The organism is Pareuzebyella sediminis (assembly GCF_008367235.1).
GTDB lineage: Bacteria > Bacteroidota > Bacteroidia > Flavobacteriales > Flavobacteriaceae > Pareuzebyella > Pareuzebyella sediminis.
In genome coordinates this window covers 346,029-390,162 of record NZ_VTZS01000005.1, presented here as the reverse complement: position 1 = coordinate 390,162, position 44,134 = coordinate 346,029, and the positions used below count along the sequence as shown (strand labels likewise).

26 protein-coding genes and 5 tRNA genes are annotated in these 44,134 nt (G+C 44.1%); 1 reads left to right on the top strand and 30 read right to left on the bottom strand.

Translation table 11 applies throughout. The annotated features are described in order from the left end of the window. From F2B13_RS17905 to F2B13_RS17880, 6 genes are all read right to left on the bottom strand, one after another. Nucleotides 1–5,457: beta strand repeat-containing protein (locus F2B13_RS17905; RefSeq protein WP_149304781.1), on the bottom strand; the 5,457-nt coding region annotated here is incomplete at its 3' end. A 712-nt stretch (nt 5,458–6,169) separates the two neighbouring features. Beyond that, nucleotides 6,170–9,889: a PA14 domain-containing protein gene (locus F2B13_RS17900; RefSeq protein WP_149304780.1), complete on the bottom strand. Its 3,720-nt coding sequence runs from the start codon at nt 9,887–9,889 to the stop codon at nt 6,170–6,172. Between the two features lie 115 nt (nt 9,890–10,004). Further along, nucleotides 10,005–13,763 carry a Calx-beta domain-containing protein gene (locus tag F2B13_RS17895; RefSeq protein WP_149277476.1) on the bottom strand — a complete coding sequence of 1,253 codons (3,759 nt, stop codon included), beginning with the start codon at nt 13,761–13,763 and terminating at the stop codon, nt 10,005–10,007. Nucleotides 13,764–13,958: 195 nt separating this feature from the next. Further along, a complete protein-coding gene (locus F2B13_RS17890; protein WP_149277475.1) occupies nt 13,959–15,905 on the bottom strand; it encodes an OmpA family protein in 1,947 nt (648 codons plus the stop codon). A 10-nt stretch (nt 15,906–15,915) separates the two neighbouring features. Further along, nucleotides 15,916–16,872, bottom strand: a complete 957-nt coding sequence (locus tag F2B13_RS17885) for a PorP/SprF family type IX secretion system membrane protein (protein WP_149277474.1) — start codon at nt 16,870–16,872, stop codon at nt 15,916–15,918. Nucleotides 16,873–16,878: 6 nt separating this feature from the next. Then, nucleotides 16,879–19,605, bottom strand: coding sequence for a gliding motility-associated C-terminal domain-containing protein (locus F2B13_RS17880; RefSeq protein ID WP_149304779.1), 2,727 nt, complete (start codon nt 19,603–19,605; stop codon nt 16,879–16,881). A 398-nt stretch (nt 19,606–20,003) separates the two neighbouring features. Between F2B13_RS17880 and F2B13_RS17875 the strand changes: the two genes are divergently transcribed. Beyond that, a complete protein-coding gene (locus F2B13_RS17875; protein ID WP_149277472.1) occupies nt 20,004–21,593 on the top strand; it encodes a peptide chain release factor 3 in 1,590 nt (529 codons plus the stop codon). A 99-nt stretch (nt 21,594–21,692) separates the two neighbouring features. Here F2B13_RS17875 and F2B13_RS17870 read toward each other — a convergent pair whose 3' ends face one another. From F2B13_RS17870 to F2B13_RS17755, 24 genes are all read right to left on the bottom strand, one after another. After that, nucleotides 21,693–22,004, bottom strand: a complete 312-nt coding sequence (locus F2B13_RS17870; RefSeq protein WP_149277471.1) for a DUF3467 domain-containing protein — start codon at nt 22,002–22,004, stop codon at nt 21,693–21,695. A 48-nt stretch (nt 22,005–22,052) separates the two neighbouring features. Next, nucleotides 22,053–26,351 (bottom strand): DNA-directed RNA polymerase subunit beta', encoded by a 4,299-nt coding sequence (gene rpoC, locus F2B13_RS17865; RefSeq protein ID WP_149277470.1) that lies wholly within the window; start codon nt 26,349–26,351, stop codon nt 22,053–22,055. Nucleotides 26,352–26,406: 55 nt separating this feature from the next. Further along, a complete protein-coding gene (gene rpoB / locus F2B13_RS17860) occupies nt 26,407–30,216 on the bottom strand; it encodes a DNA-directed RNA polymerase subunit beta (protein WP_149277469.1) in 3,810 nt (1,269 codons plus the stop codon). Nucleotides 30,217–30,360: 144 nt separating this feature from the next. After that, nucleotides 30,361–30,741: a 50S ribosomal protein L7/L12 gene (gene rplL / locus F2B13_RS17855; protein ID WP_149277468.1), complete on the bottom strand. Its 381-nt coding sequence runs from the start codon at nt 30,739–30,741 to the stop codon at nt 30,361–30,363. Nucleotides 30,742–30,792: 51 nt separating this feature from the next. Beyond that, nucleotides 30,793–31,308: a 50S ribosomal protein L10 gene (gene rplJ, locus F2B13_RS17850; protein WP_149277467.1), complete on the bottom strand. Its 516-nt coding sequence runs from the start codon at nt 31,306–31,308 to the stop codon at nt 30,793–30,795. 27 nt (nt 31,309–31,335) lie between these two features. Next, nucleotides 31,336–32,025: a 50S ribosomal protein L1 gene (gene rplA / locus F2B13_RS17845; RefSeq protein ID WP_149277466.1), complete on the bottom strand. Its 690-nt coding sequence runs from the start codon at nt 32,023–32,025 to the stop codon at nt 31,336–31,338. Nucleotides 32,026–32,045: 20 nt separating this feature from the next. Beyond that, the gene (gene rplK, locus F2B13_RS17840; protein ID WP_149277465.1) at nt 32,046–32,483 is read right to left on the bottom strand and encodes a 50S ribosomal protein L11; all 438 of its coding nucleotides are present in this window, start codon (nt 32,481–32,483) and stop codon (nt 32,046–32,048) included. 66 nt (nt 32,484–32,549) lie between these two features. Then, nucleotides 32,550–33,101, bottom strand: a complete 552-nt coding sequence (gene nusG, locus F2B13_RS17835; protein WP_149277464.1) for a transcription termination/antitermination protein NusG — start codon at nt 33,099–33,101, stop codon at nt 32,550–32,552. A 9-nt stretch (nt 33,102–33,110) separates the two neighbouring features. Continuing rightward, entirely contained in the window at nt 33,111–33,299 is a 189-nt protein-coding gene (gene secE / locus F2B13_RS17830; RefSeq protein ID WP_149277463.1) for a preprotein translocase subunit SecE, read from the bottom strand. A gap of 67 nt (nt 33,300–33,366) precedes the next feature. Next, a tRNA-Trp gene (locus F2B13_RS17825) sits at nt 33,367–33,439 on the bottom strand. 70 nt (nt 33,440–33,509) lie between these two features. Beyond that, complete coding sequence (gene tuf / locus F2B13_RS17820; RefSeq protein ID WP_149304778.1) at nt 33,510–34,697, bottom strand: elongation factor Tu; 1,188 nt, start codon at nt 34,695–34,697, stop codon at nt 33,510–33,512. Nucleotides 34,698–34,755: 58 nt separating this feature from the next. Beyond that, nucleotides 34,756–34,827: transfer RNA gene (locus tag F2B13_RS17815), tRNA-Thr, on the bottom strand. Nucleotides 34,828–34,894: 67 nt separating this feature from the next. After that, nucleotides 34,895–34,967: transfer RNA gene (locus F2B13_RS17810), tRNA-Gly, on the bottom strand. 116 nt (nt 34,968–35,083) lie between these two features. Next, nucleotides 35,084–35,165 (bottom strand) — tRNA-Tyr (locus tag F2B13_RS17805). A gap of 25 nt (nt 35,166–35,190) precedes the next feature. Continuing rightward, nucleotides 35,191–35,264: transfer RNA gene (locus F2B13_RS17800), tRNA-Thr, on the bottom strand. 101 nt (nt 35,265–35,365) lie between these two features. Next, nucleotides 35,366–35,668, bottom strand: coding sequence for a ribosome hibernation-promoting factor, HPF/YfiA family (hpf, locus tag F2B13_RS17795; protein WP_149277461.1), 303 nt, complete (start codon nt 35,666–35,668; stop codon nt 35,366–35,368). A 38-nt stretch (nt 35,669–35,706) separates the two neighbouring features. Beyond that, nucleotides 35,707–36,597, bottom strand: a complete 891-nt coding sequence (locus tag F2B13_RS17790; protein WP_149277460.1) for a tyrosine-type recombinase/integrase — start codon at nt 36,595–36,597, stop codon at nt 35,707–35,709. 193 nt (nt 36,598–36,790) lie between these two features. Next, the gene (gene rpsU, locus F2B13_RS17785; RefSeq protein WP_149277459.1) at nt 36,791–36,985 is read right to left on the bottom strand and encodes a 30S ribosomal protein S21; all 195 of its coding nucleotides are present in this window, start codon (nt 36,983–36,985) and stop codon (nt 36,791–36,793) included. A 186-nt stretch (nt 36,986–37,171) separates the two neighbouring features. Next, nucleotides 37,172–38,341, bottom strand: a complete 1,170-nt coding sequence (locus tag F2B13_RS17780; protein WP_149277458.1) for an acyl-CoA dehydrogenase family protein — start codon at nt 38,339–38,341, stop codon at nt 37,172–37,174. Between the two features lie 10 nt (nt 38,342–38,351). Beyond that, nucleotides 38,352–39,254 carry a ComEA family DNA-binding protein gene (locus F2B13_RS17775; RefSeq protein ID WP_149277457.1) on the bottom strand — a complete coding sequence of 301 codons (903 nt, stop codon included), beginning with the start codon at nt 39,252–39,254 and terminating at the stop codon, nt 38,352–38,354. 15 nt (nt 39,255–39,269) lie between these two features. Continuing rightward, the gene (locus tag F2B13_RS17770) at nt 39,270–41,342 is read right to left on the bottom strand and encodes an amino acid carrier protein (RefSeq protein WP_149277456.1); all 2,073 of its coding nucleotides are present in this window, start codon (nt 41,340–41,342) and stop codon (nt 39,270–39,272) included. 111 nt (nt 41,343–41,453) lie between these two features. Next, nucleotides 41,454–42,461 (bottom strand): potassium channel family protein, encoded by a 1,008-nt coding sequence (locus tag F2B13_RS17765; protein WP_149277455.1) that lies wholly within the window; start codon nt 42,459–42,461, stop codon nt 41,454–41,456. A 3-nt stretch (nt 42,462–42,464) separates the two neighbouring features. After that, nucleotides 42,465–42,692, bottom strand: coding sequence for a PspC domain-containing protein (locus F2B13_RS20680; RefSeq protein WP_149277454.1), 228 nt, complete (start codon nt 42,690–42,692; stop codon nt 42,465–42,467). Between the two features lie 99 nt (nt 42,693–42,791). After that, the gene (locus F2B13_RS17755; protein WP_149277453.1) at nt 42,792–44,066 is read right to left on the bottom strand and encodes a DUF2851 family protein; all 1,275 of its coding nucleotides are present in this window, start codon (nt 44,064–44,066) and stop codon (nt 42,792–42,794) included. Between the last annotated feature and the right edge of the window lie 68 nt (nt 44,067–44,134).

Here is a 44,134-nt window from a genome sequence, read left to right as displayed (position 1 = left end):
CTGGATCTCGTTGTTCGGGTCCGCATCCGCATCGTCGGGGTTGATCGTCACGGAACCGCCGTCCACAAGCGATAGCGTAGTGCCAGAGGCGTCGATCGAAAGGTCCTGAGTGTCCGTGTCCAATGCCCCTAAATTAACCGTTTGGTTTGCGGCGCCATCCTGGGTGAGCGTCAAGACCGAGGTCCCTCCATCAAAGGTCAGCCCCGTTACCGATTCGTTGCCGATAACAGAGTCAGCATCGTTCACGTCGTCGACGTTGTCCGCAAAGTCCGCCGGAACGCCCGTAAGGCTGCTCCACTGGCCGTCGAAGTCGTCAGAGGCGTCCGTGTCGTAACCGCTAAGGTCGATGACCGTCGCGTCCGGGTCCCCGCTAAGGGTGATCTGGCCACCAGAGAACTGTAGGTCCTGGATCTCGTTGCCCGGGTCCGCATCCGCATCGTCGGGGTTGATCGTCACGGAACCGCCGTCCACAAGCGATATCGTAGTGCCAGAGGCGTCGATCGAAAGGTCCTGAGTGTCCGTGTCCGTATCCAATGTGCCAGCATCTACCAACACCCAATCCGTTCCGTCCCATTGCATTACTTGGCCCACTAGGGTACCATCGGCGATATTCTCCAACTGCACAGCATTGTCTGCGATTTCGGCAGTGGTGATTCCATCCGCGGCTACGTCCAATGTGTAGGGATCGACGGTACTTCCAGCCCCGGATCTTATCAGGGTACCGTCAGTGGCATTGACTATTTCATTACCGATCACACCGTCGTTTTCGGTAACGGTCACCGATCCCAAATCAACCAAGGTCCAATCCGTACCATCCCATTGGATTACCTGACCTGTAAGGGTTCCGTCAGCAAGATTTTCAAGTCCAACGGCATCGTCGGCGATCTCGGCATTGGTGATTCCATCGGCGGCTACGTCCAATGTATATGGATCCGCTAGCGTACCGCTACCGGAACGGGTCAAAGTCGCATCCGTACCGTTGATGACTTCGTTACCAACGATTGCGTCTGCATCACGGATATCAATCGAAGTGCCGGACCCATTGGTAATGGTCAGTTCCACACTCTCGTTGGGAACGCTGCCCACACCGATACCCAGGTCCTGGAATTCGTTGTTCGGGTCCGCATCCGCATCGTCGGGGTTGATCGTCACGGAACCGCCGTCCACAAGCGATATCGTAGTGCCAGAGGCATCGATCGAAAGGTCCTGAGTGTCCGTGTCCAATGCCCCTAAATTAACCGTTTGGTTTGCGGCGCCATCCTGGGTAAGCGTCAAGACCGAGGTCCCTCCATCAAAGGTCAGCCCCGTTACCGATTCGTTGCCGATCACCTTGTCCAGATCGAGGGCGTCGCTCGCAGCTACCGCAGCGGCAACCTCGGCGTCCGTGGCAAGGCTCGGGTCGGCACTGAACTCGGTACCCACAAGGTTGAGCCCCGTGCCCGCAGTGTACTGCGTGTCCGTGTCCGTATAGCCCGAAAGGTCGATCGGAGTCGCAGAGCCGTTGTTGGTGATCGTGAGGATGTCGCCCGTAAGGTCGAGGTCCTGGATCTCGTTGCCCGGGTCGTCGTCGTTGTCGGCCACCGATATGGTGCCGCCCCCGTCGCTAAGGGTCACGTCCGTGCCCAACTGCGAAAGTGTCTGGATCTCGTTGTTCGGGTCCGCATCCGCATCGTCGGGGTTGATCGTCACGGAACCGCCGTCCACAAGCGATATCGTAGTGCCAGAGGCGTCGATCGAAAGGTCCTGAGTGTCCGTGTCCAATGCCCCTAAATTAACCGTTTGGTTTGCGGCGCCATCCTGGGTGAGCGTCAAGACCGAGGTCCCTCCATCAAAGGTCAGCCCCGTTACCGATTCGTTGCCGATCACCTTGTCCAGATCAAGGGCGTCGCTCGCAGCTACCGCAGCGGCAACCTCGGCGTCCGTGGCAAGGCTCGGGTCGGCACTGAACTCGGTACCCACAAGGTTGAGCCCCGTGCCCGCAGTGTACTGCGTGTCCGTGTCCGTATAGCCCGAAAGGTCGATCGGAGTCGCAGAGCCGTTGTTGGTGATCGTGAGGATGTCGCCCGTAAGGTCGAGGTCCTGGATCTCGTTGCCCGGGTCCGCATCCGCATCGTCGGGGTTGATCGTCACGGAACCGCCGTCCACAAGCGATATCGTAGTGCCAGAGGCATCGATCGAAAGGTCCTGAGTGTCCGTGTCCAAGGTACTCGGGTCGATGTACGTCCAGGCCGTGCCGTTCCATTGGATAAGGTCCCCTGCGTTACTGCCATCGGCCAATTTACCCAGGGTCACCGCACTGTCAGACAGTTCGTCCGTACCTACGGCACCCGTGGCTATCTCGTTGCCCGTTATACCGTCGGCCGTGACCTCCAACCTAAAGGGGTCGACGGTATCCCCGGCCCCCGTGAGAGTCAAGGTACCGTTCGACGGCCCGACCACCTCGTTCCCGATCACACCGTCGTTCTCCGTTACCGTTACGGAACCCAGGTCCACTAGGGTCCAGTTCGCACCGTCCCACTGCATCACCTGCCCCAAAGCAGTTCCATCGGCCAGTTTCCCAAGGGTAACGGCATCATTGGCTATATCCAATGTACCTATCGTGCCGTCCAATATCTCCGTCGTGGTAATGGCGTTGTCGGCCATCTTGGCATTGGTGATCGCATTGTCCGCAACGTCCAAGGTCACATCGTTCAATGTGGAAGCGTTCCCTCCCGTGATGTCTATCGTAGCGTTCGTGGAGGTCACGTTGCCGTCGCCGGTAAGCTCGCCAACGTTCACCGTTACCTCATAGTCCGTATTGTTGCCAGAGGTACTCGATACGATGTCCACTCCGTTCCCCTCGGAGACCGTCGTGGTAAGCTCGCTCGAACCAATATTTCCGTCCAATTCCTCCAGGGCCGCCTGTACCGTGCTTCCCGTAAGTGAAGTCGCACTGTTGTCAAAGCTCACCTCGCTGGCGTCCTGTATCTCGTTCGTATCGTCACTGTCCCCGTCGCGAATATCTATATTTGTACTTCCACCTCTTTCGAGGGCTATGTTCACAAGCTCGTTGGGCGTTGTAACACTACCGCTGATCTGTTGGTTGTCCGAACTGCTCGCCGCCAAGGCCGTGATAGCTTCCTCAACGGTAGTCTCATCGCTACTGTCGCCGTCTATGTCAACGGGGGTCGCCAAATTCACTTGGCTCGCGTCCTGGTCGTCCGTACCATCGAAACTTGTTTCGGTTCCGTTCTCAGATCTATAGGTATATGTCTCGCTGTCAACGGTATCCAATGTAGTTATTGTCTCTTCTATGTCAACTGGAGTTATACCCGGTTCGGAAATGGTCGCTATCCTATTACCTGTTATCGTATTCGTCACGCTTACGTCGTCGTCCACCTGGCCCGCCAAATTGTCGATAGCGGCCTGCACATCGCCTCCAAGGCCCGTAACACTCCCGTCATAGGACACTTCCGATGCGTCTTGGTCGTCCGTCGAGAAAATACCGTTGGCACGTACCTCCGTTGCGTTGCCCGCGTCAGGACTGGCCACCGCCGTGAACTCGTTGCTCCCGTCAAGGTTCAGTCCGTCGCCCGCAGTGTACTGCGTGTCCGTGTCCAATGCCCCTAAATTAACCGTTTGGTTTGCAGCGCCATCCTGGGTGAGCGTCAAGACCGAGGTCCCTCCATCAAAGGTCAGCCCCGTCACCGATTCGTTGCCGATCACCTTGTCCAGATCAAGGGCGTCGCTCGCAGCTACCGCAGCGGCAACCTCGGCGTCCGTGGCAAGGCTCGGGTCGGCACTGAACTCGGTACCCACAAGGTTGAGCCCCGTGCCCGCAGTGTACTGCGTGTCCGTGTCAAGCCCACTTAGGTCGATGTCCGTAGCCGTGGCGTTGTTCGTTATGTTCAATATCTGGGTAGCAGGATTATACGAAAGGTCCTGGATCTCGTTGTTCGGGTCGTCGTCGTTGTCGGCCACCGATATGGTGCCGCCCCCGTCGCTAAGGGTCACGTCCGTGCCCAACTGCGAAAGTGTCTGGAACTCGTTGTTCGGGTCTCCATCCAAGTCGGGTGAAGCATTGCCACCAACCTGATTCCAGGCTGCACCGTCCCACACATAAAGCTGACCAGCCACATCGTCGACATAAGTTACCCCAGCATTGCTAGGGGTAACTGCCGGAGCTCCCGAACCAATCAACGTAAGTTCATTCGTTAAATCCTCATCCAAATCGGTCGAATTGACGGTATAATTACCATTACCGTCATCAGTGACGGTCACAGCGCCTGTACCGGCAGTAACGGTTTCGCTTAGGGAGGAAAGATCGACCGTAGCGGAGTTTCCGTCCTCAATGTCAATTTGCAATTCGTTCAAGCCACTTAAAGTGGCGCCCGTCAGATCTTGGTTGTCACTGCTATTATTGGCCAAATCGGCTATAGCCTCTTCTACAGTGCTCTCATCGATTGTATCGCCGTCTACGTCGATGGGGTTCGTAAGGTTGACCTCGCTCGCATCCTGATCGTCCGTACCGTCAAAAACGGTTGGCGTTCCATCCTCGGAAGTATAGGTAAAGTTCACGCCATCTAGCGTGGACAAGGTAGTGATAGTCTCGTCGATGTCAACCGTGGTCCCGTCGGCCTCCGTTACCGTCGCGATCCTGTTGCCCGGGATCACGTTGGTGATCTCAATGCCGTTGGTGTCGATGGTCACGTCGGTGCCGTCGTTATTCGTAAAGGTATAGGTGCCGTCGGGGTTCGCAGTGATGTCAGACTTGGCAACCGTCATCGTCGCCCCGGCCTCGTTGACAAGGGTCACGTTGCCGTCGCCGTTGTCGGTCATCGAGGTGATCGTCTCCTGGATCGATACCGTCGTGCCGTCCTCCTTTTGATAGACCCCGATCTCGTTGCCCGTAACGGAGGTGCCCGTGATATCGGTCACCGTCTCGTCGATGTCAACCGTGGTCCCGTCGGCCTCCGTTACCGTCGCGATCCTGTTGCCCGGGATCACGTTGGTGATCTCAATGCCGTTGGTGTCGATGGTCACGTCGGTGCCGTCGTTGTTCGTAAAGGTATAGGTGCCGTCGGGGTTCGCAGTGATGTCAGACTTGGCAACCGTCATCGTCGCCCCGGCCTCGTTGACAAGGGTCACGTTGCCGTCGCCGTTGTCGGTCATCGAGGTGATCGTTTCATTTATAGTAACCAAATCACCGTTTTCATTCTCATAAATCCCTATCGCGTTACCAACTGGAGCTACTCCGGTCATGGTGGTCAAGGTTTCCAAGGGTAAAATTATGCTAGAAGTTCCGCCATTCTCCAGTGTGAGTCGCAACTCCCCTGTTAACGAATCGAAGGTAAAACCTTGCAATTGTTGATTATCGGAGGAAGTTAACTCCCATGAATTACCATCCCAAAAGTAAATAGTACCGGTGTTAGTATTCACATAAATGTCTCCGGTATCGGCACCTGTTGGGGTTGTCATTCCTGGAGCGGTAACGTCAGGACCGCTTAGCACCTCACAATTACATTGGTCCTCCAAAGTAACCGTAGTTTGGGCAATTGCTATTCCAGAAAACAGAAAAAGTAGTAGTGCACATATTCTCCTCATGGCCAAAACTTTACTTATAATTGTATAATTCAAACTCTTCGTTATTGCTTTGTACTGCTTAGCTGTACAAAATTTTCATTCTTAAAACTTTAAAGCTGAATACTTGTAGAAACCATGTCTAGAATAGACACTCCTTACAAAAGGGAAGAGAACGATGATTCGTTCTAAATGCCATATGGTTTTCCAGAAGAAAACCTGGGTTTGGTTCGGTTAAGTTATTCATACTTTGGGATGTGCAGTCGTCAACTTGGGTCTAACGGATTTTACACACCCTACAAAATTAATTTAAGTACTACCATTGAAAAATAATTGTTGTGTAATCGATGAAATGCACGGTCTACTAAGGAAAAAATGAGGTTTCAATGAAAAAAAAATCGTTCTTTTAAGTATTCTTTCATCGATAAGAACCCTGTTATCAGTACCTGAGCGAGTGGATATGTAGGAAGATTCATTCGTAATTTCCCAAAGAGCTACCCTCTTTTGAGCATAAAAACCATGGCCCTTTTAATTTCTATTAGGAGCAGCCCATTGAAAAACTATTAAGGAGATGTGTTGGTGTACTTTCGATTTAGAAAGAAACCATAAATCATTGTTTATCAACACGAATTGTTATTCGTCTATTCGTTATTACGGTGGCAGGCTTCACAGAAAGAAGGGCGTTACCTGAGTTTAAAGGCACACAACCACCCGAACCACTATTGGAAACTAAAATTCGATACAAATATCCGTTCTTTGCAATCCCAGGTTGAACAACGGTCATTGTATTGCTCGTCGTACCTATATAGTCCGCCCCATCAAAGATATTGTTAAATGTTCCACCACTATCCGTACTTACCTGCCACTGATAGGTATCCACATTTGTGGTAGTTACGCTGAAGGTCGCATTTGCTCCTACAAAAACCTGTAAATCTGAAGGTTGGGAAGTAATCGTGATATGATTTATGGTTATGGTTTGGGTAACATCAATGCTATTGCCTTGATTATCACTAATTCTGTATGTACGTGTAATTATTTCTGGATTCGTTCCTCCATCGGAGGCCTCTCCGATAAACGTAACCAATGGGTTAACAGTACAATTATCAGCTTCGTCGGTTACGACATTAATATCTGGTACAGGTACCTCTGCATTACAGTACATGATAAGACCTGCGGGGTTGCTTGCCGTAGGATTGGTAACATCCTCCACAGTGAGCGTTACCGTATTAGAGTAATTATCTGCGCATCCTATCAAATGAAGTCTATATTGATTGCCGTTCATTGCTAAAGTTGCAGCAGAAATAGAAAGCGTTTCTGTGGACGTACCTGCATAAGTAGTGTCATCCGTAAGGTCTGCCCACGATCCGCCGCTAAAAACTTGCCATTGAAAAGCATTGGCTCCGGATGTTGTCACGGAAAATGAAGCATCGGTATTCGGGCAGATAGACCGATTTGTGGATTGAGTATTTACGGTAGGTGTCGCCAACATGGTCAGCGTAGTTACTCCGGTTATATTTAAAACGGGGTCACCCGGCATTCCTCCATATTCTACGACATAACCTTGCGGTTGGTAGTTTCCTGAAGCCGCACCGGTATTGGAAAGGTCGTTCCATGAACCGTTAGGATTTACGTTTGGATGGGTAATATGGGCATAATCTTCGTCACCTGACTGATTGGGCTCTGCATTATTCCAAAAGGCAAAATTTGGGCTACTGCCTCCTGCTGTCCCGTTCCAAAACACGGTTCCCGCCTCAGGGCCCGTAACCCATTCCCACGTACCCTCTGTGGCAGCATCACTACCCCCAATCCAGCCGGTACCGGCTGCCTGTGTTCCTGAAAAATCAGCTTCAGCCTGAGAGGTAAGGGTGGCTAAATACCCCTGTAATCCAAAATACGTACTGGCGCTAGCGGCCGCATTCGCATCCGTCCAGGTTATTCCAAGGTCTTCCACATACAGATAATAATGTCCGGTTGAGGGTAAATAGTTCGCCTCTCCTACTGTAATGGAGAAGGAGCGTGTTCCTGTTGGGGATGGCGAAGTACTTGAAAATTCAACATTGAGGATCGCCGCTTCAAAATCGCTATAGGACGCTGGGCCCAAGAGGGTAAGCTCTCCCTCAGTGGCATCCCAACTTGCCGTAATTCCTGGATGAGATCCCGTTAGGGTAAGCAAATCTTCCCCATTCACGTAGTTCCCGGAAATCTGAATGTAAACACCGGTCGTTGTGGTATCATCGGGATCTGTTATGCTAATGGATTCCACAATGGGTTGGGAAGTCAAGGGGCAATAATTCTGGTCACCGGTGACCGTCAAGGTCGGTGGATCATTGGTCACCGAAATATCCCGGTAGTCCAAATCACCCCCACTCCCGACATCCATATCCACATCGGTAAGTCTAACGGGGCTTGAAGTCGGATCATCTACCGTACCTGCAGGATCTGAATACCCTGATGTTGCATCGACAGCATCATCCAATCCATCATTATCGGAATCCGAGTTCGAAATAGATAGTCCGGATTCAATTACATCGCCTGTCGCATCATCATCACTATCCGTATCCAGAAAATCGGGGGTTGTGTCCCCGTCCCAGTCTTGGGTACTGATACCAGTGGGGCCATAGGCATCATCGAGACCGTCAGAATTTGCATCTAAACCTGAAGGAGCTATATAGGAATTACTGTCCTGGGCTTCTACGTTGTCAGGAATTCCGTCACTATCGCTATCCAGATCTAATCTATTTGGAATTCCATCACTGTCGGTATCCAGGTCACTACACCCTCCACCCCCATATTGAGCGCCATAAACCCTCGCTCCCTGATTCCAGGCCACTACTCGGATATATCTAACCGCGGTGCCTGTGATTGTAAAAGATACTTGCCGGATGCTTCCGGGAGTAGTATTATTTCCATCGGCAAGGTACCCATCATTGGTTGTACCACTTGAATTGGTTCGTTGCACCTGCATATCGGAATCCGAAACAGCAGGGTCTGCACCAATATAAACATCTACTGTAGTTCCTATCGCAACCAAAGTACCAAAATCAAGAAGCAGATACGATGTACCTCCTGGCCAAGTGGTCGGATTGGCCGCATAAGAAGTCCCGGGGTCTCCTCCCGCATCACTTGTATTGGAGAAATACGAAACACTCGTTGCTGTCTGAACGAACCCACCCGTCGTCGCACCGCATTCATCGGCATCTACAATACCATCATTATCATCATCGATATCGGAATCGTCATTGATTCCATCGCCATCGGTATCGATGCCCGAACCCGAGCAGGTGGCATACAAACGTGAAAAAGGAATATTCTGTTTGCTTATGGAAGGCCCCTGATACTGTACCGTAAGGGTTTCCCCCCCTGAATTTTCATAGAAAAGGACCTCAATAGGATAAAGTCCAGTATCAAGTGAAACCGTACCAGATCGTTCTTGGTTCCCATGGTTGCCGTCGTTATCTACAATTTCAACTCCATCAATAAACAGTTTAGACCCATCATCGGAGCTTGTATAAAAGGTATAAGAACCAGCCGTCTGAATTTCGATATAACCCGTATACCGGATTGAAAAGGAATTCGTATCCCCCGGGTCTACGGCATTTTGCAATGCATCTACGTCAAAGTTGGAAACCGTACCCGTTGAAAGGGCTCCTGTAGTGGGAATATTATCTACCGTGTTTCCAGTAGGAACGCTGTCGTAAAACTCATAATCCAATGTATTGCTACAGCCCGAAGGGCTTCCCTCAACCTGTACATTATCAATGTAATAGTATTCATTACCTGCGGTATTGTAAAAACGAACCCGAATTTCGAGAGTACTGCCCGTCGTAGGAAGAGATACAGCATATGAGCTGTTCAGAGGATCGAAGGGATTGCCATCTCCAGAGGCATTTTCGAATTGTACCCATCCACCGCTACCATCAATTCGATATTCTCCGATAAAATAGTCGGAACCTGCTTCAAATTGATCGGTATTGGACATGGTGGCTACATCTAAGCTGAAGTTCACACCTGTGTATAGTGAAATATCTATAGGGTCTGTCAACCAAATGCCTTCCGTTCCAAGATTATTTGCTTCGATACGCCCGCCCTGAACCCAAACATCACCCGTTAAAGTTGTCGACCAATTTGTAGCCTGGGCACCAGAAGCAGTACCGTTTTCGCTACCATCGGCATATGTATTAAAATTCTCCGACCAAAAGACAGTTTGACCAAACAGCCCAACTGAGCTTATTAAAAATAGTAAGCATAGTTTGCCCCGCATTATATCTAAAATCTGGAGTTTCTTTAGGTCCGGTAATATCTTGTAATTGACCCTAATTAATCCTCTCATTAAAACTAAGAAAAGGCCCAACCATTAAGAAAAGTATGTTGTCAATCAGTCCGTAGACTACATGAATACTATTATTCTGTGTGTCAACATAGTTCAGGTACGCTAAAAATAACTTTTAACCTTTATTAACGCGGTAGGTAATTCGTCGATTGGTAATTACGGTTCTAACCCTAATCTCACTCATGGGCGAAAACTCTGAAGTACTGTTAGAAAGGGTAGCCGTACCGGTGATCCACTCCCCTATCGTAGTTCCTGAAGGCAAGGGAATCCTGAATTCGTATTGATTGGTATTATCCGTATTTCCATCGGTATCGGTATATGAAGATGTACCTGCATCCAAATCGTCGATACTACCCTCGAGTGCACTTCCTATAAATATCTGTCCTTCCCCATAGTCTTCGGATAACCCAAAGGTATTATCCCCAACTGTAGCACTTCCTTCGTTAATATCGGTAAAGAAAAATTCCAGGGTGGTTCCGGGTCGGGTCCATCCTTTGACAACCAATTCACTACCGGATATAAAAACAGTGGAAATGATGGGGAAGTTGACCAAACTATTAGGTCCGGTATCCGTATCTCCTGAATCATTCAAGGTAACATCATCTCCCATGGGATTTTCGGTAGAAGTTCCATCCAGGTCGATCCCTAGTCTTCCATTCGCATAAATAGAATTTTGAGAAATCAAATTCCCAGAAGTTGAACCGTCGGTTATTACGATACCGGCCCCACCGTTATTAGCGATAATATTATTGGTAATACTCGAATTACTTCCAAACAGTCGTATTCCTGCATTTTCAATGGAGCCTGAACAATTACCTCCATCTTGGCCTGAAGCGGTAACTGTGTTTTCGGTAATAGAAGCGCCACCACCAAAGGACCATCCTTCTATGCCAATCGCAGCCGTTTGATCTACAAGGTTATAGGCAATTGTAATGCCGGTACCTCCTGCAAGGGCTATGGCATCTTCACAGGCTTCATTTCCTACCTGGTCGAAGTGGTTATAGGTAATCTCAGTTGACGTTCCTGCGGAAACATTGGTACCTACATTACCACCTGTAAAATAGTTTCCTGTAATTTGCGAGGTACCACCGTTAATTTCAATTCCGTATTCACCGGCAGGTGTTTGTACTCCAAGCGCATCCAGGCCAAAGGAATTTTCTGTAAATAGATTATTATCTCCTGTATTGAGTCGAATAGAAGAGGCATTGTTCAGCGTATATATCGACAAGTTTCGAATATGTGTCCCTGTTGCCTCAACAGTGAAAACATCCTGATTTGTCGCATGAACCTGAATTTCCGGCTGCTCGTAATCCGGTAAAACGGTGGCAAAGGTTCCAACAGGACTTCCCCCAGCTCCAATCGTACCCGTATTGGTGTCACCAGAATACGCGGTCTGCGTTCTTCCATCGATTCGGGTATCATTATCCGTGATATCCGGCAATTGATTGCCACTTTGGTCAATATTAAATACACCTCCAGAATAATTCACATCAGCAGTCCTTCCCAAAGGATCGGAAGTTGGTGGAATCATAAAAATTGAGACATCGGTGCCGCTCGCCGGATCAAAAATACTGTTCGCTTCTTGATCCATCCCTGTTTCGGCCAGGGCGTTGGAATTGATTATAAATTGTTCCAGGGAGCCCTGTCCGCTATCGTTTGTATTTACAATAGTATTGAAATTAAAGCCGAAATCGATATTACCGATTCCGCCTCCCCAGATGTTTATTTCGGAAACGGTCTGAGCTCCTGAAAGCGTAGCATTCCCGGCATCCGAGGTAGCCGCTGGGTTTGCACCACCTATCTCATTGGTTATGTCCGTGGATGTAGTTCCATCAAATTCAGTTCTAAATGTCTGCACGGGATGACAAGAACTACAAGATGCCCCCCCGCCGCGTGTTGACCTTATACCCTCGTTAACCACACGAATTTTATACGCTCCGTCTGCCATACCACCAAAAGAGTAGTCGCCATTGGCATCCGTAGTGGTAAAGCCCCAAAAAACATTACCACTGTCAAAGATTTCGACCCGGGCTCCTTCAATGCCCGTACCTGATGCGGTTGCGAGGTTTCTCCCAGCACCTCCCGGATAGTTCATATCTTCAAATACGGTACCTGAAATCAAATTGGAAGGTACGCGGATTACAACCGCTGAGGATATTACCAAATCTTGACCTACGTCTACGTTTGCCGTTACTTCGGTATCCGTAGAACTTATATAGGAAGAAATATCATACGTATCTAAATCCAGTCCGTGCATATTTGAAAGGTTAACCCCAGCCGGACCATCGTAAAGGGTTGAATTATAAGCATTATTTCCAGTTTGCCCCCCATCACCACTTAGAATAAAATTACCGCCTCCCTGATTTGTTATAGATAGTTCTTCCGGGTTGGTCGACCCCCCACTGCTTCCATTCAAAGTGGCATCTCCTTCATAAGACAGAAAGGTAGCCTTGCTTCCAGTAGGACTTATGGCGTAAAAACTATCCAAAGTAAATGACGTACCCGCATTTTGTGTGATATCAAAACCATAGTACAGGTTAATCGTTGAAGCCGGAAGACTAAGCTCTTCATAAAACACCATCAAAGACCAGGCTCCCAATACGGTCGCCGAATTACAAAAATTACTGGAGGTATCAATATCCAAATCTGTTACGTCAAAAGTATTCGAACTGGGGTTTGAAATGCCCGATAATATATCGGTAACGTTCGCTATATACCCGTAAAAATTCCTTCCCGTAAAGCCGGCGCTATATACCAAATCTGCGGTTACCGTGGTACTTTCAAAAGTAATTTCAGAGTCTGGTGTATAAGCGGAGTGTGACCAAAATAGATAGGCTTCTTTGATCGAAGCGCCGCCAGGGATAGTAGCCGTAAGGTTACCGGAGGATGTAGTGGTTACTGCACAGGGGTCTGTGTTATTATCTTCCGTTCTGAAAGTTCCTCCCGTAGTACTATAATCATAGTTTCCATTTAAATTCCGGTATAGTGATAGAGGCACATCATCTAAAATAATTTCATCATCGTTAATGGTTCCTGTTCCTACCGCTGAAGTAATTACGGAAGGGTTTGAAACAGAGTTGAACGAAATGCTAAAGTCCTCATCAGATTCATATAGGCTATCATCCAGGATGGGAACCAAGATCGTCTCCGTATCTCCCGCAGAACCATTGAAGGTAAGTGTTCCCGAAACCGCAGCATAATCATTCCCTGCCGTAGCCGTTCCATCAGCAGAAGAATAATTCACAGTAAAAGAACCTGCCGTATTAGATCCGACATGAGTTACTGTAAAAACTGCATTCCCACCATTCTCATCTATAGTGACATCAGCGATACTTAACTGGGGAGAGACATTGTCAACGCTAATTTGTACATTATCTACGTAGGCCCAGTCGTCATTATTCCAGTTTTGATTCGATTTCGCAAAACGAATCGTCGTATTGGACGAGATAAATCCTGATATATTCTGAGAAAAAGTCCCGCTTCCATTAAGTGTTGCTATTTGTGAATAACTGGCTCCCCCATTATTGGAAACATAAACCCCTAATTGCCTTTGACCTCCCAGGCTACTACTATTGTATGTAAAGGAAAGGGTAGCCGTAGTTGCCCCTGTTAAATTGGCTGTTCGTATGATTTGCTCCGACCAGAGATAAACAAGATAAAGCCGACTATTATTGATATAGATATAATCACCTGTGGGGCCTAAATCGGTGTCACCGGACTCGATCCAATCAGAGGCCCATTGTACTGACCCATCACTATTGTCATAAGAAACAGCACCAAAATTGTCTCTAAAGGTTTCCTGGGACAGGGTTACCTGTGCAACCAGCAATACGGTTAAAAATGAGAGATACGTGTATAGTCGATTAATTTTCATCCTGAAAATTCATATTCCGGAATACCTCTATTCTAGGTATAGACGCAAATATATCAGGATAAAAAAGCGCACTTAAATTAATGTTGTGTAACGCGTAAATGAAAGGGTGAAAAGACTAAAAAGTGGAGTGTAGTTCATCGGTAACAGCCTATAAATCGGCATTCTATAGGTGAATGTTGTAAGAATTTTCAATACTTATTCAAGGATAATAAACTCCGACCTGCGATTAAGCTCGTGTTCTTCATCGGTGCACTTCACACCATTTTCACATTGATTGATCAATTTGGTTTCACCGAAACCTTGGCTGCTAAGCCTTTCTTTCGCTATGCCCTTGGCAATCATGTAATTTACCGTTGCCTGGGCTCTTTTTTGGGAAAGCCAAAGGTTATAGGCATCTTTACCCCTACTATCGGTATGGGCGTTGACCTTTAGTTTGAGACTTGGGTATTTTTCCATAGCGACTACTACCTTTTCTACCTCTATTTCAGAATCCTTTCTAATATTATATTTGTCAAAATCGAAATAAATGGTACTCAATTGAAGAAGCTGTGCCAAATCATCACCAAAACCGGCCAAGATAGTATCACGTTCGAGATAGAAGTCTACAATTTTTGGTTTGCCATCTGATTTACCGAGGTACTCTTCAGAGGGAATATAACCCTCCATGGTAGCCCTTACAAAATTGCCTTGATTACAATCTAAGGTCAAATGATATTTTCCTTGTGCATCTGTAATCGCCGTAGTAATTTCCTTGTTGTTTTCGTCAATTACACGAATTGTGGCCCCGACAAGTACCTCATTTGAAATTTTATCTCTAATGGTACCCGAAATCGTTTGATCACATCGAAGTAGAAGAGGCTTAGTTTCAGTTAGGGCATAGATATCATCTTCTCCTTCACCTTCGGGTCGATTAGATGCAAAATATCCTTTTTTTGTTTTCTCATTAAATATAAAGGTAAAATCATCCATTCTCCCATTTACCGGTTCTCCAATGTTAACCGGAGTACCGTCAATATTTCCATTGGCCAATCTTGCGGCAAAAATATCAAGCCCTCCAAGCCCAGGGTGCCCATCTGAGGAGAAGTACAAAACCTCTTCGCTCGATACAAAGGGAAAGGTTTCCCTGGCCTCGGTATTGATAATTCCTCCTAAATTTTCAGGCTCACCAAAAGTTCCGTCTTCGTTGATAGCTATTTTGAAAATATCGGATTCTCCTAATGACTGAGGCATATCGGATACGAAGAACAACACCTTTTCATCTGGACTTAATGCAGGGTGAGCTACCGAGTAATCATCACTATTGAATGGAAGCTCCTCTATCTCACCCCAGGTACCTTTTTCGGTCATTCGGGCCCTAAATATTTTAAGGCGTATTACGCCCCTTTCATCTTTAACATATTTCCCTTCTTTATAGTTATTTCTAGTGAAATATAGAGTGGTACCATCCTTAGTCGTTATCGAAGTAGATTCATGAAACCGAGTATTGATATCCCCTCCCAACTTGCTGACCCAATTTTGTGACGTACTATCGACGTTGACCTTGTACAGATCCAAAAAATCTTTTGAATTCCATGTGTGCCGGTACCGTGCAAAGTTACCTGTATCGCGATCTGATGAGAAAATAAGTCCTTCTTTATAAAACGATGGCGCAAAATCAGAATAGGGAGAGTTATACTGAAAAGGACTAATATTATAGCGTCCGGAATTTTTTTTGATTTCCTCCAAGTAATCTCTTTCACCCTGATAGACTGAGGCTCTAACATCGTCTGAGGTCGCCTTTGAAAATTTGGACATAACTTCATTCGAAGCATCATATTTTTCAAGGGTTCTCAAGGTTTGGGCGTATCTAAAATAATATTCAGCACCCACCTTATCCGGGTAGAGATCAACTAACTTTTCATACGTTTTTGCCGCATCTTCGTAGTTGGCGTTGAAATAATACGAATTACCTAATTTCTTTAAAAGGTCTTCGGAGATATAACCTCTGTTGAGTACTTTTTCATAAATGTCGATTGCGGGCTTAAAAGAATACCCTTCATATTTTTCATCGCCCTTGGCAATCAGCTTGTCTTGTGCCAGACTAACGTTATGTAAGCCCGATGCCGTGAAAAGAAAAAGAAGTATGAAGATTTTTTTTACCATTAGACCCATATTAAAAGAACCGCGGCGAAACCAATTTTTCAAAAGACCTTAATAATTCCCACCTTAGAAAAACTTCGAACGACCCACTAGTGAACTGCGTGCTACCAAAATCGGTAGTTTCTTTATCATAAGCCAAACCTAAGAGAATTTGATCGGTAATTTGAAAACCAGCAAGCGCACTTACTGCGGCATCCCATCTATAAGCCGCTCCAAAGGAAAACTTTTCCGAGAACAGAAAGTTTGCTGAAATATCTAGCTGAAGCGGTGCGCCACCCACAACTTTGGTCAAAACGGCTGGCTTGAATTTTAAATCATCGTTCAAATCAAAAACATAGCCCGTGATAAAATAAAAATTGATTCGGTCTTTTGAAAGAAAATCCACTCCATTTGCATCATTATTCGAGCCGTCGAAATGTTCGATTTCCATCAAATTAGGTGCCGAGAAACCGGCATAAAAAGTATCGGTGTGATAATAAATCCCCAATCCAAAATTCGGGCTAAACCGATTTTCAATATTATCCGTAGCGACTGTCTCCTCAAAACCTGGTCTTTGCCTCAATTGTTCAAAATCGAGATTGAGCAGGTTGCCTCCTAATTTTAGACCGAATGAAAGCTTGCCCTTTAATGATACATCCACGGTATAGGAAACCATAGCGTCGAAATAAGTTTCTTGAACGGTTCCGTCACCAATTCTATCGTTTATTATCGACAGACCATAACCCACGTTGCTATTTCGAATAGGCGAATGCATGTTAAAGGTAAAAGTTTCAGGAGCTCCGTCCAATCCTACCCATTGGGAACGATAAAGTGCGGTAAGGCTTAGCTGACCTCTCGAACCCGCATATGCTGGGTTCACGCTCATGGTATTGAACATGTATTGCGTGTATTGAGCGTCTTGTTGTGCCCATGCCACGCCGCTCAGTAACACCAAGAAAAGAAGCACTAAAAAGCTCTTTTTTATTCCCATAAATCTCTATTTACTAATGTAAATATAACTACTATCGGTAATGCGCTGTGAATCGACCGTATTGTACTCAAAGATATAAAAATATACACCCGCCGGTAAGTATTCTTCAGCATTGACCGTTGATCTTCCTTTCGATCTTCCATCAAAAACATTGTTCTGATTGTTGTAATTTTCTCCTTGATAGACCAAAATACCCCAGCGGTTATATATTTTAAGTGTATTGTTAAGAGCCTTATCGACATTTTCTATCCATAAGAACTCGTTTTTACCATCGTTGTTAGGGGTAACCATCTGCATCACCACAATTTCAGTACTTTCCTGTGGGTCTAGGTAAGATGGCGTTCCATCTCGATCGAGATCGTCGTTTGTCGGATCTCCATCACCGTTTCCATCCTCGTCGATGGTATCGATACCGTCGCCGTCATCGTCCACATCGCGATAGTTCACGTCCTCGGTGCCATCGGTATCGGGCAGGTCGTTCGCAGGGTCGTCGATCTCGTCGTTCACATCGAACCCGTCGTTCACATCGCTGCCCTCGTAACCGTCGTCGAGCCCGTCGCCGTCCGTATCGACGCCCGTATAGGTCTGGTCGGGCACACCGTCGAAGTTGAAGTCGTTCCCTTCGTTGTTATCGGGAACCGAATCGTTGTCGCTGTCACCGTCGAGATAATCATTGGTTCCGTCGCCATCGGTGTCCACAGGGGTGATACCCTCCGGATAGGCACTGTTGAGACCATCGTTCTCTTCATAGGTCGCCTCGTCGTCGTCGTTCGGCGCTATATAGCCATCGGTCGTCTGGGCCTCTACATTATCGGGTATACCGTCGTTGTCGGAGTCGATATCCAAATGGTCGGGAGTGCCGTCACCATCACTGTCGGAAGGATTGGTCAGAGGGTCTCCGTCACCATCTGTATCAGGATCTTCCGTGGTGTCCAAAAGACCGTCGTTGTCGTCGTCAAGGTCGACACTGTCGGGTACGCCGTCACCATCGGTATCGGGCGGAGGCGGGGGACCATCCGGATCTAAATAGTCGGGAGTGCCGTCACCGTCCGTATCGTCGTTTGTCGGATCTCCATCACCGTTTCCATCCTCGTCGATGGTATCGATACCGTCGCCGTCATCGTCCACATCGCGATAGTTCACGTCCTCGGTGCCATCGGTATCGGGCAGGTCGTTCGCAGGGTCGTCGATCTCGTCGTTCACATCGAACCCGTCGTTCACATCGCTGCCCTCGTAACCGTCGTCGAGCCCGTCGCCGTCCGTATCGACGCCCGTATAGGTCTGGTCGGGCACACCGTCGAAGTTGAAGTCGTTCCCCTCGTTGTTGTCAAATACCAAATCGTTGTCGCTGTCATCGTCCAAGTAATCAGGATTATCGGTACCGTCTGTATTTACCGGGGATAATCCTTGGTCATCTTCCCCCTCATATGCGTTATCCAATCCATCGTTATCATCATCGAGATTAGTGGGAGGCACATAACCATCAGTAGGCTGGGCCTCGACGTTGTCCGGTATACCGTCATCATCGGAATCAATATCCACCCTATTCGGATACCCATCTCCATCGGAATCAACATCTGTATTAAAGGTTATGGTTTGAGGGTTTTCAAAATTGTCTAAGCAAGAAAATTGAATTCCTGATTGTCGAGGTACTTTGGTCACAAAATTAGTGTCGCTCGAAGTTTGAATACCGAAACGAAATACAAATGAAGAAAGATTTACAAATTCTACCGCAACATTGACTGTAGGGTTTTCATTCGATATGCCATCATATTCCTTCGTACCCCCATTAATCAAAAGGCCTCCAGAAGTGTTGTTTATATTCACTTCGGTATCGGTATCAAAAGTATACCTCGCAGGAGTATCAAACCTATTGTATTCTTGATAGAGGCCTTCTCCATCAATATCAATAAAGTTAGCAATTAATCCTTCGAGCACAACAGGATCTATGGTTCCAGTGCTCACCACAGAAAGTTTGAGATCTACATAAGGCCTTCTGATATCGTCCGTGGTAGTAAAAGTAATTTCAGGTTTAAAAAATTCCGAGTCGATATCGTTTTGGTCAATAGTTACGATTTCACCATTTACAACCTCTTCGATGGTTACCAAAACATCTAACTCTGAGGTAACATTGGGAAAACGATACACAGCTCCTTCGTTAAGGGCCTCTCCGGATTCCAATATAGGAGTATTGCTAAAATCAAGGCTTGGTAACGTTTCACAATCAAAGGTATCGCTAACAAAGCTGGATTCATCTTTATCTAAAATACCGTCGTTATCCGAATCTAAATCCAGATAATCGGGTAGTCCATCATTATCGGAATCAATTGGACTTAACCCTTCACCGCTTCCAGGTGACGACTCATAGATATCATCGAGACCGTTTCCATCAATATCCTTTCCAGAGGGAGAAACGAAATTAAATGATGATTGCGCTTCCTGAAAATCCAAAATACCATCATTATCAGCATCTAAATCTAGATAATCAAGTACGCCGTCGTTATCGCTATCCTTTGTCAGCCCTTCCACCTGATCGATTATTCCATCACCATCGTTATCAATGTCGATCTCGTCAGCAACACCATCACCATCAGCATCCAAAAAGGACGCCTGAGTCGTAAGGTCAAGATTATTATCAAAGGAAGTAGTTAGAACAAAAAGAAAAAGGGCTACTGGATACACTGAGCCTATGATTATTTTTCTTTTTATTTCATAGAACGTAGTTTTTCCCATATACGTTTAGTTTTCATTAAACTAACACCATGGCAAATAGGTACGAAAGGTTCTTGTAAGAAGTGGGGATTCTTAACTTTATATGCGTGCAAGATATAGTTAAAATACATATGGTCAAATTGTTTCGATACCAGATCATACGAAATCTCTGTCAAACCCGTATTTATTCGTCAAAAGGTATCTTTGCCTTACACAGCACTCTATATATTCGTTTATTTACCCGATTAAAATGGGCCTCCATGCGTTTCAAATCGACGTTTTAGTTATTTCATCGGATGGCACCGAAGGAGTTTAATCGATACAATTGTGGGGTTTAAGGGCAAAAACGCTGAAACAATCCACCTAATTTTGAGCTGGTAAAACCTATTAATTAGCGTATTTTTGCCCAAATTTTCCGTATGAATTTCAAAGACCAGATTAAAAGGCGAAGAACGTTTGGAATTATTTCCCATCCCGACGCCGGAAAAACTACCCTAACCGAAAAGTTATTATTATTTGGGGGGGCGATTCAAGAGGCAGGTGCCGTCAAGAATAATAAAATCAAAAAATCGGCCACCAGTGATTTTATGGAAATCGAAAGACAGCGTGGTATTTCTGTGGCCACCTCTGTACTCGCCTTTATCTACAAGGGGAAAAAAATAAATATTCTAGACACCCCGGGGCATAAAGATTTTGCAGAAGACACTTTTAGAACACTTACAGCGGTAGATAGTGTCATTGTAGTGGTAGATGTAGCCAAAGGGGTAGAGGAACAAACGGAAAAACTCGTTGAAGTCTGTCGAATGCGCAATATTCCCCTAATCGTATTTATCAACAAGATGGACAGGGAAGGTAAGGATGCATTTGACCTCTTGGATGAACTGGAGCAAAAGCTTGGGCTGTCCGTTACGCCACTGAGTTTCCCGATTGGAATGGGGTATGATTTCAAGGGCATCTACAATATTTATGAAAAGAATATCAATCTCTTCAGTGGTGATAGCAAAAAAAATATTGAGGAAACTATCGCCTTTGACACTCTTGAAAGCGAAGAACTAGAACGTATTATAGGGCCCAAGGCAGCTTCGGAACTACGCGAAAATTTAGAACTGGTGGCAGGGGTGTATCCTTCGTTTGACAAGGAAAACTATTTAAAGGGTGCGCAACATCCTGTCTTTTTCGGCTCGGCCCTAAATAATTTTGGTGTAAGGGAACTTTTAGATTGCTTTATAGAAATTGCCCCCCCGCCTAGACCCAAAAAGGCTGAAGAAAGGCTGGTCGAGGCGAGTGAAAAAGAAATGAGCGGGTTTGTGTTTAAGATCCATGCGAACATGGATCCAAAGCATCGAGATCGCCTTGCTTTCGTTAAAATTGTATCGGGAACCTTTGAACGCAATAAACCCTATCTGCATGTACGTCAAGATAAAAGCTTGAAATTTTCAAGTCCGAACGCTTTTTTTGCCGAAAAAAAGGAAATTGTAGACATTTCTTATCCTGGAGATATCGTGGGTCTTCATGACACGGGAAACTTTAAGATCGGCGATACCCTAACCGAAGGTGAAATTTTGCACTATAAAGGCATACCTAGTTTCTCACCGGAGCACTTCAGGTATATCAACAATGCCGACCCCATGAAATCGAAACAGCTTTATAAAGGTATCGACCAACTCATGGATGAGGGAGTGGCGCAATTATTCACCTTGGAAATAAATGGAAGAAAAGTCATAGGTACCGTTGGAGCTCTTCAGTTCGAAGTCATACAGTACCGTTTAGAACATGAGTACGGCGCTAAATGTACCTATGAAAACTTTCCGGTATACAAGGCTTGCTGGATAGACCCTGAAGACCCCAAAAACGAGGAATTCGAGGAGTTCAAAAGGGTAAAACAAAAATTTCTCGCTAAAGATAAAAGAGGGCAATTGGTGTTTTTGGCAGATTCACAATTTTCATTGCAGATGGCACAACAGAAATATCCTTCGGTTAAACTGCATTTTGTTTCCGAATTCGACTGAGAAGCAATAAGATGATGTGTATCAAGGCGCATGTATGTTGTGCTTTATATTCGCCTTTAAGCAATAAAAAACCCATTACTTTCGGTAATGGGTTTTGTTCTATGCTTCTCCGGTAGGCCCAAAATTAATGGGAATCGGAGGCTGTTCATAATCTTTAATGGTGCCATGTGCTTTTTCAAAACGTTGAATATTGTCGTTCATAGCTTTTAAGAACTTCTTAGCATGCTGTGGCGTTAGAACTATTCTACTTTTCACCTTAGCTTTGGGTGCGCCTGGCATCATACTGATAAAATCGATTACAAACTCGGAAACCGAATGATTGATTATGGCCAGATTGGAATAGATACCCTCTGCCGTTTTTTCATCTAGCTCTATATTTATTTGCTTTTGATTCTTTTCTTTCTCGCTCATATCACTTAAAAAAATAAACCCTCGGCGCGAACACCGAGGGTTTCTTATTTAAAATTTCAGGGCCTCTTTACGAGCCATAATTTCGTCATACTCCTCTTTTGAGCCTACGATAATATTCTCATAATCTCTCATACCCGTACCTGCCGGAATTTTATGCCCAACAATAACATTCTCTTTCAGGCCTTCCAAGGTATCTACTTTACCACTAACCGCGGCTTCGTTCAATACTTTGGTCGTCTCTTGGAAAGAAGCCGCAGAAATAAACGACTTGGTTTGAAGAGAGGCTCTCGTTATTCCCTGAAGAATTGGTGTAGCCGTGGCCGCAACAGCATCTTTCGCCGTCACCAGATTTTTATCTGAACGCTTAAGAACAGAGTTCTCGTCCCTTAATTCGCGTGCAGTTATGATCTGACCTTCCTTCAGGTTTTCGGAGTCACCCTTATCTACCACAACCTTCTTGCCATAGATTTCGTCATTCTCGGTAATGAAGTCATCTTTATGCACCAATTGGTTCTCCAAGAAAATAGTATCACCAGGATCTTGAATACGAACTTTACGCATCATTTGTCTTACCACTACCTCAAAGTGCTTATCATTGATTTTCACACCTTGCAAGCGATAAACCTCCTGAACTTCGTTCACAAGATACTGTTGTACTGCCGAAGGACCTTTAATTGCCAAAATATCCTCAGGTGTTATCGAGCCGTCGGATAATGGCATACCAGCCCTTACGTAATCATTCTCTTGAACCAATATCTGATTCGAAAGCTTGACCAAGTATTTTTTGATCTCGCCCAATTTCGACTCGATAATGATTTCACGGTTACCTCTTTTGATCTTGCCGAAAGAAACCACACCATCAATTTCAGAAACAACCGCCGGGTTTGATGGATTTCGCGCTTCGAAAAGCTCTGTAACTCTTGGAAGACCACCGGTAATATCACCAGCTTTTGCCGATTTACGAGGTATCTTGACCAAAATTTTACCTTCCTTAATTTTATCCCCATCATCAACCATGATATGTGAACCTACAGGAAGGTTATAAGAACGTAACGTTTCTCCTTTGGCATCTTGAATAAGAAGGGTCGGAATCAATTTCTTATTTCTCGATTCAGAAATAACCTTCTCTTGGAAACCAGTTTGTTCATCTATCTCTACCTGATACGTAACTCCTTGCTCGATATTCTCATAGGCAATTTTACCTGGAAATTCCGAAACAATTACACCGTTATAAGGATCCCATTGACATACGATATCGCCCTTACTTATTTTGGCACCGTCTTCAATAAACAATTGGGAGCCATAAGGGATGTTATTCGTACTAAGGGTAATACCGGTTTTCGGATCAACGATTTTAATTTCAGAAGTTCGGGAAATAACTATTTCTACCGGTTTTCCTTCACTGTCTTCACCTTTAACGGTTCTAAGGTCTTCGATTTCAGCCGTACCATTGAATTTGGCTACTAACTTATTATCCTCAGAAATGTTTCCTGCGATACCCCCCACGTGGAAGGTACGTAACGTCAACTGTGTACCTGGTTCCCCAATTGATTGTGCAGCAACTACACCCACGGCTTCACCTCGTTGTACCATTTTATTGGTAGAAAGGTTTCTACCATAACACTTAGCACATATTCCTTTAGGTGCTTCACAGGTCAATGCAGAACGTACTTCTATTTTCTCTATAGGAGAATCCTCGATCTTTCTGATATCGGCTTCCAAGATTTCCTGACCAGCCTTTAGCAATAGCTCCTCAGTTAAAGGATCATATACATCATGTAGCGAAACCCTACCTAAAATACGCTCTCCAAGAGTTTCTACCACTTCCTCGTTCTTTTTCAACGACTCTACTTCAATACCTCTCAAAGTCTCACAATCTTCGATATTGATGATAACATCTTGCGAAACATCGACCAAGCGACGGGTCAAGTAACCTGCATCGGCCGTTTTCAAAGCGGTATCGGCAAGACCCTTACGGGCACCGTGGGTAGAAATAAAGTATTCTAGAATCGAAAGACCTTCCTTAAAGTTAGAAAGTATCGGGTTTTCGATAATCTCCCCTCCACCAGCGGTAGATTTCTTAGGTTTGGCCATCAGACCTCGCATACCGGTCAACTGACGTATTTGCTCCTTAGAACCCCTAGCACCAGAATCCAACATCATATAAACTGAATTGAACCCCTGTTGATCTTCACGAATACGTTTCATGGCCAATTCGGTCAGCATGGCATTGGTAGACGTCCACACATCGATGACTTGATTATAACGTTCGTTATTCGTAATAAGCCCCATGTTATAGTTGGCCATAATACCATCGACCTGCTCATTGGCCTCGTTAATCATCTCATGCTTTTCCTGAGGAATGATAATATCACCCAAACTGAAGGACAATCCACCTTTAAAGGCAAAATCGTAGCCCATGGTCTTAATCTTATCCAAGAAATCGGCAGTGGTCGGCACATCGGTAACACTTAAGATTCTACCGATAATATCACGCAATGATTTCTTGTTCAATACGTCATTGATGTAACCTGCCTTTTCAGGTACTTCCATATTAAACAATACCCTTCCGACGGTTGTTGGAATAATCTTATTGACCAACTCCCCTTCGTCATTAAAGTCTTTGGCCCGAACCTTTATCCCTGCATTTAAATCTATTTTACCTTCATTGAAGGCAATTTCGACTTCTTCGGCAGAATAAAAAGTCAATCCTTCTCCCCTAACTTTTACTTCTGAAGTAGATTTTCGTTCCTTGGTCATGTAATAAAGACCCAATACCATATCTTGGGATGGAACGGTAATAGGTGAACCATTCGCCGGATTCAGAATGTTATGGGATGCAAGCATCAATAGTTGCGACTCTAAAATGGCCTCTGGCCCCAGTGGCAGGTGCACCGCCATTTGGTCACCATCAAAATCGGCATTGAACGCAGTACACACCAAGGGGTGCAAACGTATCGCTTTACCCTCGATCAATTTCGGCTGAAATGCCTGAATACCCAAACGGTGCAATGTAGGGGCACGGTTCAACAAGACCGGGTGCCCTTTTAATACATTTTCGAGGATATCCCAAACAACTGGCTCTTTCTTATCTATTATTTTTTTCGCTGATTTTACTGTTTTTACAATACCCCTCTCAATAAGTTTTCTTATTATGAAAGGCTTGTACAATTCGGCAGCCATATCTTTAGGAAGACCACATTCGAATAGTTTCATCTCTGGGCCAACCACGATTACCGAACGAGCCGAATAATCAACACGTTTACCTAACAGGTTCTGACGAAAACGCCCTTGCTTACCTTTTAAAGAATCGGAAAGGGATTTTAAAGGTCGGTTCGACTCCGTTTTTACAGCAGATGCTTTTCTCGTATTATCAAAAAGCGAATCAACAGCTTCTTGAAGCATACGCTTCTCATTTCTAAGAATGACCTCGGGAGCCTTGATTTCGACCAATCGCTTCAAACGGTTGTTTCGAATAATCACCCTTCGGTAAAGATCGTTCAAATCGGAGGTAGCAAAACGGCCACCATCAAGAGGAACCAAGGGACGTAATTCCGGTGGAATGACCGGAATGACCTTCATAATCATCCATTCAGGCCTATTTTCACGATTATCTTGAGATTCACGTAACGCTTCTACAACCTGAAGCCTTTTTAAAGCTTCCGTCTTTCTTTGCTTAGAAGTTTCCGTGTTGGCCTTATGGCGTAATTCATACGAAAGCTCTTTCAAATCGATGCGCGCCAAAAGGTCGATCAAACACTCCGCACCCATTTTTGCGATGAATTTGTTCGGATCGGTATCTTCAAGATACTGATTTTCGGGTGGTATGGATTCTAAAATAGTCAGATACTCCTCTTCGGTCAAGAAATCCATTTTTTGAATTTCCTCGCCTTCGGGCCCTTTCGCAATACCTGGTTGAATGACTACGTACCGCTCATAGTAAATAATCATGTCCAACTTTTTGGAGGGCAACCCTAGGAGATATCCTATTTTGTTAGGTAACGAACGGAAATACCAGATATGGGCTACAGGAACTACTAAGTTGATATGTCCTACCCTATCCCTACGTACTTTTTTCTCAGTAACCTCAACACCACACCGGTCACAAACAATACCTCGATAACGAATACGCTTGTATTTTCCGCAGGCGCACTCATAGTCCTTAACAGGTCCGAATATACGTTCACAGAAAAGTCCGTCCCGCTCAGGTTTGTGTGTACGGTAGTTGATAGTTTCAGGTTTAAGGACCTCTCCTCGAGATTCTGCCAAAATCGCTTCTGGCGATGCCAATCCGATGGAAATCTTATCAAACCTTTTTATTGGGTTATTATCTTTTATTCTAGCCATAATCTAAATGGTGCTACTAATTAAAATGTGTGTTCTTCAATCGCTACAATCGATGCTATTCTTCCAATCGAATATCAAGGCCCAAGCCCTTAAGCTCGTGCATCAATACATTGAATGATTCCGGTAAACCGGGTTCTGGCATGGTCTCACCTTTTACAATGGATTCGTAGGTTTTCGCCCTACCGATGACGTCATCCGATTTTACGGTCAAAATTTCCCGTAAGGTCGCCGATGCACCATAAGCTTCCAAGGCCCATACCTCCATCTCACCAAAACGCTGACCACCAAATTGAGCTTTACCACCCAAAGGTTGCTGCGTAATCAATGAGTAAGGTCCAATAGAACGCGCATGCATTTTATCATCTACCATGTGGCCTAGCTTCAACATGTAAATCACTCCCACAGTAGCGGGTTGATCGAAACGTTGCCCGGTTCCACCATCGTATAGATACGTGTGCCCGAATCTTGGAATACCGGCCTCATCGGTATACTTATTTATTTGATCAAGCGATGCCCCGTCAAAAATCGGGGTAGCGAACTTCTTGCCCAATTTAAGACCAGCCCATCCAAGCACCGTTTCATAAATCTGTCCGATGTTCATACGCGAGGGTACCCCGAGCGGATTTAGTACGATATCTACGGGTGTTCCGTCTTCTAAGAAAGGCATATCTTCTTGGCGTACGATACGTGAAACAATACCTTTGTTACCATGGCGACCTGCCATTTTATCACCTACCTTTAATTTACGCTTTTTAGCGATATACACCTTAGCCAATTTCATGATACCTGCAGGCAATTCATCTCCTACGGAAATCGTAAACTTGTCTCTCCTCAAGTTACCTTGAAGGTCGTTCAATTTGATTTTATAGTTGTGTAACAAATCTGCAACGGCAGCGTTGGTTTCCTTGTCGGTGGTCCAACTTCCTCCTACCAAATGGGCAAAATCATCTACAGCATTCAGCATTTTTTGGGTGTACTTTTTACCCTTTGGCAGCACTTCCTCTCCCAAATCGTTCAATACCCCTTGTGATGTTTTCCCATTGATCAACGTAAACAATTTATCAATCAGGATGTCCTTCAACTCTTGGAACTTCACTTCATATTCAAGCTCCAGTTTATTGAGTTCCTCCTTATCTTCGGAACGCTTACGCTTATCCTTAACGGACCGGGAGAAAAGTTTCTTATCGATAACAACGCCACGTAAAGAAGGTGAAGCCTTCAAAGAGGCATCTTTGACATCACCTGCCTTATCACCGAATATCGCACGAAGCAATTTTTCTTCAGGAGTAGGATCGGATTCTCCTTTAGGAGTAATCTTACCGATCAAGATATCGCCTGGTTTTACTTCGGCTCCGATACGAATCATTCCGTTTTCGTCAAGGTCTTTGGTCGCCTCTTCCGATACGTTAGGAATGTCATGGGTCAATTCCTCAGCACCCAATTTAGTATCACGAACCTCTAAAGCGTATTCATCTACATGAATCGAGGTAAAGATATCTTCTCGCACTACCTTTTCAGATATTACGATAGCATCTTCGAAATTATAACCCTTCCAAGGCATAAAGGCAACGGTAAGGTTACGTCCTAAGGCCAATTCGCCTTGCTCGGTCGCGTACCCCTCACAGAGCACTTGCCCCTTTTTAACTTTATCCCCTTTTTTGACAATAGGTTTCAAATTGATACTCGTACCTTGATTGGTCTTTCTAAACTTGACCAGTTCATAGGTTTTTGAATCGTCGTCGAAGCTGATCAGACGTTCATCTTCGGTACGATTGTACTTTATGATGATTTTCTGGGCATCGACATATTCTATAGTTCCATCTCCTTCGGCATTTATCAACACCCTCGAATCAGAAGCTACTTGGCGCTCAAGACCGGTTCCGACAATCGGGGCCTGTGGCCTTAATAAGGGTACCGCTTGGCGCATCATGTTCGAGCCCATAAGTGCACGGTTCGCATCATCATGTTCCAAGAAAGGAATCAACGAGGCCGAAATCGAAGCAATTTGATTCGGCGCGACATCGGTATAGTTGACTTCCGCGGGATCTACTACCGGAAAGTCACCCTCTTCCCGAGCAATTACTTTTTCGGCATCGATTTCCCCATCTTCTTTAAGTGGAATATTCGCCTGTGCGATTTTCATTCCTTCTTCTTCCTCTGCACTTAGATACTGATACTCCTTTGTATTCACTTTAGAGTCTACCACTTTTCGATATGGAGTCTCCAAGAAGCCCATAGGGTTCACCTTCGCGAAAACTGATAAAGAGGATATTAATCCGATATTGGGTCCTTCCGGGGTCTCTATCGGGCATAACCTGCCGTAATGCGTATAGTGAACATCTCGAACCTCAAACCCGGCTCTTTCCCTTGATAACCCTCCAGGCCCTAAGGCGGAAAGTCTTCTTTTATGTGTAATCTCTGCCAAAGGATTTGTCTGATCCATGAACTGAGATAGCTGGTTCGTTCCAAAGAAGGAGTTGATTACCGAAGATAATGTCTTGGCATTGATCAAGTCAATAGGTGTAAAAACCTCATTGTCGCGAACATTCATCCGCTCGCGAATCGTTCTTGCCATACGGGCCAAACCTACCCCAAACTGTGATGAAAGTTGTTCTCCAACGGTACGTACACGACGATTCGACAGGTGATCGATATCATCGATTTCAGCTTTTGAATTGATTAGCTCGATCAGATACTTGATAATCGTAATTATATCTTCTTTGGTCAAGACTTGCTTGTCCATTCCGATATCGAGCCCTAATTTTTTATTCATCCGATACCGACCCACTTCACCTAAGTTGTAGCGTTGATCGGAAAAAAACAATTTGTCAATAATTCCGCGTGCTGTCTCTTCATCTGGCGGCTCGGCGTTTCTTAATTGCCGATAAATATGCTCTACCGCTTCTTTCTCGGAGTTTGTGGGGTCTTTTTGCAAGGTATTGTGAATAATAGCATAATCAGATTGTGCATTATTCTCCTTGTGCAAGAGGATGGTCTTAACATCAGCATCAAGAATCTCGTCGATGTGTTCTTTTTCCAACACCGTATCACGGTCTAAAATAATCTCGTTACGTTCGATTGAAACTACTTCGCCAGTATCTTCATCAACGAAATCTTCATGCCATGTATTCAACACCCTTGCGGCCAATTTTCGGCCAAGTATTTTTTTAAGTCCAGCTTTAGAGACCTTCACCTCTTCCGAAAGATCGAAAATCTCAAGGATATCTTTGTCCCGTTCGAATCCGATGGCCCTAAACAAGGTAGTTACCGGTAATTTTTTCTTCCTATCGATATAGGCATACATTACGCCATTGATATCGGTAGCGAATTCAATCCATGACCCTTTGAACGGAATTACCCTTGCTGAGTATAGTTTAGTTCCGTTGGCATGAAAAGATTGTCCAAAGAAAACCCCGGGTGAACGGTGCAACTGTGAAACTACTACCCTTTCCGCTCCATTGATTACAAAAGTACCACTGGGGGTCATATAAGGAATTGTACCCAAGTACACATCTTGAACGATCGTCTCAAAATCTTCGTGTTCTGGATCGGTACAATATAATTTCAAACGTGCCTTTAAGGGCACACTGTAAGTTAGCCCGCGTTCGATACATTCTTGAATGGAATATCGTGGCGGATCTATGAAGTAATCCAAAAACTCAAGTACGAACTGGTTTCGGGTGTCGGTAATCGGAAAGTTCTCCATGAAGGTGTTGTACAAGCCTTCATTGCCCCTTTCGTCAGATTTTGTCTCAAGCTGGAAAAAGTCTTGAAACGACTTTATCTGAATGTCCAAGAAGTCCGGATACTCCGGCGTGTTCTTAGCGGATGCAAAATTAATTCTTTCAGTCTGTTGTGTGAACATCTATGGACAGTATTTTGAACGTGAATACTAAATTTGGGTTGCATACTTCAACATATGCCAAAATCCTACTACTATAAAAAGGCTTAGGTCTAGCTTCACCAAGGGTGAAAAAAGACCTAAACCAAAGTGCTATTGCTGCTGCTATTATTTAAGCTCAACTTCCGCTCCTGCTTCTTCCAATGATTTTTTGATTCCTTCAGCTTCGTCTTTAGAAACACCTTCCTTAACGGCTTTTGGTGCGCTATCGACGATGTCTTTGGCATCTTTCAATCCAAGACCGGTCAACTCTTTAACCAATTTAACCACTGCCAATTTAGAACCTCCTGGAGCTTTCAATATTACATCGAACTCAGACTGCTCTTCAGCGGCTTCACCACCTTCTGCTGCTCCACCACCAGCGGCTACTGCTACTGCTGCGGCTGCAGGCTCGATGCCATACTCATCTTTTAATATATCGGCCAACTCGTTCACCTCTTTAACGGTCAAGTTTACCAACTGTTCTGCGAATTCTTTTAAATCTGCCATTTTTCTATCGTTTAATAAAATTTTAAAATATACTTAGTTTATAGTGCGTACTTATTTTTCTGATAATGTCTTCAGAATCCCTGCTAATTTGCCGCCACCGGATTTCAGACCGGAGATCACATTTTTGGCAGGAGACTGTAGTAATCCGATAATCTCTCCGATCATCTCCTCTTTGGATTTGATACTGACCAGTTTATCAAGATTTTCATCACCAATATAAATTGCTTCTTCTACGAAAGCACCCTTCAACAGGGGTCGGTTTGATTTTTTCCTGAAATTTTTAATCAATTTTGCAGGAGCGTTACCGACCTCGGAAATCATCAATGAAGTATTTCCCTTCAATACTTCAGGAAGTTCGCCGAACTCTTTTTCAGAAGCTTCCATTGCTTTTGCAAGCAAGGTATTCTTGACTACGGCCAATTTCACATTGGCCTTGAAACACGCTCTTCTTAAATCAGAAGTCTGAGCCGCATTCAAGCCGGAGATATCTGCCAAATAAATGGTAGGGCTATCGGCCAACTGCGCAGTCAAATCTTGTATTACGTTTGCTTTTTCTTCTCTTGTCATACTCTTAATTTTGATCTACCAGTTAGGTTAAACCGACTTTGGATCCAATTGAACACTAGGACTCATCGTACTTGACATAAAAATGCTTCTCATGTAAACCCCTTTAGCGGCGGCTGGCTTCATTTTAATCAAGGTATCTAAAAGCTCTTTGGCGTTCTCCGCAATCTTATCGGCAGAAAAAGATGCTTTCCCCACTGCTGCGTGTACTATACCTGTTTTGTCTACCTTGAAATCAATCTTACCGGCCTTTACATCAGACACCGCTTTAGCGACATCCATAGTAACAGTGCCTGTCTTAGGATTGGGCATAAGACCACGAGGACCTAAAATACGACCCAAAGGACCTAATTTACCCATGACGCTCGGCATTGTGATAATGACATCGACATCGGTCCACCCTCCTTTAATTTTATCCAAATATTCATCCAATCCGACGAAATCGGCTCCTGCTTCCGTTGCTTCCGCTTCCTTGTCTGGAGTAACCAAAGCCAAAACCTTTACATCTTTTCCCGTACCGTGGGGTAGGGTCACGACACCACGTACCATTTGATTGGCCTTTCTAGGGTCAACCCCTAAACGAATAGCCAAATCTACCGATGCATCGAACTTTGTATTGGTTATTTCCTTGATCAAAGCAGCACCCTCATCCACCGAATAAAGTTTATCCTTATCGATTTTGGCAAGGGCCTCTTTTTGTTTCTTTGTTAACTTTGCCATTTAAATTGCTTTTTAAGATTTTAAAAAGGTCGTTTACCTGCGACTTTAAGACCCATAGACCTTGCCGTACCCGCAACCATACTCATCGCTGATTCGATTGTAAAGGCATTTAGGTCTACCATTTTATCTTCGGCAATTGCCTTAATTTGATCCCAAGTAACGTTACCTGATTTTACCCGGTTAGGTTCGCCAGATCCTTTTTTAATCTTAGCTGCTTCCAACAATTGAACTGCCGCCGGCGGTGTTTTCACGACAAAGTCGAACGACTTGTCTTTGTAGACGGTGATAACAACTGGCAATACTTTGCCTGGTTTGTCCTGTGTTCTAGCGTTGAACTGCTTACAGAACTCCATGATGTTAACTCCGGCAGCACCTAAGGCGGGTCCAACCGGTGGCGATGGATTCGCAGCACCTCCCCTAACTTGTAGTTTAACTACTTTACCTATTTCTTTTGCCATTGTTTAGAATTAAATTGAAGTTGTATTTATGTGGAAGCAACACAACTTATATATGTAACATTTGTATTATACTTTTTCAACTTGCATATAACTGAGTTCCAAAGGTGTTTTTCTTCCGAAAATCTTCACCATGACCTCAAGTTTACGCTTCTCTTCGTTTATTTTCTCTACGGTACCATTAAACCCATTAAAGGGCCCGTCGATTACCTTTACGGTCTCGCCGTGGGTAAACGGAATGGCGACACTATCCGTATTAACAGCCAATTCATCAGCTTTTCCAAGCATTCTATTCACCTCTGACTTTCGAAGTGGCACGGGATCCCCTCCCTTTGTTTCGCCTAAAAAACCTATTACGTTTGTAATAGATCGTATGATGTGGATCATCTCACCTCCTAAATTCGCCTTAATCATAATATAGCCCGGAAAATAAACCCGTTCTTTACTAATTTTTTTTCCGTTGCGAATTTGAATAACCTTTTCAGTAGGCACTAACACGTCCTCTAAGTAGTCAGAAAAACCATGGCGCTCGACTTCGCTCTCAATGTACCCTTTGATTTTATTCTCTTGGCCACTGACTGCTCTAACCACATACCATTTTTTATCCAATACTTCTGACATAGCTAACGCTTAGTTTAAAATGTTGTTGAAATACAATTGAACCAATTCACTCAATGCAGTATCTACACCCCATGTCGCTAAAGCGAATAAAATGGAAAATACGGCCACAATAACCATAAGGTTTGATGATTCCGCTCGTGAAGGCAAAGTCACATTGTTACGAAGTTCCTCAAAAGATTCTTTAATGTATGTCAACATAACTCTATTACAATTTAGATACTTAGGCAGCGATACTCATCTACTGATATGGTACCATTCTATTCAGCACGGGAGGAGAGACTCGAACTCCCGACACCTGGTTTTGGAGACCAGTGCTCTACCAACTGAGCTACACCCGTTTATAATTGCATTTAAAGGTGTTCCACACATTAGCGGAACACCCTTAAATACATTATGTTATCCGATAAATTAATCTAGAATCTTGGTAACCTGACCAGCACCAACGGTTCTACCTCCCTCACGGATAGCGAAACGAAGACCAACGCTCAATGCGATAGGCTGAATCAGCTCAACAGTAATAGTCAAGTTATCACCAGGCATTACCATCTCAACTCCACTAGGAAGGCTAATGTTACCTGTAACGTCTGTTGTTCTTACATAGAACTGAGGACGATAGTTATTATGAAATGGTGTGTGACGACCACCCTCTTCTTTTTTAAGAATATATACCTCTGCCTCAAACTTGGCGTGTGGCTTAACAGAGCCTGGTTTACAGATTACCATACCCCTGCTAATTTGAGTTTTTTCAATACCTCTCAACAAGATACCTACGTTATCACCAGCTTCACCTCTATCCAAGATTTTACGGAACATTTCAACCCCTGTAATCGTAGAGGTCAATTTTTCGGCACCCATACCGATGATTTCAACGGCATCACCTGTGTTTGCGATACCAGTTTCAATACGACCGGTAGCCACCGTTCCACGACCAGTAATGGTAAATACATCTTCTACGGGCATCAAGAAATCTTTATCGACATCCCTTGCAGGCAATTCGATCCAGCTATCCACAGCATCCATCAACTCCATTACAGTGTCAACCCATTTTTGTTCCCCGTTCAACGCCCCTAGCGCAGAACCAGAAATTACAGGTCCGTTGTCCCCGTCATATTCATAAAAAGAAAGCAATTCACGCACTTCCATTTCCACCAATTCCAAAAGCTCTTCGTCATCGACCATGTCTACTTTGTTCAAGAAAACAACGATTCTAGGAATACCTACCTGACGACCTAAAAGGATATGCTCACGAGTCTGTGGCATTGGACCATCCGTAGCCGCAACCACCAAAATTGCGCCATCCATCTGAGCGGCACCGGTAACCATGTTCTTCACATAATCGGCGTGACCAGGACAGTCAACGTGTGCATAGTGTCGATTGGCAGTCTGATATTCAACGTGTGAAGTATTGATTGTAATACCTCTTTCTTTTTCCTCGGGAGCGTTATCGATTGAATCGAAGCTTCTCTTTTCAGACAATCCTGCGTTTGACAACACTTCGGTGATAGCAGCTGTCAATGTTGTTTTACCGTGATCTACGTGTCCAATAGTACCTATATTTAAGTGCGGTTTGGAACGATCAAAAGTTTCCTTTGCCATTTTTTAATGAATTTTAATCTTAGTTATATATTAGTGTACAAATAATGCCTTAAAAATGAGCCAACGACGGGAATTGAACCCGTGACCTCTTCCTTACCAAGGAAACGCTCTACCCCTGAGCTACGTCGGCCTTTTGGGTTTCAGGTTCAAGGCTTAAAGTTTCAGGTCACGAACCTTCAAACATTACCTTGGTCTTGAGCGGGAGACCGGGTTCGAACCGGCGACATTCAGCTTGGAAGGCTGACGCTCTACCAACTGAGCTACTCCCGCATTTTTAACATTCCTAATCATATTCATTTTCTGAATACCACTTTCGGAATCGTTGGTTTCAATATTTTTATACGCCGGAAGACTTTTACACAAAATCTATCTTGCGCATTCCTTTGTGGGGAGAGCAGGATTCGAACCTGCGAAGACATAGTCAGCAGATTTACAGTCTGCCCTCGTTGGCCGCTTGAGTATCTCCCCAGCCTTATATTTTAAAGAACTTCCGAGCCGATGGAGGGACTCGAACCCACGACCCCGAGATTACAAATCACGTGCTCTAGCCAGCTGAGCTACATCGGCCTTTTACCCCTTTTTTATGCATAAAAAAGTCCGCTATTTCTAACGGACTGCAAATGTATAGATTTATTTGTTTAATCAAAATAAATTTTACAAAATTTTCATTAGGCCTGAACACGCAATTTCTCCTTTCGTTTGATCAGCTTTCTTTCCAAAGAATTGCAAGAAGAATCAATGGCCTCCTCAAAAGTTTTACATTGTTTTTTCACCATAAACTTATCCCCGGGCACATTAAGAACAATTTCGACAATTTTGTTTTCTTTCGAACTTGTGTTCTCCACCTTTAGGTAGACATCGGAACTAATTACTTTATCGTAAAATGTTTCCAATTTATCCATTCTGTTCTGCAAGAAATCAATAAGCTTTCTGTCGGCATTAAAGTTGACCGATTGCACGTTTACTTTCATAGGTTGATGTTTTAAATTAAACAATGAGATGCCCCAGATTATTTTTTGCTTCTTGGGTGCGCCTTCTTGTGCACTTTTTTTAGTTCGGCGATGCTATTATGTGTATATACTTGCGTAGATGCCAAACTCGAATGACCCAATAGCTCCTTCACGGAATTCAAATCCGCTCCTTTGTTCAGCAGATGGGTCGCAAAGGTGTGCCTCAAGATGTGGGGACTTTTTTTTACCTTAAACGACACCTCACTAAAGTACTTATTAATTAATCGATACACAAGGTTTTCATATATTTTATCCCCTGATTTTAACAGAAATATATACGCTTTATCGTTCACGGTCTCCAAAGCATTCCTTTGATCAAAATAGTCTAAAAACAGCGCTTTTGTAGAAGGTAAGAGAGGAATAAACCGCTCTTTGTTTCTTTTCCCCAACACCTTTACAATGTTAGCCGATATATCGACATTACTCATCTTTAAATTGATCAGTTCCGCCCTTCGCATACCTGTGGTGTAAAGTAATTCTATAATGAGTCGATCACGACACCCTTCGAAATCTTCGGTAAATTCAATTTGTGATAAGACGGCTTCCATTTCAGATTCCGAAAATGGCACCTCCAACTTTTTAGAGGTCTTCAAAGCCTTGTGTTTTGCTAAAGGGTTTGCCTTTATTCTACCGATATGTTGTAAAAATCGATAGTACGCTTTCAATGAGGCTATCTTGCGATTTATCGAACGATTAGAAACCTGTGCATTGACCAGGTGAACAATCCAATCACGGATTAAAACGTAATCTATCGTATCTATATCCGATACATTGTGAAAATCGGTACAAAAAAGAACAAAATACTCTAGGTCGGATCTGTAAGCGGATATGGTGTGCGGGGAATAATTTTTTTCGAGGGAGAGATATGATAAAAAAGATGTCAAGTCCATAGCACTAAGGTACTAAAGTTTTATCTGCGCTCTTTCAAAGGTAGGATGCTTAATGAAGCAGAGCTAGTTTCTACGGCAAAATACGGGCATCAAAAACAACAATCTACTTCTTCGGAACCTATATAACACAAAAAAAATCCCGTCATTTCATGACGGGATTTATAGTCTTATTAATGGCTAAAAGGCTTCTAAATTAGATTTCTTCCTTATCCCGAAGACCTTGTATATACTGCGCCTTTTGTATTTGAGCCCTGCGCTCTACGGAGGGTTTTGTAAATTGTTGACGTTGACGCAGTCTGCGCATCGTGCCCGTTTTATCGAATTTTCTCTTAAAACGCTTTAGCGCTCTATCGATGTTCTCTCCTTCTTTTACTGGTATTATTAACATTGGCTACAACCTCCTTTCTTTGTGATTAAGGGTGCAAATATAAAATGAATAAATGAAAACTGCATTACTAGAAACAAAAAAATTATAAAAGAAGCATCTAAAGTTTACCTTTACCTTAAACTAATAATGCGTCCCCGTTACTACCATGGGACTATTTTTTACCAAGTTCATCCTGAAATTATGAGTTTACCCTTTTGTAGCCCGGTAATCTTTCTTGTCGATTACGATTTTCGCGATTATCTCCCGGAGTATTTCCGAAGTACCTCCTCCTATTGGCCCCAGTCGGCTATCTCGGAGCATTCGAGCCATCGGGTACTCCTCAATATACCCGTATCCCCCTAAAAACTGCAGGCAATTATAGATGACTTCATCGGCCATTTGTGTCGATTTCAATTTGGCGATTGAGGCCTCACGAACTGCGTAATTCCCTTGCTCCATCTTATAGACCGTAGCGTAATTATAGCTTTTGCAGAGATCAATATCAGCGTGTAAATCCACGAGTCTGTGCCTTAATGCTTGATACTGGTTGATAGGTTTACCAAAAGTTTCACGCTCTGCCATGTACTGCATGGCGTAGTCGAGCGCAAATTCGGCCCGTGCGTGGGCGTTCACGCCCATTATGAGTCTTTCTAATGCAAAAGCCTCCATAATAAAGCCCCAACCATCACCCTCTTTACCCAAAAGGTTCGAAGAAGGCACTTTTACATTGTCAAAAGCAAGTTCCGCCGTATCTGAAGCACGCCAACCTAATTTATTGAGCTTGGTGGCCGAAACCCCTTCACTATCAAGATCAACGATAAAAATACTAATCCCTTTATTGCCCGCTTCAGGATCGGTCTTGGCCGCTAAAATAATATAGTCCCCATAAACCCCATTGGTGATAAATGTCTTAGAGCCGTTTATAATATAGTCATCACCCTGTCTAACGGCCGTTGAACGCATTCCTGCTACATCACTTCCTCCGAAAGGCTCCGAAACACCTAGGCAACCTATTTTGTCACCCGCTACACTGGGCGTCAAATACAATTCTTTCTGTTCGTTGTTGGCATTCTCATTCAAGTGGGTCATTGCGAGATAGGTGTGGGCCCACATTGCTGCTGCAAAGCCACCTGAATTGATTTTTTGCAACTCTTCGAGAAAGATGACCGTGTAGAACAAATCAAGGCCCAACCCGCCGTAGGCCTCTGGGGTTGCCAGACCAAAATAACCCATTTCGGCAAACTTTTTCCAAATAAAACGTTCAATAGTTCCGGTTTCCTCCCACTTCTCAATATGCGGAACTACTTCCTTTTGTAAAAATATCTTTAGACTTTCCCTGAAAAGATGATGTTCTTCCGTGAAGTACATGCTATGCATTGCTCATTTTTTAAAGCGACAAATATAAAGCTATTCTCTCTATTTTATCCGAAGGGAATTCTTCAATATTTCTCAATTCGTCAAAAGAATCGATAGTTCCATTGACTTCCCTGTAGTTTACTATACTTTCCGCTACCCATTTCTGAATATAAACCAATTTGGACAGTTCTTCGACCGATGCAGTATTGAGGTTTATAGGGGCTATTTGAGGTTTTTTAAGCACTCTGAACTCTTTAAGAGCTCTGGCTACCACTTCGGGTTCAAGACCATATACATCGTAAAGTTGTTCGTCTACTAAAAACCCACCTAATCGGTTACGAAACTTTACGATCCTTGTCGATAATTTCTCCCCTATTCCGCGAACTCTTCTTAAATCGTCTACCGTAGCAGCGTTCAAATCACTAAGGCGGGTTCCTTTATTTCTCGACGGATAGTTTTCTTTACCAAGCCGTAATGCATCTTCGGAGTTTACACTAGCAACATTTTTTTTGATATTTTGGGTCCATTCCGGAAACTTAAAATAAGGGGAGATGGCGACAAGCAAAGAATCGGAAACTCCTGTTATTTTCTGAAAATCTTGGGCACTGTTTACGAACTTGTGCTGTGAACGAAATTTGTGCAGTCTATCGATTTCATCGACGGACATACCCAATACGTATCCTTTGTAATCGGTAATGTAGTTCGGATTGAATGGATAGTACCTAACACTATCTTTCTGCAAAACCTTATTTCGTAAAGAGTCGATTTGCGATTGAAGCGCCGTATTGACCGAGAACCTATTTTCCGTTTTAGGAGCGGGATACAATTTCAGCATGAAATATATGAACTGTAGCACGATAATGAATAGCAACAAAAAGAAAACCCCACTTCGTTCCTGCTTATTGAACCTAAAGTGGGGTTTTAAATTCTTCATACGAACTTTTTCAGACTATTCCTTAGTCTTCAGCTGTTTTTTAAAGAGCTGGTTGGCCTTCAATTTTTTCCAATATTCGTTCAAATCGCCCTTAACCTCCCCAGACATAATGTAGAGCCCTATAATATTCGGGAACGACATCGCCAAGATCATCATATCGGAAAAATCGAGTACGGCACCCAAACTGACGGAAGCCCCGATAACCACAAATACCAAGAAGAGCATTTTGTAAACCATTTCAGATTTTTTACTCTTTCCAAATAGGTAGGTCCATGCACGCATTCCATAGTACGACCAAGAAATCATTGTAGAAAATGCAAATAGGAACACCGCTAAGGCCAACACATAGGGGAACCAAGAAATTTGGCTACCAAATGCATCGGAAGTCAATTGGGCACCGGCCATACCTTCAACTTCGTGCATACCCGTAAAAATAAGTACTAAGGCCGTCAAGGTACACACCACGACCGTATCGATAAATGGCTCTAAAAGTGCAACGAAACCTTCGGATGGAGGATTATTCGTTTTTGCGGTACTATGGGCAATTGCTGCCGAACCTACTCCGGCCTCATTAGAAAATGCGGCCCTTTGAAAACCAACGACCAGTACGCCAATGATACCGCCCTTCAAGGCAGACGGGTTAAGGGCGCCTTCGAAGATGGCCGAAAATGCCGGACCAATATTCTGAATGTTCATAATGATAACCGCGAGCGCAGCCAAAATGTAAATGGATGCCATTATTGGAACCACTCTACCTGTAACCTTGGCGATACTATTGATTCCTCCAATGATTACTACGCCGACTAAAACGGCAGTAACTACGCCGAACCAAAATCCATTTCCTGCCAAGACAGGAAATTGACCTGCCAATTGCTCAAAAGATTGGTTGGCCTGAAACATATTCCCTCCTCCAAATGAAGCACCAATGGCCAATACGGCAAAAAAGCCTGCCAAGACCTTTCCAAATCCTTTTAGGTTCCGCTTTTCAAGACCGTATCTCAAATAATTCATGGGACCGCCAAATACCCGACCGTCAGGAAGGATATCACGATATTTTACCCCAAGCGTGCATTCTACGAACTTCGAAGACATTCCTAGTAGCCCGCAAACAATCATCCAAAAAGTAGCGCCTGCGCCTCCCAAAGAAACAGCGACGGCCACGCCAGCAATATTTCCTAAACCTACGGTACCGGATACTGCGGTCGCCAGTGCTTGGAAATGGGTGACCTGGCCCGGAGCATCTGGGTCATCATATTTCCCTTTGGCTAAATCAATGGAGTGTCCAAAACCTCTTATATTGATAAAACCCATGCGTATCGTGAAGAAGGTGGCACCTAGAACCAACCAGATTACTATAAATGGAATCCCTTTGGTTACAGGGTCTCCATTCGGATGGGTGATTACCTCAGGTTCATCGTACTCTATTTCAGCCAAATTATGTGCGCCCTGTTCAATGACATGCATGGCATTTTCTGAGTTGTAAATTGTTTCACCCTCTTGAACAAGATAACGTAAGGTTCCGCTGGCTGTAGCGACAACAGTTTCATCGGCTTTTGTATCACTTGATACCACGGCAATCTTTTCGCCTTTACTGACCTTGGCACCCTCAGGCTTCAACCATTGCTTGAGCACGAATTTATCTTTAACGTCCGAAGACCATCCAGGTGTAGGCACCAATTTTACATCGGCGTAAACCACGGGATCATAAATACCTATACCCGCAAAAGGGTCCCAGAAAAGCACGGATCCCAAAGCGCTTACTGCGGGGGTCATAGTTCCATTAAAGACCTCTGCAATCGCTTCGGTTTCTACTTTAAATACCTTGGTTACCTCATTGCCAGCTGCATCGGAAACTTCAACCGTGTAGGGTATTCCTTCCACAAGCCCCATAGATCTTTTTGAAGATAAGGATGTTGCTTGATTGCTCCATTTATACCGATAGGGCGGGGTTCCCCCTTCCACTTCCAATTCGATTACCCCATCATTGATTCTTGGGGAAGGGTTAAAGGCCTTTCCTGTAACAGTCAGTTCTTGGGAAAAAGCCAATATTCCAAAAAGCATAAAAAGCAGTACGGTAAATTTCTTCATAATTTTTGTGTGGTATTGGTACTTGTGCGAACGGTTTTTTTTCAAGTTCGGGCAATATCCTAAAAATAAGCTTTACAATCAAATAATAACGTTGAATTAACGCAACCGCGATTATTGAATATGGAACATTTCATTTAGTTTTCGGATTTGCTCAGGCCTGCCTAAGACAATCACCTTACTCTTCGGCTGTAGTTGTAAATCTGCCTCGGGGTTAATTATATAATTACCATTGGGCTCTATATATCCGATAATTGTACAGCCTGTTTTTTTTCGTAAATCAAGATCGCGCAGCGAGTTACAATCGACTTGACCTTTGAAATCTTCAATGGCCACTTCCTCAAGGTTAGTGGTATGTTCTCCTTCCATTCCCAACTTATCCATAAACGTGATCAAATCGGGCATAACCACCAGTGAAGCCATATGATCCCCTCCTATTTTGTCGGGCATGATTACCTTATTGGCACCTGCGAGAAGTAATTTTTTCTGGGAGGTCACCAATGACGCCCTACTTATTATAAAAAGATCCCTATTCATCTGACGGGCAGAAAGAACCACGAACAAATTGGCGGCATCGTCTGGCAAGGCTACAATCAGATATTGTGCCCTTTCTACACCCGCCGCATTCAAGACCTCATCATCGTTCGCATCACCCTCGATAAAAAGCATCTCTTCTTGGTACTTATCGATAATCTCCCTTTCCCGTTCAATCACGACAAAAGGTTTTTTATATGAGTTCAACCGCTCGGCCGCCTGCATTCCGTTTCGTCCAAAACCGCACACGATAACGTGGTTATTAAACTTGTCAACTGTATTTTTCACTTTTTTCTTTTTTAAAAGATCCAACGAATTTCTGCTCAAAATATATTCTGTTATTACGGAAAGGGCAAAGGCAAAAATGACAACACTCGCTATAATCAAAAATATGGTGAAAATTCTAGTACCCGTATTCATCGGGCCAACTTCGGAAAAACCCACAGTGGTTACGGTAATGATGGTCATGTATAGCGCATTTAACCAACTGTACTCACCCAAGAACCTATAGCCCATTACCCCCGTTATCAGAATGGCAAAGACCAATGTCAATGCCAAGTAAAGCTTAGAACGAAAGAGTCTTATCATAGATTAAAGATCAAAAACCGAAGTGCGCTTGGTATATATCAAATCTTTGATACGCAACCAAAAGGCCAAAAACAAATATAGGGCAAAACCAAAACCCAAGGTTACAAAAGTCAGGTAGATAAATGAAGTGCGTACTACCCGTGCACGAATTCCTAAGCGTTCTGCGATTCGCCGACACACTTCAAAACCGCGCTTCTGGAAATAATAAAGAATTTGATAAAAAAACCGCATGCCCCAAAGATAAAAGAATATGTACAAAAATATTTAAAATACCCGCTCAGGTGTTTACCATTGTTTTCGAAAAGGTCATGCTACACCAAACTCGATGGATTACCGAAGCAGTCTTTGCCCTACCGCACACTCCAAGCATTTATTCGGTCTACAATATTGATTGTACAATTGCAAGAGCGCTTGGCTGTCTTGAGCCGTTCGAACCTTCACTCCTAGATGTTCATAGTTTTCTAGTATTGCGTTATCCTCTTTTTTAATATAGGATACTATGGCACTAATCTCTTCGGCAATCATTTGACCGGTAAATTTGGCATAACAAAATTTTATGGGTACAACTGCATTGATAATTAGAAGGTCAATGAACTTCTTAGTAAGTTTTTTAATGCTTTTCTTTGATTGTTTTCCAAAGGTGAAGTGATCTTCCCAATATTTACTCGTAGCTACATCAAATATCGAATAGAGTTCTTCTACCGTTTTTGCTTCGATTACGGCGACAAACAACATTTTGTGCCTGGTATACAGGTTTGCGGCTTGAGACAGTCTAATCGTGGGGAAATTATAAGGTCGTAACTTAAAAAATTCGGGCTTTAAAACCGTTTCGTCATTCCAATTGAATTTCTTTTTGAGATACCCGTACTCCTTTCGCAATCTAAGGTAATAGTCATCTACAATCTTTTCATCTTCAAGAAGATGGGCCATACCAAAAAAAACACTTTCCAAAGCAAATGCACTTGACTGTAATTTTCTTACCTCGGAAAAGTTTAGCGCTCGGGCGATACTTTGAAAGGCTTCAGAATTGATTTTTAGACCAAAATTCTGCATTATTAGGCAAAAGAATACCTGTTCCCAATCATTTTTCGTTGCTTTCAAAACCTGGTCAATTGAATTCGATTTATTCTCTAATCGCTCAAAGAAGAGTCTTTCCAACCACTTTTCAAATAAAAAGGTATCGACTTCAACAAGGTCTTTTTCACAATTGATAAAGTTCACCCCTTGCTGATCAAAAAGATTCCGATACCGATCTAGCAATCCTTCGGAAATGAAATTTCGAAGTTCAAGGGTTGGTATTTCAGAATTATCACTGTGAAAAACTGCAATATCGTCTTCCCAAACAATGTGGAGAATTACATTATTGTAATTCGCATCAGTTTCATGATGATGCGCATACCAGTCTGAAGATTTAAGATGAATCTCGATATTACCTGCCCAAAGTTGGTCGCCGATTCTAACCTGAGCATTTAAGAAGTCCGGTCCTGACAAGTAATTGTGGGTGCCTGCTCCAATGAGGGTTAACGGCTCATTTCGAGTTGTGGTCAAGTCTGCCACCTGCAATTTCTTATACTTCCAGATAAAATGCAGCAGGTCTTCTCGCATAGATAAAAGAATGTAAAAGTTATCCTTTACGTATAAACGCCTTCATGACCAAAACTGAACCGAAAACC

Excerpts from the sequence above, each read along its gene's own strand:
- F2B13_RS17900 (WP_149304780.1), bottom strand. The coding sequence starts at position 9,889 with ATGAGAGGATTAATTAGGGTCAATTACAAGATATTACCGGACCTAAAG.
- rplA (WP_149277466.1), bottom strand. The coding sequence starts at position 32,025 with ATGGCAAAGTTAACAAAGAAACAAAAAGAGGCCCTTGCCAAAATCGAT.
- F2B13_RS17790 (WP_149277460.1), bottom strand. The coding sequence starts at position 36,597 with ATGGACTTGACATCTTTTTTATCATATCTCTCCCTCGAAAAAAATTAT.
- F2B13_RS17775 (WP_149277457.1), bottom strand. The coding sequence starts at position 39,254 with ATGAAGAATTTAAAACCCCACTTTAGGTTCAATAAGCAGGAACGAAGT.
- F2B13_RS17875 (WP_149277472.1), top strand. The coding sequence starts at position 20,004 with ATGAATTTCAAAGACCAGATTAAAAGGCGAAGAACGTTTGGAATTATT.
- F2B13_RS17780 (WP_149277458.1), bottom strand. The coding sequence starts at position 38,341 with ATGCATAGCATGTACTTCACGGAAGAACATCATCTTTTCAGGGAAAGT.
- F2B13_RS17870 (WP_149277471.1), bottom strand. The coding sequence starts at position 22,004 with ATGAGCGAGAAAGAAAAGAATCAAAAGCAAATAAATATAGAGCTAGAT.
- F2B13_RS17755 (WP_149277453.1), bottom strand. The coding sequence starts at position 44,066 with ATGCGAGAAGACCTGCTGCATTTTATCTGGAAGTATAAGAAATTGCAG.
- rpoC (WP_149277470.1), bottom strand. The coding sequence starts at position 26,351 with ATGGCTAGAATAAAAGATAATAACCCAATAAAAAGGTTTGATAAGATT.
- F2B13_RS17895 (WP_149277476.1), bottom strand. The coding sequence starts at position 13,763 with ATGAAAATTAATCGACTATACACGTATCTCTCATTTTTAACCGTATTG.
- rplK (WP_149277465.1), bottom strand. The coding sequence starts at position 32,483 with ATGGCAAAAGAAATAGGTAAAGTAGTTAAACTACAAGTTAGGGGAGGT.
- F2B13_RS17880 (WP_149304779.1), bottom strand. The coding sequence starts at position 19,605 with ATGGGAAAAACTACGTTCTATGAAATAAAAAGAAAAATAATCATAGGC.
- rplJ (WP_149277467.1), bottom strand. The coding sequence starts at position 31,308 with ATGACAAGAGAAGAAAAAGCAAACGTAATACAAGATTTGACTGCGCAG.
- F2B13_RS17765 (WP_149277455.1), bottom strand. The coding sequence starts at position 42,461 with ATGATAAGACTCTTTCGTTCTAAGCTTTACTTGGCATTGACATTGGTC.
- F2B13_RS20680 (WP_149277454.1), bottom strand. The coding sequence starts at position 42,692 with ATGCGGTTTTTTTATCAAATTCTTTATTATTTCCAGAAGCGCGGTTTT.
- rpsU (WP_149277459.1), bottom strand. The coding sequence starts at position 36,985 with ATGTTAATAATACCAGTAAAAGAAGGAGAGAACATCGATAGAGCGCTA.
- rplL (WP_149277468.1), bottom strand. The coding sequence starts at position 30,741 with ATGGCAGATTTAAAAGAATTCGCAGAACAGTTGGTAAACTTGACCGTT.
- rpoB (WP_149277469.1), bottom strand. The coding sequence starts at position 30,216 with ATGTTCACACAACAGACTGAAAGAATTAATTTTGCATCCGCTAAGAAC.
- F2B13_RS17885 (WP_149277474.1), bottom strand. The coding sequence starts at position 16,872 with ATGGGAATAAAAAAGAGCTTTTTAGTGCTTCTTTTCTTGGTGTTACTG.
- tuf (WP_149304778.1), bottom strand. The coding sequence starts at position 34,697 with ATGGCAAAGGAAACTTTTGATCGTTCCAAACCGCACTTAAATATAGGT.
- F2B13_RS17890 (WP_149277475.1), bottom strand. The coding sequence starts at position 15,905 with ATGGTAAAAAAAATCTTCATACTTCTTTTTCTTTTCACGGCATCGGGC.
- F2B13_RS17770 (WP_149277456.1), bottom strand. The coding sequence starts at position 41,342 with ATGAAGAAATTTACCGTACTGCTTTTTATGCTTTTTGGAATATTGGCT.
- hpf (WP_149277461.1), bottom strand. The coding sequence starts at position 35,668 with ATGAAAGTAAACGTGCAATCGGTCAACTTTAATGCCGACAGAAAGCTT.
- nusG (WP_149277464.1), bottom strand. The coding sequence starts at position 33,101 with ATGTCAGAAGTATTGGATAAAAAATGGTATGTGGTTAGAGCAGTCAGT.
- secE (WP_149277463.1), bottom strand. The coding sequence starts at position 33,299 with ATGTTGACATACATTAAAGAATCTTTTGAGGAACTTCGTAACAATGTG.